We start from the raw sequence: 56,609 nt of genomic DNA on the forward strand, positions 1-56,609 counted from the left end.
GCCGAAGGAAATCTGGAGCAATGAATCGCAGGAACGCTACGTTCTGGCCATCGCGCCGGAAAGCCTGCCGCTGTTCAAAGCCATGTGCGAACGCGAACGCTGTCTGTTCGCCGCCGTGGGCGTGGCCACCGAAGAGCGTCAACTGAAACTGATCGACCCGGAACTCGGTAACGAGCCGGTCGACATGCCGATGGACGTCTTGCTGGGCAAGCCGCCGAAGATGCAGCGCGACGTGGTCCACGTGGCCAACGATTTCCCGGCGATCGACCTGACGGGCATGGACTTGAAGGACGTGGCGCAAAAAGTGCTGCTGCTGCCGACCGTGGCCGACAAATCCTTCCTGATCACCATCGGCGACCGCAGCGTGGGCGGCATGACCGTGCGCGACCAGATGGTGGGACCATGGCAAGTGCCGGTGGCCGATTGCGCCGTCACCACCATGAGCTTTGAAGGCTACTTGGGCGAAGCGATGGCCATGGGCGAACGCACGCCGCTGGCCGTTATCGACGCCGCAGCTTCCGGCCGCATGGCCGTGGGCGAAGCCGTCACCAACATCGCCGCCGCAGCAATCAGCGATATCAGCGACATCAAATTGTCCGCCAATTGGATGGCCGCTTGCGGCCAGCCTGGCCAGGACGCGGCCCTGTACGACACGGTCAAAGCCGTCGGCATGGACCTGTGCCCGGCGCTGGGCATCAGCATCCCCGTCGGCAAGGATTCGCTGTCGATGCGCACGACGTGGAAAGACGAGAGCACGGGCGCGGCGAAATCCGTCACGTCGCCGGTGTCGCTGATCGTGTCTTCGTTCGCGCCAGTAACGGATGTGCGCAAGTCGCTCACGCCGCAGCTGAAAACGGACAAGGGCGACACGTCATTGATCCTGATCGACCTGGGCCGCGGCAAGAACCGCCTGGGCGCTTCCGCGCTGGCGCAAGTCATGGGCCAATTGGGCAATGAGACGCCGGACGTCGACAGCGCGGAAGACCTGAAAGGCTTCTTCGCCGCCATCCAAAAGCTGAACAGCGACGACAAGCTGCTGGCCTACCATGACCGTTCGGACGGCGGCCTGTACGCCACCCTGACGGAAATGGCTTTCGCCGGCCACACGGGCATGTCCGTCAACCTGGACATGCTGACCATGGAAGGCGAGCATTCGAGCGACTGGGGCGACGCCAAGAACTGGACGGGCCAAGTCGCGGAACGCCGCAACGAACTGACCCTGCGCGCCTTGTTCAGCGAAGAGCTGGGCGCCGTGATCCAGGTGCGCGCGGAAGAAAAGTCGCTCGTCATGGACGTGCTGCGCACGTTTAATTTGGGCGCCTGCAGCCATATCATCGGCAAATTGAACGACCGCGACGTCATCGAATTCACACGCGACGCCAAGCTGATTTACACCCAGCCACGCGCTGAACTGCACCGCCTGTGGAGCGAAACGAGCTGGCGCATCGCCCGCCTGCGCGACAATCCAGCTTGCGCGGACGCCGAATACGACCGCCTGCTGGACGTGCAAGATCCGGGCATGTCGCCCATCGTCACGTTCGACCAGAACGAGAACATCGCCGCGCCATTCATCGCCACCGGCGTGCGTCCGCGTGTCGCCATCCTGCGCGAGCAGGGCGTCAACTCGCACATCGAGACGGCTTACGTCATGCACCAGGCAGGTTTTACGGCTGTCGACGTGCACATGAGTGACCTGATTGCCGACCGCGTGAAACTGGACGACTTCCAGGGCGTCATCGCCGTGGGCGGTTTCTCGTACGGCGACGTGCTGGGCGCTGGCGAAGGCTGGGCGAAAACGATTCTGTTCAACGCCAGCCTGGCGGAACAGTTCGCGCGCTTCTTCAACCGCATGGACAGTTTTGGTCTGGGTATCTGCAACGGCTGCCAGATGATGAGCAACCTGAAATCCATCATCCCTGGCGCCCACGCCTGGCCTAAATTCACGCGCAACAAGTCGGAGAAATTCGAAGGCCGCTTTGCCATGGTCGAAGTGATGGATTCCCCATCGATCTTCTTCAACGGCATGGCCGGCACCCAGGCCGGCATCGCCATCGCCCACGGCGAAGGCTACGCCGACTTCTCGCAAACGGGCGACATCACCCAGGTCACCAAAGCCATGCGCTTCGTCGACAACAAGGGCGCCGCCACCGAAGCGTATCCATACAACCCGAACGGCTCGCCGGAAGGCATCACCTCCGTCACCACGCCAGACGGCCGCTTCACCGTGCTGATGCCGCATGCGGAACGCGTGTTCCGGTCAGTCCAGCAGTCGTATCACCCTGAAGCATGGGGCGAGGATTCGCCATGGATGCGCATGTTCAGGAATGCGCGGAAGTTTGTGGGGTAATCTATTTTCGGCGCGGCGTCTTGGTTTAGGGCGCTGCTGCTGGGGCAGGAATGAGAAAGCCGCTGTCGGGAGACAGCGGCTTTTCTTATGGACAATATATTTTATCCAAAGATCCTTTGCCAAAATACCTCTCATACTCTTGGGCAGCGTAGGAATCCATCATTCCCGCTATGTAATCAATCACTAAACGCTCTTGTGGATCTTTAATATGCCTCAATTCGGCTGGCAATAAAATGTTTCCTTTATTATATTTTTTATCGGTTAAAACTTCATAAAGCCCTTTTATTATCTTTTCGCCACGTTTTTCATAGAGCTGAACATCTTTTTTACGTAAGATTGCTCTAAAAAGCAACTTCTTCAACCCTTCCGCTAGTTTTTCTTTCGTTCTGTATCCTAGTTCTTGAACACCATTCTTTTCTGTTACTGTTATATCTTTACAGAGTAGATTGACAATGGTGGATGTGATTTCTTTGCGGAGTACAATCGAATATTCTTCGGAGGTGTTATGTGCCGTTGAGTTAAGAGCTTCATCTTCGGCATATTCTGTTATTTTTTTGAAATCATCATATGCTGAGCTAAAATCAGTACTAATTTTAAATTCATGAAGAATTTCTCCAATGGTAATTATCTTGAAGCTTAATGCATCTTCGAGATCATGAGCTGCATAGGCAATTTCATCGGATAAATCCATTATTTGCGCATCGATACTCTTCTTTATTTGAATTCCATTTTTCGAAAGTTCGTTACACAAAAAGCTATAATCTTCCGGGTATAAAAATTTTTTACTATTTTGTTTTTGTGTGTAGAAATACTTAGTTATTCCAAATAATGTTCTTATTGTAAGATTTAATCCCTCGTAAGAATAATGTTTCTTTTCCAATTTTCTAACTAAGCGAAATGCCTGTGCGTTCCCCTCATAACCGCCGAAGCCTGAACTTAGGTCATTCAGAATTTTTTCCCCGTAGTGACCAAATGGAGGATTTCCCATGTCATGTATTAAAGAGCAGGTTTCTGTAAAGACGCTGTTGTTTAGACCTAGATCGACAGCTATACTGCGTGCAATTTGTGCAACTTCCAAACTATGTGTTAAACGATTTCTGTTAAAGCGACTTGCATCGATGCCAAGTAACTGCATTTTTCCCTGAAGTCGACGAAAAGAAGATGAATATAAAACTCTCGCATAATCTCGCATATCTTCATCGCGCCCATTCCGTTTGTCATTGTCTTGATTAAATGATCTGTAATGAAGCGATGAAATAATTATCTCTTGATTTTTCGCAAATTCTCTGGTTTCTTCGTTATACACTGGGTTTCCTGATCTTCATAAATTAATAATTTATTATGTAATTTTTCTTTTGTAGTCTTCAATTAAAAACAATTTCTATTTATATATTTTTCGCCACCCCCACAATCACCACCGCCGACGGTACCAGCAAAAACTGCGCAATCAGCGTTCCCGCTAATCTGCTCCCCACCAGCCACACCACCGCCCGTCTAAATTGCGATTCTTCGATCTTGCCCTCGATGACGTCATCCGTCATGCCCGACATGTGCGGGTCGATGAAGACGGCCATCATGATGGTGGCGCCGCCGTTGATGATCGATGAAAGCGTGCTGGAGGTGACTCTCACGCTGGGGTCGAGCACGCCTGCGTACAGAGCGGCGAAGACGCCCACCGTCCACAGGGCCGTGGCGATGACGTTCATGGCTGTCATGGAAATCGATACGCCGGATTGTTGGCGCAGGCCCGTGACGTTGGCGGGCTTGGGCAGACTGGCGGAAGTCTTGAGGTAGGACAGGCCGCCCTTGAAGACGGCGTGGAGCAGCAGTTTCGGTACCGACCTGTGCACCTGGAAGTGTTCGACGGCGCGGCAGAAGGCGCGCTGGAAGGTGGGGATCAGGATCGCGCCGAGGATGGTTGCCAGGCTGGCGGAGAACAGCAGCCAGCGGAAGTCGACTAATAAGGTGCTGGCGGCAACATGCTGGTCGATGCCCGTTTCCACGCGCTTGGCGAGGAAGGGGCCCAGGAAAGAGTTCGAGGTGCGCGACAGCAGCATCAGGATGCTGAACAGGGCCAGCGACACGGCGATGCGCCGGGTGCGGATACCGGCGATGCGCACGGAGTAGGCGAGGGTGCCGATGATGTGGATGATGAACGTCAGTGCGCAAATCAACAGCAATTGCTTGTCCATCACAACCTTGCAGTAAAGAAAATGTCATTCCATGCTGCCATGGAGTTACTTATTTTTCAACTGCAAATAAGATAATTTTCTTATTAATTGGGTTTCGTGGTGTTTTGGGCGTTTGTATGCAGTTGGCGGTTTTTCACCCCAAAGGCAGAAACTGGGGTCAGACCCTTAGGGTCTGACCCCGGCCCTTGCTCTGGGTTTGGCTATGCTTTCATTGGAGGCAAGATTTGTTCCCGCCGCTTGCATTCCACCCACGCGCCCTCATCTGGGTGGTAATGGTAGCCTGTAGCGCTGCCTCATTCGAACCAACCAGGAGAACCACCATGAGTTTCGATTCCTTTCTGTCCAAACTGAAGACCAAAGCCAGCGAACTGAAAACCGAGGCACTGAAGTACAAGAACAAGGATTTCCTGAATGCCGCGATGGCGGGTTCGGCCTTGATTTCCATGGCGGACGGCAGCGTCAGTGCGGAAGAGAAGCAGAAGATGGTGAAGTTTATTGAAAGCAATGATGCGCTGTCCGTGTTTACCACCACGGACGTGATCAAGGCGTTCCAGGACTATGTCGGGCAGCTGGAGTTCGACAAGGATATCGGCGAAGCCAAGGCGTATCAGGCGCTGGGCAAGATGAAGTCGAATGTGGAGGCGTCGCGCCTGCTGGTGCGCATGATTATCGCTGTCGCTTCGTCGGACGGCAATTTCGACGCCAACGAGCAGCGCGTGGCCAGCAAGATCGCGCGCGAGCTGGGCTTGACTCCTGCGGAGTTCGAGTTGCAGTAACTGCCTAGCCAGCCGGCCCCGGCTGGCTAATTTACTCCTTGTCCCACCACGGCGGCGTGCCCGACGACCAGGGGCACGTCATTTCCACTTCGCGTATCCTGTAGCGGATCTCGATCACCTGGCCTGGGCTGAAGGGGCCGCGTTTCCAGTCGCCGGAATCAAAGACGTAGCCTTTGCCCTTGATGCAAAGACTGGTCGGGTTGTTGCCGATGGGGCCGGTCGAGTGCAGGGTGACGCGCACTTCGCCGTTGGCGTCCAGCGGCGCGTCGCCACCCATGAAGAGTGGATCCGAGCCGACGTCGCAGACAGTGGTGCTGCCTATCTTGCTGCAGTGCTTGATATACGTTTGCTGGCGCGCCTGGGCCAGGTAATCGTCATGCCGCATCGGCTTGCCGTCGTCATAGGTAAAGCGCAGGATGACTTGCGTGGGCTCGCTGGCAGGATGGCGCGTGGTGCTGGTGCAGGCGGCGCTGACGAGGGCCAGCAAGGGCCAGGCCAGCAGGCGCAGGATGCCGCGCAGCAGCGTCGAGATCGGGTTGTTGCCGGGTGATTGCCGCATGTGCCGTTGCCATTTGTCTCATGAACTGGACGGCGATCATAGCATGCGAAGGCAGCCGTTCCGCCAGGACGCGCGGCGATTCAATTCCTGCAGCACTTTCTTGCACAACACCCCATAGCCCACGCCAGTGCCGCGCTTGTGTGCGGCCAGGTCGTAGCCGGCGCTGATGTCGTCCCAGGCCGCCGTCTGCTTGATGGCGGCCTGGGTCAGCGCGTTTTGCTGTTGGACAGAATACTGTTTGCTCATGGCTGCCACCCCATGTGGAATGCCGCTTGCCGGCTTAGCGCGATGCCAGGCTCATGCTTTGCACGTGGGCGGGCACGATGGCGCCGCTGGCCAGTTTTTCGGCCGGTACCTGCATCAGCACTTCGCCGCCCACGCTGCCGTCGTCGCGCAAGTCGATGCGCATGGCCAGTTGCTGGTCGAGCGCCACGAAGCTGTTGCTGCCGCTGGCGATGATGCGGTGTTCTTCCTGGTCGTCGATGCGCGCATACATCATGGCGCCGATGTTGCCCGCATTGCGCAAATACAGCACTTGCCCGTTCGACAGCTCATAGCCGCCGCGGAACGGAGCAAACCTTTCCGCACTCATGAAATGCTTGTGTGCCGGCAGTTCGATCGTCTGCAGGCGCCCGCCTGGAATGACGACGGTCTGGCTGTCGGGGAGCGTTTGCGCATTTGCCAGCAGGGCGCAGACGCCCAGGGTGCCGGCCAAGATCCATGTTTTCATTTTTTTACCCATCCTTGAACTTTGGTGCCGGCCGCTGCCGGCGCGGCGATGTTGTTATAGGTGACAGGGAACCACACCGGCTGGTCCGCATGCCTTGCTTTCACTCTGGCAAGGCGCGGGCGACCGGTGTTGCCAGTGTAGGCAGGCAAGATGCACCGCGCATCATCCGATCGGATGACACGGCCTCATGCATCGACGATGGCCAGATGCGCCGTCGCGCCGTGGATCAACGCGATCAGCTCGCCCTGGCGCCGCGTATCCGTCTTCAAATAGGTGTGGTGCAGATGCGTCTTGACGGTGTTGACGCTGATGCCGCCCTGCGCGGCGATTTCCTCGATGGTGGCCCCTTGCGCCAGCGCCTTGCCCACTTGCGCCTCGGCTTGCGTCAAGTCAAACAGCTGGCGCAAGGCAGGAACGGACGTGCACGTTTTCGTGGGGTCGCGCGCGATCAGCAGTGCGCAGCTGGGCTGGCAATCGGCGAGCGGGCTGATGGTCACGGCCAGCGGCGCTTGCTGCTTGCGCGCCAGGCGCAGCGACTGGCATTGCGCCGCGCCACCGGCGCTGGCGATCACCAGTCGCACGGCGCGCACCAGGGCGGGCGGGGCGGCGTGTTCCAGCTGCGCCGCATGCAGTGCGTGTCCGGCGGGGGTGGCGAAGCGCAGCGCGAGGCTGGCGTCGAGCACCAGCACGGCGGCGCCCATGGCGTCGAGCGCCGCCTGCGCGCAGTGGCTGGCCAGCCGCGCCTCGCGCAGGCGCTGCTGCAGGAACAGCGCGCGTTGCAGATGCGGCAGGAGTTCCTGCCATTGCTGGCCGTTCAGGCCGGCGCTGTCGAGCTGCGGCCAGTCGCCTGTGCCGCAGGCCGAGTCGTACATGGCGCCGATCAGCTTGCTCACATCCGCCGTGACTGTCCCTGTGTCCATGCTAGTCCCCAATCCTGATGACATCAGTGTGCCGCAGGCGTGCAGGTGCGGAACTGGGTAAGGGCGGTCTTGCGCGGCGATCCGCCCCGCCTTCGTGAGGAGGGGCGGATCGCTGCCATCTGTCCTGGGCAACTATCAAGATAGTACAAACGCTGCACCACCGCAATGCGGCGCTGCCGATGCAATCGTGCTCCCGGATTAAAAATTCCTCGATACAATAAAAAAAATTGTTAAAAATATAAACCATGGAGCATGGGCGGGAGTCGCATGCCATTCACTTAGCGAAAGTTTTTATGCAACCAAGCAAGCATTACCTGACGGCGTTCCCGGCGCTGGCACTGTGCCTGACGCTGGCGTTTATGGGCGGCAGCGCCGTGGCGCAGGCTGCCGACAAAGTGCCGCCAGCGTCCAGCGGAGCGCGGCAGGGCAAGGTCAAGCCTGCCGATACGGCCAACCTGGTCAGTCATCTGCGGCGCGTGATCACCGATGAAACGAATGACACGCCGCCGCGCATACTCAATGCCTTCGTCGCCAAATACCAGCAGCGCGCGCTCGATGCGGGAATCGACGACCTCGACCGGCAGTCGCAATACGTGGTGCTGGCGCTGTACACGTCGGGCAAGGCAATGGAGCAGCCGCAGTTCGTGGCCCTGATGAAAAATCCGCCCGCCTCGGTGGACGCCTTTTACGATGCCCTGCACGCCTTGCCGAATACCGTCTGGGAGGCGGGGCCGCCGTTGTGGGAGGCGTATGCGGCAAAATAATAATTCTTTGAACCGTGACAACATTGCAGAATTGACGGTGTCATCATTTGTGATTGCTGAGGGTATCTTATGCTAAAAAATCTTAGGTCGATGAAGCCGGCGCTGGTCGGTTTCCTGTGGCTTTGCATGGCGGTTTCACATGCGGCAACGGGCAAGGAAAGCAAGGAGTTGATCGTAAATATAAGCGCCTACAACCATACCGATCACGGGGTGGGAAGTTATGAGGTGACCTTGCAGAATGGCGCCAGCGCGGGGGCGGGCTATCTGGATGCTGGCCAGGGTGGCGGCGGACATACTTGCTGCCTTTCCCTTCCCCGCGTGTGGCAAGCGGGAATGACGGCGACTATCGTCATGCACACCATCAAGAATGGCAAGGACATCCGCGTGGAACAAACCGTGCCAGTGCCCAAGTACACGGCTGACGATGCGGGAATGTTCATCGTGCATTTTCTGAGCAATGGCAAATACAAGGTGTTCGTCACCCGCTACCTGCTCGGCCATCGAAAATACCCGCTGTCAGGGAAAGAGGCGCAACTGGAGCGGGGCGTCCCGATTGAAATTATCTGGGGCTGAAGACGCTGCGCGGCAGAAGGGGCATGCACATGCGCTTCCCTGTGAGGGCCAAATGATATTTTTCTCGAAAAATAGCTATGCCGCCTGTTTCGTGTGCATGGTCTTGTCGCTTTTGAATACCGGCTGTGCGAGGAGCGAAAGACAAATCACCGTGAGCCTGACGGCGTACAACCATGGCGAGTACGGCGTCGGCAGTTATACCGTGACACTGGCCGATGGCTCGTCGGCGGAGGCCGGGTATCTTGCTCCCGGCGAGGGCGGAGGGGGAGAGACTTGCTGCCTTTCGATACCGGCGCGATGGAAGCCGGGGATGACGGCGGCCGTCGCCATGCATACGGTAAAAAACGGCGAGGACGTCCGCGTGGAGCAAACGGTGGCGGTTCCCCCGTATGCTCCCGCCGATGCTGGCCGCTTCGTCGTGCATTTTCTTCACGGTGGCGGCTACAAGGTCTTCGTGACCAAATACTCGCTGGGGCATCGAAAATATCCGCTTTCCGGCAAGGAGGCGGAGATGGAGCCGGGCGTGCCCCTGGAAATCATCTGGGAATAGTGCCGCTAGCTTGCGGCTGTCCGTCGCGCTCCGTCGGCAATCAGGCTTTGCAGGAGCATGCGCGATTTCGCATCTGTGGCCCGCACGTTATCGAGCCGGGCGAGCAGCTCTGTCGGGTCAAATTTTTTGATTAACTTGCAATAATCTTCTGTTTCTCGCGGACAGAATTCGAGTTCCAGCAACGCAACGGTTTTCGCTGTCAAGCCACGCCGTTGCACCTCGGACAGGAGATCGGCACTTCGCCTTAGCGCCCTGGCGAAAGCACTCTTGATCAGCTTCCCGAAGGGCATGCCAAGGTCTTCTGTGATTACCCGACAGGCGACGCGCACGGCAGTGGCGTTGCCGTTGCGGATATCCAGCACCACCTGCTTGCACACCTGCGACAGGCGCAGCCCGGGATGCGCGATTGGCGGCCCAGAAGCGAACTGGTCCAGCTTTTCTCCAAGGAATTCTTCAAGTTCTTCCAGGCTGGCGATCGGTATCATCATCCAGATTGCTTATTGCAGGGCGGCCGGCACTGCCGTGGTCTTGCGCCGTATCACAGCCGTACCAGCGATCTTGTCGTGCCATCCCTGCTTGCGCGGGTCCCTGGCGACCCAAAGAAATCCCAGGTAAAACGGTAGCGCCGACAGGTAAGCATTGAGGCAGCGTTTGACACACTGGCTGGCAGACGGTTTGCCGCCCGTCTTCGCATCGACAATGATCGCGCCGATGGCCATCTTGCCAGGCGTTGTAGACAGGGCAATCCAAAACGCCAGTTGAATCAGTGGCGGCATGACACATGAAATCATGAAGTGGGCCGGGCCACGGAAAAAGGAATCGGTCAAAAAGTAGCTTTCGCCATAGATGGCTATCAACATCGGTATGATGAAAATCAGCAAGAGCAAGGTGTCGATCAACGTCGCGCCAACGCGCGGCCAAAAGCCGACATAGTCCATTTCAGGGTGCGGTTGCATTACTTTCTTTCCAAAACGTCAGTAGATGGATGGCCGCCAGAGTCGGGGCAGAATGGCGCAGTGTACGAGCTTGTTATTTTCATTGCAAGCCAAGTAACCCCCAATAAATTATTGTGATTTCTGGCTTCCATAACCGGCGCTCTGCGGTGTTGCCCGCTGCTAGCAGTGCTCGCACTGCGTCGCAACGGACGCCTTGCATAGCATCCGGTTCTGTTCGTCATAAATTCACAATAATTTCCTGAGGATTACTTAGCGGTTTTATCAGGTGTTTGATACCGCATGGTGACATCCGAAGCAATCGGACGCATGGAAAACATATCCATAGGGTAAGCTTCGGCCCTAAGCTATTTCGCAACTCTATTAAAAATACATGACTTCCATAATGATCCCCGACGTCGCCCTGGTCGACAATACAGAACAACGCACCCCGCTGGTGCTCGTGCTGGACTGCTCCGGCAGCATGGCTGGTGAACCCGTCTCGCTGCTCAACGAAGGCCTGGCCTTGCTGGAACAGGAACTCAAGTCCGACGTGATCGCCGCCAAGCGCGTGCGCATCCTCGTGATTCAATATGGCGCGCACGATGAAGCCGTGGTGGCCAGCAACTGGTGCGACGCCATGGATTTCACGGCGCCCCAGTTGGAAGCGAACGGCACCACGCCGACCGGCGCGGCCGTCGAACTGGCGCTGGCCGAGATCGAGCAGGAAAAACAGCGTTTCCGCCAGGCAGGCGTGGCGTACACGCGGCCGTGGCTGTTCTTGATGTCGGACGGCGAGCCGACGGACCGCTGGCAGCACGGCGCCGAACAGGCGCGCGCGGCCGAGCAAGCCAATAAGGTGGCGATCTTCCCCATCGCCGTGGGCGACAACGCGAATATCGATTCCCTGGGGCAGTTTTCCAGCCGGGGCGAGCGGGGCGTCAAGCAGCTGAAGGGCTTGCAGTTCCGCGAACTGTTCCTGTGGCTGAGCGCCAGCATGCAGGTGGTGTCGCAATCGCGTCCCGGCGCGCAGGCGCAGCTGGCCTCGACGGACGGCTGGTCCGTCGTAAGCACCTGATCCATGGCCGCAGTACAGAATACCTGGCGCGTGTTTGGCGCCTCCGTCACGGGCAAGGCCCACCTGGATAAAGCCATCCCTTGCCAGGATGCGCACGCGCACGCCGTCGTGGGCGACGTGCTGGTGGCCATCGTCTGCGATGGCGCCGGTTCGGCCCGGCTCAGCGAGCAGGGCGCGCAGTTTGTTGCCGCGCACACCGTGCAGGCGCTGGCCGGCCGGCTGGAGCAGGGCGCCACCGTGCAGGATTTGCATGACGGCGCGCTGGCGGGCACCCTGGCGCAGATCCGCGCCGCCCTGGAAGACATTGCCCGCGCCGCCGACGCTACCCTCGACGACTACGCCGCCACGGTGGTCGGCGTGGTCATGGGGCAAGATACCGGCTTCTTCTTCCACCTGGGCGATGGCCTGGGCGTGGCGCAGCTGGGCGATGGGGGCGAACTGATCTCGCTGCCCGCCAACGGCGAATACGCCAACGAAACCTACTTTATCAGCGGCGAGCGCTGGCGCGAACAGCTGCGCCTGTTGCCGATTCCCCAGTCCGTGCGCGGCGTGGTGCTGATGTCCGATGGCTGCATGCCCTTTGCCATGAGCAAGAACAATGCGGCCCTGTACGCACCCTTCATGGATGCCGTGCAAGGCTATCTGCGCACGGTCGACAGCGTCGAGCTGGGCAACGAAGCACTGGCATCCACCCTGGCCGACCCGCGCACGCACCAGATCACGGGCGACGACAAGACCCTGTTGCTGGCCTTGCGCGCATGAGCCGGAAGCAAGGTGTGACACCGGGGCTGAGTCCGGGTGGAAAAATCTGGCTCGACAAAGTCCGTACGCTGGTGCTGGGCAAACTGATTAAAAGCGGCGGCGCGGGCAGCGTGTATCTGCTGCCGGGCGCGCCGGCGCAGGTCGCCAAGCTGTACCACCCGCACCTGGACCGGGCCGCCAACCGGCGCAAGCTCGAAGCGATGCTGGAATTGTCGCCCGAGCTGCCGGACCAGTTGGAAAACGGCAAGCGCTACGTGCAGATCGCCTGGCCGCAAGCGGCCGTGTTCGACGGCCAGGGCGGCTTCGCCGGTTTCGTCATGCCCTTGCTGGACATGGCGCAGACGGCCGAGCTGGAACAGATCATGCAGGAGCGGCAAGCGCGCGCGGCAGGATTGCCCACGGGACTCGGTCCCAAGCTGACCCTGGCCGCCAACCTGGCCGCCGTCATCGATGCGCTGCACCAGCAGCAGCATTATGTGGTCGATCTGAAACCCGTGAATCTGCGCTTTTACCGCGATTCGCTGTACATCGCCATGCTCGATTGCGACGGTTTCAGCATCCAGGGCCATGCGGAGCGCTTTCCTGCGGAGCAATTCACGGCCGACTATCTGGCGCCGGAATTCCAGCGCAAGGGCATGCCGGCGGGCACGGAAATGGCGCAAGACCGTTTTGCGCTGGCCGTCGTCATCTTCCAGCTGCTCAACTTTGGCATCCATCCGTACAGCGGGCGGCCCGGCAATGCGCAAGTGGCGACCGATATTCCCGGGCGCATCCGCGACGGCTGCTATGCGTATGGGATAAAACGCCACAAGCAGCTGGCGCCGAACGCCACCAGCGGCCACGCGCTGATGCCGCCCGAGCTGCGCGCCATGTTCGACCGTGCGTTTTCGCCATCCCCCAAACCGCAACGGCCATCGGCGGCCGACTGGGCGCAGCTGCTGCGCGGCTATGCACAGCGCAGCGGCGGCAAGCTCGTCGTGTGTGCCGTGAATCCCGAACACCAGCATTTCGCGGGCCAGGGTTGCGCGGCGTGCGCGCGCGACAAGGTCATCGGCGCGGCCGCGCAAGCCTCGGTGCAGGCGCAGCAGATGCAGTTGCAACAGCAATCGTTGCCGCAGCAGCGCAGCGCGCGCGGCGCGCATCATACGGCGCCGGGGCAGACGCCCGTCCGGCTGCCTGCAGGCGGTGGGCAGGCCAATGCGGTCGGCATTTCCGGCAAGGGCTGGGCCGTGGTGGTGCTGCTGATCGTGCTGTTCCTGATTGGCTTTACGGCCTGGACCTCGTCGCCCGATGAAGCCAAGGCCAAGGCCAGCTTGCAGGCGCAAGCCGAGCAGGCGGCTGGCCTGGAAGTGTTTCGCTGGCGCTCGCGCAAGGCGGCCGGTTTCCAGCCGTCCGATGCGCGCAAGGCCGTGCGCAGCCTGTCGCAAGCGATCAGCAAGGGCGACGATGACGCCGTCACGCGCGGCTTGCAGCTGTTGTACCGTTCCGGCCAGGAAAAGGCGTCCGGCTACGGCGTTGACCGCACGCAGGCGCAGCTGCGCGCCTCGTTGCTGGAGGGCCTGGGCTGGGTGCCCGGCTATCAGCCGGGGCTGGTCGCGACCTATCTTGACCTGCTGCAAGCGAACCCGCGCGACCATCTGGTGGCGGCGGCCATGGGCCGCATGCATCTGAGCCTGAACGAACCGCAGGCGGCGCGCCAGTACTTCGAGCAAGCCGTGTGGGCGCACCCGACCGATGGCACGGCCTGGCTCGGCATCGCGGCCGCGGCGCAGCTGCGCGGTGGCGACGAGGCCGATGCGGTGAACCTGGTGGCGCTGGCGCAACTGACGGCTTACCGCTACGCCGTGGAGCATGCCTTGCCGGCCGAGCCAGGTCAGCCGGCCGACAATGGCGTGGCGCGCATGACGCAGCGCATGGATCTGAACGCCAAGGTGCTGCGTCTGGCGCAGCCGGGCGCTTACCAGAAACGCTGGGACAAGGTACTGGCCGAGGGTGCGCTGCTGGCAGCCAGGCTGAAGGCCTTGCCGCCCTTGCGGGACCAGGTCGGCAGTGTACAGCGCGAGACGATGACGACGGTTGCGTATGGCGTGCTGGACGAAAAGCACGCAAGGGGTGAAAACCGCCTGACCCTGACCATCGCGGCCGACGGCACCCTGACCTATGCGGCGGCCGAGTTGCCGATGGAGCCGATGCTCAACAAGGTGCTGCTCGACAGCGTCAAGCGCTGGACTTATTTGCCGGCCGTGCAGCACGGTCAATTGCTGGAATCGAAGGTGGTCGTGCTCGTGCGCTACCGCGATGGCCGGGTCAGCTTTGTGCCGGGCGGCGTGGCCGTCACGGCGGAAAATTAGAGGAATACTATGAAATTCAAGACCTTATGCGCCGTGCTGGGCGCGTCCTTATTGTGGCCCGCGTTGTCGCAGGCGGAGATCGTTCAACGCCAGGTGGTGACAGCCATCGCCGGCGAGCAGGATAGCGAAGGCGCCGACGTGCTGACCGTGGCCGCGAACACGGCTTGCGGCGGCCGCCAAGTGCGCATGGATGCGCGCTCGGTCGGGCTGGACGATGGGCCATACGAAGCGATGAAAGCCCGGCTGGCCAGGCAGATCCTCAGCAAGACGCCCATGCTTGTCACCTTGAAAAAATGCCCGGACGATGCGAGCGTGCCCATCGTGCGCCAGATCGCCGCCTGCACGCCAGCGGCCTGCACCGACGGCCGGGCACGGCTGTACCTGCACGAACGTTTCTACCCCACTGAGCAGGAAAACGCACCGAATGTGCTGCTGTTTCCCTTGCCGAAGGGCAAACTGCCTGGCACGTGGAAGGTGGACATTTATAGTGTGGCCGGGCACAAACTGCGCCTGTCGGGCCAGGTCAACCGCGCCGATTATGCGCAGGGCGAGCTGGTGGGTGGCTATGTCACGTATTACCCGAATGGCAAGATCGAGAAACAGGTGGCGCAGGATGGGCAGGGCCGTCAGCATGGCATCGGCAGCAAGTATTTTCCCGATGGCACGCTGGAGCTGCGCGGTGACTGGCGCCATGGCTTGCCAGAAGGCGAGCATCAACGCTATCACGCTACCGGCAAGTTGAGTGAAACGAGCATCTACCGCGACGGCAAGCAGCTCGACGGGCCAGTGCAGACGTTTGATGAAAATGGCAAGCTGAGTAGCAGCTACACTTTGCGCGGCGGCAAGATGGAAGGCGAGATGCTCACATACTTCCCTGATGGAAAAATCTCCAGCCGCGCGGAAATGCAACACGGCAAGTTCAATGGCGTGAGCACGAATTACTACCCAAATGGCGCCGTGCAAGCCCGGATGACGCAGGTTAACGACTTGCCCACGGGCGAGGCAATGGAATTCTATGCGGACGGCAAGGTGAAAAGCCGCCAGCAATATGGAGACAAGGGCGGGCTGCTCAGTATCCAGCGCTACAGCCCTCAGGGCGTGCTGGTGCTGGAACGGAAATGGGATGCACAACTGCGCGAACAGGGCACGTCGCGCTCGTGGTACGAGAACGGCAAGCCCGAGCATGCGATCGATTACGTGAACGACCGGCGCGACGGCTGGAGCCGCAGCTGGCACGCGGATGGCAGCGTGAAAAGCGAATGCCAGTATGTGGCCGGCAAGGCCCAGGGCGGCTGCGGCGAGGCGCCGCCAGGGCCGGAACTGCAGCGCAAGGAGCAGGCATGGCGCGCCTTGTGAAGCATGTGCTGCTTGCAACGCTGCTGTTGCCGGCGCTGGCCCACGCCGAGATTGAGCAGCGGCAAGTAGTCACCGCGATCAAGGCGACGCCCGACGGCGATGTGCTGACCCTCGCCAGCGACAGCGGCTGCGGCGGCAGGCAGGTGCTGATGAATGCTGTTTCCGTGCGGCTGGATAAGGATCAGTATGTCGCCATGAAGCAGCAATTGGCTCCCTTGATCCGCGACAAGACGCCCTTGCTGATGCGTATCAAATCCTGTCCCGCGCCAGGCGGTGCTGGAGCGCTCGTCATGCCCGAAGTTGGCAAGCTGGGCCGCTGCGAGCCGCAAGCCTGTGCCGATGGCAAGGCGCGCCTGTACCTGAATCACAATCTGACGCGCGGCGAAGTCAAGGAACATGCGCGCTATGCGCTGGTCGTGCCGCTGCCGCCAGGCAAGACGCGCGGCACCTGGCAAGTCGAGGTGGTGCACGCGCGCGAAGGCGAGCCGAAGCGGCTGATTGGCGAGGTCAACGATCCCGATTACCTGCGCGGCAAGCTGGTGGGCAACTACAGCATGTACTACCCGCATGGCCAGGTCGAGATGCAGGTGGAGCAGGATGGCCGCGGCGTGCAGGAAGGTGTGCAGACCCTGTATCGTCCTGAGGGCCAGATTTCCATGCGCAACACGTGGCGCAATGGCGTGCAGGAAGGCGAACAGCGGACCTATCACGATACGGGCAAGCTGAACGAGGCCAGCCAGTACAAGAACGGCGCCCGCGCCGATGGCGTGGTGGAAACCTTCGACGAGGATGGCAAGTTGCGCACGCGCATGACTCAGGTCAAGGGCCAGACGGAGGGCGAGCTGCTGCTATTTTATCCCGATGGCACGGTGGAAAGCCGCAGCCGGTACGAGAACGGCATCCAGTCAGGACCGAGCACCGGCTACTTCCCGGATGGCAAGGTGCAGCGTACAACGCAGTACGTGGACGACAAGCCGGCTGGCGACAGCGTCGAATATTACCCGGATGGCACAGTGGCCAGCAAGCGCAGCCACAGCGGCCACTTCGTCTTGCGCAGCGAACAGCGCTTCAGCCGGGCCGGCGTATTGCTCGTGCACAAACTGTGGAACGACGGCGGGCGCGAGGAGGGCGCATTGCGTTCCTGGTATGCGAATGGCAAGCCGCGTCAATTGATCGAGTATGTGGATGGCGAACGCCAGGGCTGGACGCGGCACTGGCGCGAGGATGGCGGTCTGGAGAGCGAGTGCCGCTATGTGGCGGACGAGGCGCAGGGTAGTTGTACGGGCGCGTCCGCGACGATGTCGTACACGGACGATGGGATTGAGTTTGAGATGCCGGAATCGTGAGCCGGTGAGGCCGTAATGGACCATGGCGCATGGCTGCTTGTGCCGGGCAGGACCTTTTGTGGTCGGCAGCTTTCGCCCTATTGTGTTGAAAAACGCTCGGGTTTACAAGCGCCCGTCGTTAGCACCATGGATCGAAGCACTCGGAAGCAGAAGCCTTGCCTCCCTCATCGGCGCAGCAAACCGTAACACGGCGCCTGACGTTGACAGCACCAAAACCAAGCCGCCCTTGATTGTTATTTGATCAAATGGATTGGATTGATCCGAAACAAACGTCCAGACAGGTTCATGATTTTGCAGCGATTCCAAAACGACTACGCCGATTGAGCCGTGTTCCGCAGCCTCGCCGCACTTAACCATGTACTGTCCACCATACAGCTCCTCTTGCGCCAGAATCGCTACATTGAGCCAACCGCCAAGTTCCTGTTTTTCACGTACTCTGGCCATTCTGGTTTCGTGCACGTCGTACAGATCACCATTGCTGCACAGAAGGCCATTGTGGCTTCGCACCTCCTGGTTCTTCCACTTTGTTGCCATCACTGTCATTGATTCCATACGCAGCTAGCTCTTTCTTTTGGCCTTTTCGTGTTGCAAAATCGATTTGCACTCGTCTGCGGTTGGCACGTTTCTGTCAGTCAGTATGGTATGCCAGCCACCGCAATCAGGGTCAGTGCAACCACACACCGTTGTTCGCACCGGGTGCTGGGTTAATCCATCGCGCTTTTGAATAGCGTTAGTTCGTTCCTGACTCTTGATAAGGTGGACTAGCGCGCCTCGACTCAAAAATTTTCCTGCCATGACTTTCCTCCAGGTGCATTGAACCGCACAAAACGTTAACGTTTTCAATGTCTGTTGTCAAAAGTGATAGGCGTGCGATTCGCCAGAACGTTCGATAGACGGCGGGGTCAGCCGATACGAACTTGAGATGCGCCGGCATCCAATATGCGGAACAGAAAGTCTTCAAGTGCGCTCACCGGCGACGAGCCAAGATCAACCGTCACTTTCCAACCTCCCTCTGTCGGTTCCAGCTCGGACATGAAGTGGACGACGCCGAACAGGCCTTCCTCGGTAGCGACATTTTCGTCGTCGGCGTCGAACCACTTCAGGAACCACGCCTGACAGACGTTTGAAACGGCCTCTTGGCTCAGACCAAGCACTTCGAGTGGCGTCCAGTCCCAAACGAACGGTGAAAGAAGCACTTCAGCTGCACCCGACGCAAAAGTGACTGCCTCAAACTCCAACCGGGTCTCGGAGTCGACTTGAATCGTCTGGCCCGCAGTGATCCCTTCCATTGGGATGACGTCGGCTCTGCAAGGAAGGCCGAGTGCGCCTTCGACGGCCAATGATCCATCGCTTTGCCGGTATGCCGGCTCCACATGCGATTCAAGCTGCGTGGCGACCCGTGCGAGGGTGTCGATGTATGGCGTACGAACGGCGGTGAGGAATTCGGAAATCGTCATGCTGGAATGAGAAGGCTGTTGCTTATTTACCGGTGCGGCGGCGTCAGCACGCTGGCGATCGCCTTCGGCAAGGTTTCCGGATAATCGCGGCTGAAGTGCAGGCCGCGGCTTTCGCGGCGCGACAGGGCGCTGTTGACGATCATCGAGGCCACGTCGACGAGATTGCGCAGTTCCAATAAGTCGTGCGTGATGCGGAAGTTGCGGTAGTACTCGTCGATTTCTTCCTTCAACAGGGCGATGCGGTGCTGGGCCCGCTCCAGGCGCTTGGTCGTGCGCACGATGCCCACGTAATTCCACATGAAGCGGCGCAGTTCGTCCCAGTTGTGGGAAATCACCACTTCTTCATCCGCATCCGTGACCCGGCTTTCATCCCAGTCGGGCAGATATGGCGTGCCCAGCTTTTCCTTGCTTTCGATGTCCTGTGCGCAGGCGCGGCCGATGACGATGCATTCCAGCAAAGAGTTCGACGCCAGACGGTTCGCGCCATGTAAACCCGTGCAGGCCGTTTCGCCGACCGCATACAGGCCCGGCAAGTCGGCCCGGCCCGCCAGATCCGTGACGACGCCGCCGCAGGTGTAATGGGCGGCAGGCACGATGGGGATAGGCTGCTTGGTGATGTCGATGCCCAGCTCCAGGCAGCGCGCGTAGATGGTGGGGAAGTGTTCGATGAGAAATTCGGCCGGCTTGTGGCTGATGTCCAGGTGCACGTAGTCGAGGCCGCGTTTCTTGATCTCGAAGTCGATGGCGCGCGCCACCACGTCGCGCGGCGCCAGTTCGGCCCGCTCGTCGTGGGCCAGCATGAAGCGCTGACCGGCCGCCGCGCCCGCTTCGGGCGGCAGTTTCAGCAAGCCGCCTTCGCCACGGATGGCTTCGGTGATCAAAAACGATTTCGCGTACGGGTGGTACAAACAGGTCGGGTGAAACTGGATGAATTCCATGTTCGACACGCGGCAGCCGGCGCGCCAGGCCATGGCGATGCCGTCGCCGCTGGCCGTGTCGGGATTCGTTGTATATAAATACACCTTGCCGGCGCCGCCCGTGGCCAGCACGGTGTGCTCGGCGGCAAACGTGAGTACCTTGCCGGTTTGCTCATCCTGCACGTACAGGCCGTGGCAATGCGGCTGCGCATTGCGCTGGGTCGGCTTCATGCCCAGCTTGTCGGAAGTGATCAGGTCGATCGCGCAATGGTGTTCGAACAGGCTGATGTTCGGGTGGGCGCGCACCTTTTCTTCCAGGGTCACTTGCACGGCATGCCCGGTGGCGTCGGCCGCGTGGATGATGCGGCGCTGGCTGTGTCCGCCTTCGCGGGTCAGGTGGAAGCCCAGCTCGGCCGTGGCGTCGCGCGTAAATGGCACGCCTTGCTCGATCAGCCATTCGATGGCTTCGCGGCCGTGCTCGACGATGTAGCGCGTGGCGCTCTCGTCACACAGGCCGCCGCCGGCGATCAGGGTGTCTTCGATGTGCTGCTGGTGGCTGTCGCCCGAGTCCAGCACGGCCGCGATCCCGCCTTGCGCCCAGTTGCTGGCGCCATCGAGCAGCGCGCGTTTGGAAATGATCGCGACGGTGCGCGTCTCAGCTAAATGCAGTGCAACCGATAAACCCGCCAGGCCACTGCCGACAATCGCTACATCAAATTTCATGACATTTATCTTTTTTCAGGGGAAGCATACTATAGTCCATTTCACATCAATCGGTAATGTGTTGAGATAAATTCTGCCAGTGAAAGATAGCTGGGGCCGTAGCTTGTGGCGTATCAATGTCCTGCTGGAACAGTTCGCCATGATGGCAAGACCGGCAGCAAGCCGCCTTGTGCGCGGTGTGCCGCCTTTGCCGCAGGAGGCCCCCATGATCCGCATCTTCAGCCATTACGTCTCGAAAACAGCGTTTATCTTGCTGTTGCTCGAAATTATGATCCTGCTGCTGTCGGCCGTCCTGACATCCCTGATGTGGCTGGCGGACGGCAGCCGCGTGCTGCGGGTGAGCGAGGTCTACTTGTCGTCCTCGATCTTCGCCCTGGTCATCGTTTTCAGCATGAGCGCGCTGGGCATGTACCAGCACCGCTCGCGCGAAGACATCCGCAACACGCTATTACGCATCCTGCCGTCGTTCGCGCTGGGTTTTGCCGTGCTGAGCGTGTTGATCCGTTTTATCCCTTCCTTGCATTTCGGGCGCGGCAGCGTGCTGATCTTCGGCCTGGGCGCCATCGGCGTGCTGCTGGCGCGCCTGGTGGTGTTCAAATCCTCGCAATCGGCGCTGATGGAAGGCCGGCTGATCCTCGTGGGCGGCGGGGCACTGGCGCGCGAATGCATGGAACTGGCGGCGAGCAAGATCGGTTTCCATCAGTTTACGGTGGTGGGCTGCATCGATGTGGCTGGCGAGCAACGCTGCGTGCCGGCCTCGGCCTTGCTGCCGGCCGAAGCCTCGCTGCTGGCCATGGCCCAGCGCCATGCCGCGCATGAGATCGTCGTCTCCCTCAGCGACCGGCGCAATGGCGCGTTTCCTGTCAAGCAATTGCTGGAATGCGCGCTGGGCGGCGTCAAGGTGATCGATGCGGCCACGTTTTTCGAGCGCGAAGCGTGCCAGATCCGCATCGATTCCTTGCAACCGAGCTATCTGATCTACGGCGGCGGCTTTGACCAGAGCTTTTTCCGCGCCACATCGAAGCGTTTGTTCGACCTAGCGGCCAGCGGCGTCATCTGTCTGGCCGCGCTGCCCGTGATGCTGGTGACGGCCCTGTGCATCCGCCTGGAAGACGGCGGCCCCGTGTTTTACCAGCAAGAGCGGGTGGGGCGCGACGGCTTGCCCTTCAACGTGCTGAAATTTCGCAGCATGCGCTGCGATGCGGAGCGCGATGGCAAGCCCATCTGGGCGCTGGACAACGATGCGCGCATCACGCGCGTGGGCAAGCTGATCCGCAAGCTGCGCATCGATGAATTGCCACAGATGCTCAATGTGTTTCGCGGCGAGATGAGTTTCGTCGGTCCCCGTCCCGAGCGCGCCTATTTTGTCGAGCAACTGAAGGAGCAGGTGCCGTACTACAACATTCGTCATAATATCAAGCCGGGCATCACAGGCCTGGCCCAGGTGCGCTACCAATATGGCGCTTCCGTCGACGATGCCGTCAAGAAACTGCAATACGATTTGTATTATGTGAAAAACAATAGCCTGTTCCTCGACTTGCTGATCCTGCTCGACACGGTGCAGGTGGTGCTGTTTGGCAAGGGCAGCCGGTGATGCGGCAGCAGTCGGACTGGCTGGCGGCGGCCGACGCGGCGGCCCTCAGCCATGGCCTGGCATCGCTGGCTTTCTTTGTGCTGGCGCTGCTGCTCATCAGCAACTGGCGCGCGCGGCAAAACGTGCGCGCCTTGCTGGTCGCCTGCCTGGCGACGGGCGGCTGGGCGACGGGCACGGTGGTGCTGGTGCTGCTGGGACAGCGCACCGCGCTGGCCGGCGATGCGCTCGAATTGCTGCGCACCCTGGCCTGGCTGGTGTTTTTGCTGCTGCTGATCGAACCGTCGCGGCCCCGTTTGCGCCTGCTGCTGGCCGGCATCGTCCTCACGGCGCTGGCGCCGTGGCTGCTCTCGATGGCCTCATCGTGGCTGGCGCTGCCTTTGCCGGCGCGCATCATCGCCAGTGTCTGCCGGCTGCTGCTGGCCGTGCTGGGCATGTTGCTGGTGGAACAGTGGTACCGCAACACGCCCCCGTTGAAACGCTGGGGCATCAAGTTTGCGTGCCTGGGCGTGGGCGGCCTGTTCGCCTACGATTTTTATCTGTACAGCGACGCCTTGCTGTTTCGCACGATCAATGATGACATCTGGGCCGCGCGCGGCATCGTCGACGCCCTGTGCGCGCCGCTGCTGGCCGTCTCGGCCGCGCGCAATCCGGGCTGGGCGCTGGGCTTGTCCGTCTCGCGCCAGATGCTGTACCGCTCGGCCGCCTTGCTGGGCTCGGCCATCTATTTGCTGGCCATGGCGGCCAGCGCCTATTACTTGCGCTATTTCGGCGGCACCTGGGGTTCCTTCATGCAGATGGCTTACCTGGGCGGCGCGGCCCTGCTGCTGGCTGGTGTGCTGTTTTCCGGCAGCTTGCGCGCCAAGCTCAAGGTTTATATCAATAAAAATTTTTACAATGCCATCTTCGATTACCGCGAGGAATGGCTGAGATTTACGCGCGCGCTGTCCGAAGACGGGCCGGCCTTGGGCGAACGCACGATACAGGCCATGGCGCAGCTGGTGGAAAGCCGCGCCGGCGCGCTGTGGATCTTGCGCGAACAGGGGCAGTTCGCCCCGGCCGCCAGCTGGAACTGGCCGCCTGGCACGTGGAGCGAACCGGCGCTTGGCCCCCTGTGCCAGTTCCTCGAGGCACGCCAGTGGGTGATCGACGTGCCCGATTGCCAGCAAAACCCGCGCCAGTACGGCGGCTTGCGCTTGCCGCCGGCGCTGCTGGCGCTGCCCGACGTCTGGCTGCTGGTGCCCTTGATGCTGCATGGCCAGCTGTTCGCCTTCGTCGCGCTGGCGCGGCCCCGCACGCGCATCGGCCTGAACTGGGAAATCCGCGACGTGCTGAAAATTGCCGGCAGCCAGGCCGCCAGCTACCTGGCGCACCGCGAATCGCTCGATACCCTGACGGTGGCGCGCCAGTTCGACTCGTTCAACCGCATGTCCACTTTTATCGTGCACGACCTCAAAAACCTCGTGTTTCAGCTGTCATTGTTGTTAAGCAATGCTGAAAAACACCGCGCCAATCCCGCTTTCCAGGAAGACATGCTGGGCACCCTGGACCATTCCGTGCAAAAAATGAAGACCTTGCTGCAGAAACTGGCGCGTGGCGAAGCGCCGGAAGCGCCCGCGCCGCTGCAGCTGGACGGCTTGCTGCGCCAGGCCGTTGCCGCCAAGGCCAGCCTGGCGCCGGCGCCCCGGCTGGAAATCGTCGATGGCGAGCTGACGGTGCTGGCCAACCGCGCGCGCCTGGAACGGGTGCTGGGGCACTTGATCCAGAACGCCATCGAAGCGACGGCCAGCGACGGCAAGGTGGCCGTGCGGCTGCGGCGCGTGCAGCACACGGCCGTCGTCGAGCTCGACGATACGGGGCAGGGCATGAGCGAGCAATTCATCCGCGACCGTTTATTTACACCGTTCGACACGACCAAGACGGCGGGCATGGGCATTGGCGTGTTCGAAAGCCGAGAGTACCTGCGCGAAGTGGGTGGCAGCCTGGAAGTGCGCAGCGAGCCGCAAGTGGGCACGACGTTTCGCGTGATCTTGCCGCTGCATGCGGCCATGGGGTCTGACCCGCCGGGTCATACCCCAGATTTCCGCTGTTCTACCCGTTGACTGGAGTGCATACGTATGGCGAAACAAAAACTGCTGGTCATCGAAGACGATCCCGGCCTGCAAAAGCAGTTGCACTGGAGCTTTGACGGTTACGAGGTGCTGCTGGCGGGTGAGCGCGAGGCGGCGCTGGCGCTGGTGCGGCGCCACCAGCCGGCCGTCGTGACGATGGACCTGGGCTTGCCGCCCGACCCGGACGGTGCCACGGAAGGCCTGGCCACCCTGCAGCAAATCCTCGCGCTGGCGCCGGACACGAAAGTCATCATCCTGTCGGGCAACCAGGAGCGCGCGCATGCCTTGAAAGCCATCGCGCTGGGCGCCTACGATTTCCACCAGAAACCGTTCGAGGCCGACATGCTGGGCCTCGTCATCGCCCGCGCGTTTTATCTGCATGCGATGCAGCAGGAAAACCGCCGCATGCTGCAAACGCAGGCCGATTCTCCTTTGGCCGGCATCGTCAGCCGCGATCCGGGTATGCTGAAATTGTGCCGCAACGTGGAAAAAGTCGCGCCCTCATCGGCCAGCGTGATGCTGCTCGGTGATTCGGGCAGCGGCAAGGAACTGATCGCGCGGGGCCTGCACGCGCTGTCGAGCCGCCATGCGCAACGCTTTGTCGCCATCAATTGCGCAGCGATTCCCGAGAACCTGCTGGAAAGCGAGCTGTTCGGCTACGAGCGGGGGGCGTTTACGGGCGCGGCGCGGCAAACCTTGGGCAAGATCGAACTGGCCCACGGCGGCACCTTCTTTCTCGACGAGATCGGCGACATGCCGATGGGCCTGCAGGCGAAACTGCTGCGCTTCCTGCAGGAACGGGTCATCGAGCGCGTGGGCGGGCGCGCCGAGATCGCCGTCGACGTGCGCATCGTCTGCGCCACGCACCAGGATCTGAAGGTGCTGGCGGAACAGGGGCGTTTCCGCGAAGACCTGTTTTACCGCCTCAGCGAAATCGTCCTGCGCATTCCGCCGCTGCGCGAGCGGGCTGGCGATGCGGCCTTGCTGGCCCACCATTTCAAGAACAAGTTCTGCGCCAGCGAAGGGCGCAGCAACCTGCATTTCAGCGCGGGCGCGCTGCAGCTGATCGAAAGCTATGGCTGGCCCGGCAATGTGCGCGAAGTGGAAAACTGCATCAAGCGGGCCGTCATCATGTGCGACGGGCCACAGATCGCGGCCGATGACCTGGGCTTGCCCGCCAGCGCCCAGGCCACCCCCGCCGATGAATCCATCAATCTGCGTCAGGCGCGCGAAGCGGCCGAATACAAGGTGATGGTGCGCGCGCTGGCGCGGGCCGACGGCAATATCGCCAGGGCGGCCGAGCTGCTGGGCGTGAGCCGGCCCACCCTGTACGACCTGATGGGCCATCACGGCATCAAGTCGCAGCTTAATAGCTGAGTGTATTAAAAATCAAGATTGTGTAAGGCGTCGCACATACGCTGGCGCCGCCGTGGCGCATCCTTGCCTCATCCACAACAAGGAGGCGCCATGAACGCGATCACATTATTGATGCAGGACCACAAGGCCGTCAAAGCCCTGTTTGCCCAGTATGAAGGCTTGAGCGACCGCTCATTTGCCACCAAGAAAAAGCTGGCCGACGAGATCTGCCAGGAACTCACCGTGCACACGCAACTGGAAGAAGAAATCTTCTATCCGGCCGTGCGCCGTCCCATCCACGATGGCGACCTGATGGATGAAGCCGTCGTCGAGCACGCCAGCGCCAAGGAGCTCATCGCGCAGATTGCCGCGATGGACCCGGCCGACGACCTGTACGACGCCAAGGTCAAGGTGCTGTCCGAGCAGATCGAGCACCACGTCAAGGAAGAAGAGGGCGACATGTTTCCCAAGGTGCGCGAGACGGCCGTCGACCTCGACGCGCTGGGCCAGGAAATGGCCGCGCGCAAGGAGCAACTGACGGGCGTGGCCGCCTGAACGGCTTAAAAAAATCAACAACCAAGGGAGTATTCCATGCAAGCTACACCATTGTCCGTGTCGGACCTGAACAATCCGGGCGTGTCCTGGGGCGCCGTGCTGGCGGGCGCTGCCGCTGCGGCCGCCTTGTCCTTCATCCTGCTGATCCTCGGCGTGGGCCTGGGCCTGTCGTCCGTGTCGCCATGGTCGTTCAACGCGACGGCCATCGGCGTGTCGACCATCGCTTGGCTGGCTTTCATGCAACTGGCCGCCTCCGGCATCGGCGGCTACATGGCGGGCCGCCTGCGCGTGAAATGGAGTTCCATCCACACGGATGAGGTGCATTTCCGCGATACGGCCCATGGCTTGCTGGCCTGGGCCGTGGCCACCCTGATCACCGTGGCCGTGCTGGCCGGCGGCACGCGCGCCGTCCTGAGCGGCGCCATCGATGCGGGCAGCGGCGTGGCGGCGGCGGTGTCCCCGGCTGCGGCGGCCGGTGCCGGGGCTGCAGGCGCCAAGGCGGGCGAGGGCAGCGACGCGAATCCGCTCGACTATTTCTCCGACATGCTGCTGCGTGCCGCACCGGCGGCTGGTGCGGGCGAAACGGGTGGCACGGTCACCGAGCAGCGCGTGGAAACCGGCAGGATCTTCGCAACAAGCTTGTCCACGGGCAGCCTGGCCGCCGATGACCGCGCCTATCTGGGCCAGGTCGTGGCCAGCCGCACGGGCCTGACGCAGGCGGAAGCGGAAGCGCGCGTCGACGCCGTCTACGCCCGCGCCGCCAAGGCCGCCGCCGATGCCAAGGCGCGTGCCCAGCAAGCGGCTGACACGGTCCGCAAGGCTGGCGCGCATACGGCGTTGTGGATGTTCGTCGCCTTGCTGCTGGGCGCTTTCGTGGCCAGCCTGGCGGCAACGTTTGGCGGCCGCCAGCGCGACCATGAACGAGTGCTGCGCCACGTGACCATTTAAGCCACCCATACAATCAAGGAGTCTGCCATGCGTTCCATCCTCTTGCTGCTGCTGGGTATTCCATTGCCCATCGTCATACTGATCGCCCTGTTCGTACGCTGACAAGGCCAACACGAGAACCGGCGCCCGCTGCGAGGTGGGCGCCGGTTTTTGCGTGAAAGCGGGCGCATGTGTAAGATGGCGCCATCTTTCCACCGAGACTATCCATGACCTTGACCGCCATCCGCCCCTTGCTGAAAACCGCCGCGATCGCCGCCTTTGCTTGTACCGTGCTGGCTGCGTGTTCCACCCTGATCGGCCCGCGCGACGTGAATGTGTCGCTGAGCAAGATGCAGCAAGGCCTGGAGCGCCGCTTTCCCATCGACAAGCGTGTGCTGTCCGTGCTGGACGTCAAGCTGACCCGCCCGCAACTATCCTTGCAGCCCGAGCGCGAAAGAGTCGCCCTCAGCGTGGACGCCAGCGTCTTGCCGCCATTCATACGCCAGAGCTGGCGCGGCAGCCTGTCCATGTCGGGCCGCCTCGTGCTCGACGCCCAGCGCAATGCCGTCTACCTGAGCGAGGCGAGCGTGGACAAGGTCACCATCGACGGCATGGACGAGTCGCAGCAGCGCCAGTTCGCCAAGGTGGCCAGCCTGGTGGCCGACCAGCTCATGCATGAAACGCCCATCTACACCTTCAAACCCGACGAATTGCGTTACGCGGGCGTGCAATTCGTGCCGACGCAGATCAGGACCACGGGCAACGGCTTGACGGTGACGTTTGAGCCGGTGAAGTAAAGCCGGAGCCGAACCGCCCCCGTGCATGCGCCTGGCCGGCATGGATAGATATTGTGCTATAGTAATATTTACTTAAATAGTAACTTTTACTGATCTCGGGGCGAGCAATGATGTATATCAGCACGGCAGGAATTCAACGCGGGGCGCTGTCTGCCGCGGAAGGCAGCAAGCCATCCTCGGACAAGGTCCAGGCCACACAGGCGCCGGCCGGCGCTGGCGCCGTGGCGGACGATGTCGTCATTTCGACCCTGGCCGGGCGCCTGGCGAAAGCTTCGGAGGCCACCAGTGCCACCATCCGGGGCTTCGATCATGCGGCGCTGGGTGCGTGGGTGAATGGCAATACCGACGACATCTTGTATCCGCTGGATGCCGAACACAAGGCGGCCGCCGCCAAACAGCTGCCGCAACCGAATGACGCGGCATCGGCAAAGTCGGCCGCCGCTGCCACCGCTTATGTCGACCGGAAGGGCCCGAATCCGTTTGCGGGCTTGTCGCGCGAGCAATTGTCCGCCATTTCGAACGATGACAGCGGGACCTTTACCGTCAACGAGCGGCGCGCCGCCTTTATGCAGGCGTATCAGGAAGAAGAGGCCTGGCGCACCCAGGTCGTGGCGCAAGCCATGCATGAATATAATACCACCGGCAAGACGACCAATTTCTTCAAGTCGGTGCTGGCGCATTTCAATACATTGCCGCGTCTGGAGCAATCGCAGTATCCTGCCAATTATGCGAGCGACCTGGAAGACAAGATCAAGCTCGATTTTAATTATTTCAATCATGCGGCCGGCAATGGCGGGCCAACGCCGGGTTCGCTTGCGGATCTGCTGAAAAATCAGGGTAAAAAGACGGCGGACCTGTTCGATCTCCTGAGCCGCTGATTCCCGTAGTTATTCAACTGTCATTGTTGCGCAGCAAGCACGCGGACTATAATCCAGCCTCTCATGCCTGGACAAGCATGTTCCCCAACATGAAGTGAAAACAACTAAAGGAATCTTCGTGAAACGTTCGCTGATCAGCGCCGCCTGCTGCGCCTTGCTCGCCTTATCTTCGCCGTCGCTGTACGCCCAAGCCTCCAATGCCGGCGCGCCCGTCTCCGGCATCGACCTGAAAACGCTGGACCCGGCAGTGAGCCCCCGGGATGACTTCTACGGCTACGTCAACGGCGTCTGGACCCGCAACACGGACATCCCGGCCGACAAATCCGTCTGGGGCACCTACATCGAATTGCGCGAAATCGCCCAGGGCCAGTTGCGCGGCCTGATCGACGCGACCCTGAAAAATCCCGGCAAGCCCGGCAGCGAAGCGCACAAGATCGCCGACCTGTACACGAGCTTCATGAACGACAAGGCACGCAACGCGGCCGGCTTCAAGCCGCTGCGCGCCGAGCTGGCCCGCGTCGCCGCCGTGAAAGACAAGAAAGACTTGCCGGCGCTGCTGGCCTATCTGCAAGGCAATGGCGTTGCCACGCCGTTTTCCGCCTATGTGGCGCCCGATGCGCAAGACCCCGAGCGCTACACGGTCAACATCAGCCAGTCCGGCCTGGGCTTGCCTGACCGCGATTACTACCTGAAGGATGACGACGCCAAGCTGCAAGCCGTGCGCGCCAAGTACCTCAAGCATATCGAGACCATGCTGGCCATGAGCGGCGACAAGGCCGCTGCCGCCCACGCGGCGCAGATACTCGACATTGAAACACGCCTGGCGGCCGTGCAGTGGACGCGCGTGCAGATGCGCGACCCCGTCAAATCGTACAACCGGGTCGATTTCGACAAATTTACGGCACTGGCGCCGGCCTTCGACTGGAACGCGTATTTCACGGCCGCCGGCCTCGCGCCAAAGGCTACTTCTGCCGTCGTGCGCCAGCCCAGCTTCATGACGGGCTTTGCCGAGACCGTGGCCGCCGTGCCGCTGGCATCGTGGAAGAGCTATCTGAACTGGCGCGTCATCGAAAGCTACGCCTCCTTCCTGGACAGCGCCACCGTCAAGGAACGCTTTGCCTTCGACGGCACGGTGCTGCGCGGCGTGCCGCAAAGCGAACCGCAGTGGCAGCTGGCGCTGCGCTTCACGGATGGCGCCATCAGCGACGCCGTCGGCAAGCGCTACGTGGAAATGTATTTGCCGCCGGAAACCCGGCCCCGCGTGATGGCCATGTTCGACAATTTCGTCGCCTCGTTCAAGGATGGCATCGAGCAGCTTGACTGGATGGGCCCGGAAACCAAGAAGGAAGCCCAGCTCAAGCTGGCAGCGTTGAAGCCGAAGATCGCCTACCCCGATAGCTGGCGCGACTACGGCAGCATGAAGACGCAGCCAAACGACCTGATCGCCAACGTGCGCGCCGCGCGCGCGTGGAGCCGCCAGCAAAACCTGGCCAAGCTGGGCAAGCCGGTGGACCGCGACGAATGGTCGATGACGCCGCAAACCGTCAACGCCAGCTACAGCCCGGCCCTCAACGCCATCACGATCCCGGCCGCCATTTTGCAGCCGCCATTTTTCAACGTGAAGGCGGAAGATGCCGTCAATTACGGCTTGCTGGGCATCACCTTCGGCCATGAAATCAGCCATGCCTTCGACGATTCCGGCAGCCAATATGACGCCAAGGGCCGTTTGCGCAACTGGTGGACGGCAGAAGACCGCACGGCCTTCAAGGCGCTGGCCGCCGGCCTCGTCAAGCAATACGGCGCCTACAGCCCCGTGCCGGGCTACCACATCAATGGCGAGCTGACCCTGGGTGAAAACATCGGCGACAATTCCGGCCTGTCGATCACCTACAAGGCCTACCAGCGCTCGTTGAACGGCAAGCCGTCGCCCGTCATCGATGGCTTGACGGGCGAACAGCGCCTGTACATCGGCTTTGCGCAGAAATGGCGCGCGAAATTGCGTCCCGAAGCGGCCATCGCGCAGATCAAGAGCGATCCGCATTCGCCGGGCGAATTCCGCGCCAAGGGCACGGTCAAGAACCAGCCCGGCTTCTACGAAGCGTTCGGCATCAAGCCGGGCGACCCGATGTATCTGCCGCCCGAGCAGCGCGTGATCATGTGGTAAGGATGGTTTAAGCAGCTCACCGCGCCGGGGACTATTCCTTGGCGTGGTTCAGCGTGTACCGGGGCAGTTCCAGCGTCAGGTCTGCGTTTGACACGCGGGCCTGGCACGACAGGCGCGAGTGGGGCTGCAAGCCCCAGGCCTGGTCGAGCATGTCTTCCTCATTGTCGCCCAGTTCGTTGAGCGAGTCGAAACCCTGCACCACGACCACGTGGCAGGTGGAACAGGCACCCACCTGGCCGCAGGCGTGTTCGATATCTATTTTGTTGCGCTGCAATGCATCGCAAATGCTCATGTTCTCGGGCGCGTCGAACACGGCGCCTTCCGGCGCCAGCTCGGGATGGGGCAGGACGGTGATTTTTGGCATGCGGGATTCTCCTTGATGTCGCTTGAATACCGCTACCTTGAACCTTCCCGCCTTGATAAGGTCAAGCGCAACTTGCGCCTGAATTCTGCGTGGCGATGGCCAACGTGCCGGCCCCAACTGCGCTCATGCCAGGATTCTGAAGCGCGATGTGGAGTAGAGGGAAAACGGAAAAAATCGGGCGCTAAGCCAAGCTGTTCTGAAGCCCAGACGTAATCTCTTTTCAGATTGATGTATTTCCAGTCGGCCCAAGTGCTCAGGCGACTATAACGGGATGGCCCGTAATTCGCCCGTGCGCCCCATTTCAACGATACGTTTGAGTGTCACGCGCTTGAACACCGGCCTGCATGGACCGCAGTAGAAATCTTTGATGCCCACTTTCCCCGAGATCGACTGCGGACGCACGACGCCGCTGAAGATGAGCACTTGCACAGCTTCGCGGTCGGGCGCTCCTTTCACAGGATTGGTGGCCAGTCCGCTGGAGTACTCGGCGGTGAAGGTCAGCAATTTTTTCTTCGTATCGTATGTCATCTCTTTGATGGTGGCTCTGACCGGTTCGGAGGTGCCGATGGCGACAGCGACATGGCCTATCGTTTCCGCTACGCGTTGGTAAAGCACGATGTCGTATCCGGAGACAAAATGTGGATCGTCAGCGCCTTCGGTCCGCATATTCGAGTAGTAGCCAATCAGGCGCGCCGGCACGGACACTACAGCGTGCGCCGTCGGCAGGAGACATGCGGCGATCAGAAAGGCGGCGAAAAATTTCATATGAATGTCCCGTAGTTGACCAGTGCGGTTTATCGGCATTTCCGCCAACGTATTTTTTAACGCCATAAGTCAACCCAACTGCTTTGAGCTGCAAGTTCATGCGTTGTCGGATCTTCGGCGAGCGCCGTCTGCGCCGTCGCCGCCAGACCGTTCATGCCAGCGGTGGCCAGTTGACTTGGCGCGCAGCAAGCGTCTCGTCGCCGAAGCGCTTGCGCCAACTGAACAGCTGATTGGTGTTGATCTTCAGAACGCGGGCAAGCAGCGAAACGGATGCCCTGTCAACCTGAGTACGCGCCACAGCGGCACGCTTGAATTCATCGCTGTGCTGGCGATACGGGGGAAGACGGTGGTGGGCCGACGCTTGCCTTACATCTTCGAGGCCGGATGTTCCGCCAGCGGGACAAACTGGCCGGTAGCCTCGTCGAGCGCATCGAGCGAGCCATTTTCGATGTCATACACCCAGCCATGCAGGGTCAGGCGTTTTTGCGTGATGCCCAGCGCCACCGAAGGGTGGGTGCGGATGTTGTTGAGTTGCGCCACCACGTTGGCCCGCACCATGCCGTCGATGCGCTCCTGTTCCGTGGCATGCTCGATCGATTCATTGATCATGCGCGCCGCATCCGCGTGCCGCAGCCAGTTCTTGACCGCCGGCATGTGTTCGAGGCAGGTGCAGGTGGCGATGGCTTTCATCGCGCCGCAATCGGAATGGCCGCAAATGACGATGTCCGTCACATTCAGGGCGGCAACGGCAAATTCGACGGACGCGCTCACGCCGCCCGGTTCCGGGCCAAACGAGGGTACGATGTTGCCCGCGTTGCGGATGACGAACAGTTCGCCAGGTTCGCGCTGCGTCACCAGTTCCGGCACCATCCTGCTGTCGGAGCAGGAAATGAACAGGGCCTTGGGCGTCTGTCCCGTGGCCAGGCTCTTGAACAGCTCTCGGCGTTCAGGAAAGACTTCCTTCTGGAAACGTAGAAATCCGGCAATGATGTCGCGCATAAATAAAAGAAAAGAGTGGTGTGAGCCCGTATTATCGCCGATGTCAGCGCGGCTGGCTTGCCGCCTGGCCGCTTCGCGGGCCGGCAAGGCAGCGCTCGAGATGCCCGAGCAACTGCAGGAACACGCGTTTATCCGCAATATGATTCATCGTGTTGCTCGTCAATACGTCGCTGCCGGCCACGGCCACGGCAGCGCGGGCTTGCAAGCAGGCAGCGTGCAGTTGCGCGCGGTCAAGCTCAAGCAGGGCCGTATCGATACTTTCGCACGTGAAATCGAAGGCGTCGATGCCGCAGCAGCCGGCGTCACAATGCGTTTCCAGGCGGCAGATCAGCGGCCATAATCCGGCCAGCAGGGCGTCGATGTCGAGCGCCTGCTCGTAGCGGCCGTCAAGGCTGATGAACTCGATCCATGTCTCATCGCCGATCTGGATATCGTGCTTGCGGTCGCGTTCGGTCATTTTGTAAATTCTCCTGGTGGGGACATCGCATTATAAAAAAAACCGCCCGAAGGCGGTTTTGTCAAAGAGGCAATGTAACGCCTAGATAAAGTAGATCAGCGCGATGATGCCCACCACCAGCGCCACGCGGGTAACCTGGTACGCCGTCTTGTTCCACGCCTTGAAGCGGCGGCGGTACTGGCCCATGGTCCAGGAAATCTGGAACAGCTTGCTCACGCCGCCGACCTGGTCGCCCAGTTCGTTTGGCGAGGCGGCGGCCGTCATCAGGGTGCGGCCCAGCCAGCGGTTCAAGCCTTGCGCCCAGCGGTAGCGCATCGGGCGTTCGATGTCGCAGAACAGGATGATGCGGTCGCTGTCGGCATCGTTGCGGGCCCAGTGGATATACGTTTCATCGAACATCACGGCCTGGCCGTCGCGCCAGCTGTGGCGCTCGCCATCGACGTCGATGAAGCAGCGGTCGTCGTTCGGCGTCTGCAAGCCCAGGTGATAGCGCAGGGAGCCGGCGAACGGATCGCGGTGCGGGTTGAGCTTGCCGCCTTGCGGCAGCTCCGCGAACATGGCCGCTTTAATCGAGGGAATCGATTGCAGCAGCGCATAGGTCTGCGGGCACATCTGCTGTGCCGACGGGTGGTTCGCGTCATACCATTTCAGGTAGAAACGCTTCCAGCCATATTTAAAGAAGGAATTGAAACCCACGTCATTGTTCTTTTCAGCCGCCTTGATCTTTTTCATTTCCTGCATGCGCAGCGCTTCATCGCGGATGATTTGCCAGTTCTGCTGCAGCGGCGCCAGTTCCGGGAATTGCTCGACGGCTAAATATGGCGTGGCCGGCACCTTGGAAAAGGTGTGCATGAACAGGTTCAGCGGCGCCATGAACGAGGAATGATCGAAGATCTGGCGGCGGAACGGCAGGCGCACCTTGCCCCGAAAATGAATATGTAAAACAGAAAACACAAAAATGCCCAGCAAGGCCCACTTCATACACAACCTCGTTTTTTAAGAATGGGGCAATTATAACCAGTTAATGCCATCGCCACCCCGGGCCACGGTGAAGGAAAGATGAAGCGGCACGCGCGGACGCTCTGTCCTACAATGGCCTTTTCTACACACTTATCCGAGGCAACAATGGAAATCTGGCACGCACCGCTCGACCTGGCCATCCTCAACGCCGCCAGCGAGGGCACGGCCATGCGCCACCTGGGCATCGTATTCACGGCTTTCGGCCCCGACTGGATCGAGGCGACCATGCCCGTCGACCACCGCACCATGCAGCCTTTTAAACTGCTGCATGGCGGCGCTTCCGTGCTGCTGGCCGAAACCCTGGGCAGCATGGCCGCGAATGCCTGCCTCGATTCCAGCCGGCACGTGAGCGTGGGCCAGGAAATCAACGCCAACCATTTGCGCGGGGTGCGCGGTGGCCTGGTGACGGGGCGCGCCACGCCGATCCACCGGGGCCGCACGAGCCAGGTCTGGGAAATCCGCATCACTGGCGACGACGGCAAACTGTGCTGCATCTCGCGCATCACCATGGCCGTCATCGACGCCCCAGAGCAGAGTTGATTGTCTTTTTTGATATGCGTCAAGGCACTAAAAGTGGACACGTGGAATCATCCATAACGCTGTTCGCTTATAATTCAGTGTGCTGTTGTATGGCGTAGGGATAAGTCCCGCACGCCTGCATTGCCCGAAATTAGAAGCTGACTGCCCAAAAAACGCCAGTTAGAGACCCATCCTGCGCCATGCGGGAAAGGCAAGACGACGGCGAGCAGATCGCTGGTTTCCAAGTAACCAGCAACAATCAACTTTATTACAGGGCAATAACAACAATGATGTCATTCAATCGTTTGACGATAGGCGCACGCCTGAGCGCAGGCTTCGGGCTGCTGGTGCTACTGATGCTGGTACTGGCCGCCTTCGCGCTGCTGCGCATCGGCGCCATCTCCGGCGCCATGGACGCGCAAGAAAAAGTCCAACTGGAAAAACTCGAACCGCTGTACGTGGCGCGCGAAGCGCTCGACCAGACGGGCCTGGCCGCCCGCAACGCGTATATCTTCCATGACCAGGCCGCCGCCGAAAAAGAGCTGGCCATCCTCGACAGCCAGAAAGCGCTGTACCTGGAAGCGCTGGCGCGCCTGGCGCCGCAGTTCGCCGGCGATGCGCAATTCGAGAAAGTCAGCACGGGCCTGAAGACCATGGCGCAGGAATTGCAGCGTCCGCGCCAGTTCCGCGCCACGGGGCAGATGGAACAGTACGGCACTTTCCTGGTCGAAGAGTGCAGCCCGCTGCGGCGCCAGATCGTCGCCGACATCGACACGGTGCTGAAATCCGTGCAGCGCGAATCGGAGCAGGCCAGCGTGGCCGCGCGCGCCATCTACGGCCAGTCGCTGCGCTGGATCGGCGTGCTGGCCGCGCTCAGCGTGCTCATTTGCATAGCCGTGGCTACCGTCATCACGCGCGGCCTGCTGCGCCAGCTGGGCGGTGAGCCGGCGTATGCGGCCGCGATTGCGGGGCGCATCGCGCTCGGTGAACTGGCCATCGACGTGCACACGCGCCACGGCGACGACAGCAGTTTATTGTTTGCGATCAAGACCATGCGCGACAACCTGGCCGCCATCGTCGGCAAGGTGCGCCACGGTACGGAAAGTATCGCCACGGCATCGACCGAGATCGCCTCGGGCAACCGCGATTTGTCGCAGCGCACGGAGCAGCAGGCCGGCTCACTCGAAGAGGTGGCGTCATCGATGGAAGAACTGATTTCCACCGTGCGCCAGAATGCGGACAACGCCCAGCAGGCGAACCACCTGGCGCGCGAAGCGTCCAAGGTCTCGGAGCAGGGCGGCAAGGCGGTGGCCGAAGTGGTGCACACCATGGGCCTGATCAATGCTTCATCGAACAAGATCGTCGACATCATCGGCGTGATCGACAGCATTGCCTTCCAGACGAATATCCTGGCCTTGAACGCGGCCGTGGAAGCGGCGCGCGCCGGTGAACAGGGACGCGGTTTTGCCGTCGTCGCCACGGAAGTGCGCAACCTGGCGCAACGCTCAAGCGCCGCCGCGCGCGAAATCAAGCTGCTGATCGACGATTCCGTCAGCAAGGTGGGCACGGGAACCTTGCTCGTCGAGCAAGCTGGCGTCACCATGCACGACGTGGTGGCCGGCATCGGCAGGGTAACGGGCATCATGGCCGAGATCAGCCACGCCACGCAGGAGCAGGGCGCCGGCATCGAGCAAGTCAACCGCGCCATCGTCGACATGGATCGCGTGACCCAGCAGAATGCGGCCCTGGTCGAGCAGGCGGCCGCCGCCGCGCACGAATTGCAGCAGCAGGCGGCGCAGCTGGAACAGGAAGTGGGCATTTTCAAACTCGCCAAGCCGGCCAACGGACCGCTGCGCCTCGCCGCTTGAGGCGGATGGCACTTTAGCGCGGCGTGCGCCACCAGGCATATTCCGCGCTACAATGAGCGCTGGATCACCGCCAGGACTTCTCATGCAAGTGCGCAGCAGCCATGATCTATCCAGCCCGGAAGACGACAAACCGGCGCCGCCCGTGCTGCAGCTGGCCCTTGCCGGTCTCGGCTGGGGTCTGCTCACGTGCATGCTGTGCTTTGCCATCCTGTTTATCACCAAATGGCTGTTGCCGCCCGAATACTGGGGCGCGCACACGGGTTTGTCCAAGTTCAAGCGCGAAATGTCGCTGCCGCTGCTGGTGTTCTGGGTCGTCATCTATTCCCCCATCCTGGAAACCTTCCTCGGCCAGCTGCTGCCGCTGGAAATCCTCCGGCGCCTGGGCGCCAGCCGGCAACTGAGCGTTTTTATCGGCGCCATCCTGTGGGCCGTCGTGCATTTCATCAGCGGCGGCTTGCTGCACGCCATCGTCGCGCTGGGGTCGGGCGCCATGTTCAGCTTTGTCTACCTGCGCTACCGCGGCCCCAGCGTGGCCGTTGCCTACGCGACAACGGCGTTCGCGCGCGCCTGCAACAATATCGCCATCCTCGTTGCCGTGTTTTACGGCCTGGACGCCTAAAGCACCGTCCAAAACCTACTGCGCGTCGGTATAGGCGGCCTGCGATGCTCACCGTACTCTAGTACGGTTGCGCTTCTCGACCACCTCTACCTTCCGCTCGCTACGGTTTTGTCAGGCGCTTTTCTTTCTTCCTGAGCAGATACGGCACCAGCGCCGCCAGCGCCACGGCCAGCAGCGCCAGGCCGAGCAGCAGCTGGCGGAAGGCGGCGTCATAGCTGGCGCGCAGCAGCGCTTCCTGGCCGCCCAGCAGCTGTGTCGCCTGCTCGATATCGCCGAGCGCGGCGCGGCTGGCGGCGGCCAGCACAGGTAGCTCGGCTGGTAGTTGCTGCGCCAGGCCCGCGCCGATCAGGCCGGCCAACAAGGAACCCGCCAGCGCCAGCGCCACCCCGTCGGCGCTGACGCGCACGGTATTGAAGATGCCCGTCGCCATGCCGGCCCGCTCCGTTTCCACCACGCTCAGGGCCATGCCATCCATCAAGCCCCACGGCAAGCCGATGCCCACGCCGATCAGCAGCAGGGGGCCTGCCAGCGCCGCGGTGCCGCCATGGCCCAGCACCTGCGCCAGCCAGGCCAGGCCCGCCGCGGCCAGCAGCAGGCCCGCCGCGCACAGGGCGCCCGTCTCGACCCAGCGCGACAGCAGCGCCGCCAGCATGGGCACGAGCAGCAGCGGCGCTGCCAGGGCGATCATCAAACGGCCCGCCGCCAGTGCGGACATGTTGTCGATGCCGATGAAGCGCCCCGGCAGCATGACGATCAGCACGATGAACAGGAAGGCGGGCGAGGCGGCCAGCACTTGCACGGCGACAAAGCGGCGCTGGCGGAACAGCGACAAATCCAGCATGGGCCGCGCCGTCCTGCGCTCGATGGCGCCAAAGGCAAGGAACAGCAGCACGGATGCGGCGACGGACAGCAGCACGGCGCCGTGGCGCCAGCCGTGTTCGGGCGCCAGCAGCATGCCCAGGGTCAGCAGGCCCAGCGCGGCGCTGAAGCTGATGGCGCCAGGCCAGTCCAGCCGGCCCTGGCCGCGCGCCGGATCGGCCGGCACGCTGACCCATACCAGCAGCATGCCGATGGCGCCCAGCACGGCCGTGGCGTAAAAGATGGCGGGCCAGCGGGCCAGCGCCAGCATGGCGCCGGCCGCCAGCGGACCGAAGGCCAGGCCCAGGCCGAACGTCGTGCCCAGCACGCTCATCACGCGGCTGCGCGCCGCGCCGTGGAACAATGGCGCCAGCGACGACATGGCGGCGGCGAACGCGGCCGCGCCGCCCAGGCCCTGCACGAAGCGCAGCACGGCGATCCATGCCACCGATGGCGCGTGGGCGATGGCCAGGGTCGCCACGCAAAACAGCGCCAGGCCCGCCAGCCAGACGCGGCGCCGTCCCAGCACATCCGTCAGGCTGCCGGCCACCATCATGGCGCTGCCATAGCTGAGGATATACGCATTGATGACCCAGTTCAGGGCGGCGGCGCTGCCGTGCAATTCGGCGCCGAGGGCGGGCAGGGCCACGGCCGGGCCCGTGAAGCACAGGGGAATCAGCAAGCCCGTCAGGCAAGCGGCCAGCACTTGCAGGGGGAGTGAAAGACGTGAGGAAGAGGGCATGGGTGTCGGATATGAAAGAAAGAGGGGCGAGTATGGCGCGCCCGTCATTGAAGAAAAATGGGCTAAACTGATCAACATATCGGACATAAATGTCGTGAATGGAGCGTAAATGGATAGCTTGGGTGGCATCGCCATGTTCGTGCAGGTGGCCGACAGCGGCAGTTTTTCGGCCACGGGCCGGTTGCTGGGCCTGTCATCGTCGGCCGTCGGCAAGAGCGTGGCGCGCATGGAGGCGCGGCTCGGTGCGCGCCTGTTCCAGCGCAGCACGCGGCACCTGGCGCTGACGGCGGAAGGGGAAAAATTCCTGCAGCGCTGCAAGCGCATCCTGGCCGAGGTGGAAGCGGCCGAGCGCGAATTGGGTGAATCGGGCGGCGCGCCCAGCGGCCGCCTGCGCATCAGCCTGCCACGTTACAGCGGCCTGTTCGAGCCGGCCATCGGCGCGTTCATGCAAGCCTATCCCGCCATCGAACTCGACCTTGATTTCTCCGACGCCATGGTCAACATCGTCAGCGACGGCTTTGATGCGGTCGTGCGCACGGGCGAGCTGGCCGACTCAAGCTTGATGCGGCGCAAACTCTGTACGTTCCGTCGCCTGCTGCTGGCGTCGCCCGCCTATCTGGCGCGCCACGGACGGCCCGCCGATGGCGCCGCGCTGCTGCGGCACGCGCGCCTCGACTACCGCTTTCCCGCCACGGGCCGCCTGGAGCAATGGCCGCTGATGGACGAGACTGTCCAGCCGGCGCCCGGCATGGTCTGCAACAGCGTGGAAATGCGCGTCTACCTGGCCGTGCAGGGGCAGGGCATCGCCTACCTGCCCGCGTTTGCCGTGCAGCGTGAGCTGGCGGCGGGGCAACTGGTCTCGCTGCTGGACGAGCATACGCAGGCGCGCACGGCATTCTGGCTGCTGTGGCCAGCCAGCCGCCACCTGCCGCCGCGCTTGCGCGTGTTCATCGATTTCCTGGTGCAGCAGTTGCAGGATCAGACTTTTGGCGCCTTGCCATGAGGCAGGACGCTTCCCTGGCGCCATTGCAGTTGCAGGTGGCCGGCGCTACCGTGCGCGCGGCGCCGGGCAGATAAGCGCCATCTCGCCAAACTTTGAAGCCAGCGTATTGCTGGCGGCCTACTCCACGCTTTCCATCGATGCCACCGTGTCGAAAATATGCGCCAGCGCGCTTTCCATGGCGCTGGCAGTCGCGTCGCCGCTCTGGTTGGTGATGATGAAGACCCCCAGCTGGTATTTGGGAACGACATAAGCGTAGCTTTGCGCACGTGGCACGCCGCCATGGTGTACATAATGCGTGCCCAACTGGCTATTGCTGCCGATGTTCCAGAAGTAGCCAATGCTGAAGTCGTCCTGAAAGCGCACCAGCGGCTGGTGCGATTCGATGACCGCGGGATGGGCGCTCAATTGCAGGCGCAGGTATTTCGCCATGTCCGGCAAGGTCGACTTCAGGTTGCCGGCCGCTCCCCAGGGCAGTTGCGGCATCGGTGTTGTCACGACGGGATTGTCGCTGTGGTAGCCGGGCGCCAGCCGGCCGGTATCCGTGGCGGCGATTCTCAGTCTGGTATCGCGCATGCCCGCTTCGCGCGCGAGGAATTGCGTGAGCAGGACTTCATAGGGCATGCCGTAGATTTTTTCGAGCGTGTGCGCAATGAGTTCGGTGCCGGCGCTGGAATAGGCATAGTCCTTGCCTAGCGGACCTGTGATGCTGACTGTGTGCAAGTCTTGCCAGAATTGCTGTTGTCCGTAGCTGGCGTAGGCCGCATTGAGCTTTGCCGGCGTGGCATGTGCAGTGAAATCCTTCAATATGGTGTTCACCTGCAATGGCAGCATGCCCGGCATGGCGCTGGTGTGCGTGATCAAATGGCGCAAGCGCACTGGCTGCCCCTGCCACTGCAGGTTCGGGTAGGCGTCCGGCAGGTACTTTTGGATGGGATCGTCGAGCGCCGCCTTCCCATCGAGCACAGCGTTCGCCAGCAGCAGGCCGGCAAAAGTCTTGCTGACCGAGCCGATTTCATACAGCGTTGTATCGTTCGGCGGATTGACTTTGCCCGTCTCCAGCTCGCCTTGATGCAGCATGAATTCCTTGCCGCGATACACGACGGCAATCGAGGTCGCGTGCAGCAATGTTGACTGCAGCAAGGTGGTCGCCGTCTGGCGCATGGCTGCGGGAATGTCATGCGCAGGAGCCGTGGCTGCCGGCTTGCAAGCTGCCAGCGCGAGTGTCATTACAGTGATGCTTGCGGCGAGTTTGGTCATCATGCGCACCATCCAGGGGGGAGGGGCATTCTCGCACAATGGATGCAGCGGCGACAGAAAAAACCTGGCAAGGTTCCTCCTCTTTCCTTCATTCAGTGTGACATTTGCATGACAAATAACAGTGGCTGTCCCGTTTGACCGTCATTAAGGCGTGCATGCGAGGCGACGCTCAACCGCGCGCCGTCCATGCGCCGAAAGTGCCGGACCGTTGAAGGTGCACGCTGAACGGCAGGTGGATGCGGCCGGGACTTTTGCCTTGCATGCCGGCTTGCGCCGACATATTCACTCTTGGTTTTGACGTTTAACGACAGGAAACTGCAACATGACTGAAAAATTTGCATCGCACACTTCCACTGCCGCAGATGACGGCATTTCCGCCATCGAGGCATACCTGGACAGTGCCGCCGCCGCGGCGCTGCAGCGCTTCACCGGCACGCCGGATGCCGATGTGCTCAGCGGCACCGCAGGCGCCGACTTGCTCGAAGGCCTGGCCGGCGACGATACGTATTACGTCAACGACAGCGGCGACGTGATTGTCGAGCTGGCCAATGGCGGCACCGATACCGTTTATACCAGCGTTAACTACACGGTGGCCGACAACGTTGAGAACGTGCGCCTCGCCGCCAGCGGCCTGACGGTGACGGGCAGCGCCAACACCAACAATATCTTTCATGTGAGCGTGGCCGGCGGCAATGTGCTCGACGGTGGCGGCACGGGCAACTCGGTCAATTACCTTGGCTCCAGCACAGGCGTGACGGCCACCCTGTCCGGGGCCAGTGGTCCGGTGGCGGCAGCGCCGGGCAGCGATGTGCTGGTCAATTTCGCCAGCATCGTGGGCAGCAAGTTCGACGACGTCCTGACCGGCAATGAACTCAAGAACCTCCTGATTGGCGGCATCGGCAACGACACCTTGCGGGGCGGCAAGGGCGACGATACGCTGTTCGGCGTAGCGGGCGACGATACCTATATTTTTGCCCGCGGTGACGGCGCCGATATCATCTCCGAGGTGGTCGAGGGCGGCGGCCACAATGTCGTTTCCTTCCTGGCCGGCGTCAGCGCCGACCAGTTGTGGTTCCGCCAGGTGGGCGCGAACCTGGAAGTGAGCACCATCGGCACGAGCGACAAGATCAGCATCAACGGCTGGTTCAGCGCGGGCAGCGCGCCCCGCATCCAGGAATTCCGCACGGCCGACGGCCGCGTGCTGCTGGGCAGCGACGTGCAAAACCTGGTGCAGGCGATGGCCGCACTGCAGCCGCCACCGGCTGGCCAGCTGACTTTGCCAATCTACGCAGCCACCGTCCTGGCTCCCGTGCTGGCGCAGAACTGGCGCACGGAAGGACCGAATCAGCCCGGCAACGGCGTCTTCACTGGCACGGCGAATCCGGACATCATCAAGGGCACGGCGGGCGCCGATGTGATGGCGGGCCTGGCCGGCGACGACATTTATTACGTCAACCATGGCTACGACGTGGTGACCGAACAGCCTGGCGGCGGCCGCGACACTGTCTACACGACGGTCAGCTACACCATGGGCGCCAACATCGAAGAGGTGCACCTGGCCGCCGCGGGCGTGGGTGTGACAGGTAACGGCAGCGGCAACGTCTTTCACGTCGACGTTGCTGGCGGCAACTTGTTGTATGGCATCGGCAGCAATAATTCGGCTACTTACGCGGGTTCCAAGGCGGGCGCCACGGCGACCATCGTTCCCGTCGTCGGCGGTAGCGCGCTCTTGCCTGGCAGCGATGTGCTGGTCAATATTTCCAGCGTGACAGGCAGTGCCTATGACGACGTGCTGATCGGCAACGAACTGGCCAACACCCTGTCTGGCGGGCTCGGCAACGATACCTTGCAAGGCGGCAAGGGCGACGATGTGCTGACTGGCGGCCTGGGCGATGATACCTATGTCTTTGCGCGCGGCGACGGCGCCGACGTCATCATCGAAGCGTCCGCCGATGCCAATTACGACGCCATCGCCTTCCTGGCCGGCGTCAACATCGACCAGCTGTGGTTCCGCCAGGTGGGCGCGGACCTGGAAGTGAGCACCATCGGCACGACGGACAAGATCACCATCCGCGCCTGGAACAAGGCTGCGCCGAACATCGAGGAATTCCGCACGGCCGCCGGCCACGTCCTGCGCGGCGCCGACGTGCAACTGCTGGTGCAGGCGATGGCGACCCTGGCGCCGCCGCCGCTGGGCCAGCTGACCCTGCCGGCGGGCACCGCCGCCGCCCTGGCGCCCGTGCTGTCCCAGGCCTGGCACTTCAACGGCCCCACGCAGTTGACGGAGCAAACCTTTGTCGGCACGGAAAATGCCGACATCATCAAGGGCACGGCCGGCGCCGACCTGATGGAAGGCCTGGGCGGTGACGACACCTATCACGTCAACCACAGTGGCGACTTCATCGTCGAACGGGGCAATGGCGGCAGCGACACCGCGTTTACCACGGTCAACTACACGGTGGCCGACAATGTCGAGAATGTGCGCCTCGGCGCCCCTGGCCTGACGGTGACGGGCAGCGCCTTCACCAACAACGTCTTTTTCGTCACTACCCCCGGCGGCAATGTGCTCGACGGCGGCGGTGCGGGCAACACGCTCAATTACGTCAATGCAAGCGCTGGCGCGACGGTTGCCTTCGCACCCGCAGGCACGGCCCTGGCGGCGCGTCCGGGCGTGGATGTGGCGGCCAATTTCATCGCGGTTGTCGGCAGCAAGTTCGATGACGTGTTGATCGGCAATGAACTGAAGAACACCCTGCTGGGAGTCCTGGGCAACGATATCTTGCAAGGCGGCAAGGGCGACGACATCCTGGCTGGTGTGCTGGGCAACGACACCTATATCTTCGCCCGCGGCGACGGCGCCGACTTGATCAACGAGGCCAACGAGGCGGGCAGCCGCGATGTCGTGTCCTTCCTGGCCGGCGTCAGCGCCGAGCAGCTGTGGTTCCGCCAGGTGGGCACGGCTCTGGAAGTGAGCACCATCGGCACCAGCGACAAGATCACCGTCACCGGCTGGTACGAGAGCGCGGAGCGGCGCATCGAGGAATTCCGCACGGCCGACGGCAAAGTCTTGCTGGGCAGCCAGGTGCAAAACCTGGTGCAGGCGATGGCTGGCCTGACGCCGCCGCCAGCCGGCCAGCTCACTCTGCCTGCCGGCACGGCCGCCATCCTGGCGCCGGTGCTGGCGCAAAACTGGCGCGCCGCTCCACAAGCGGCTGGCGCCAGCCAGGGCGGCTTCAGCGGCTGGCAAGCGGATGCCGCGCAACTGGTGCAAGCGATGGCCGGCTTTGCCGTGCCGGCGGCCGCATCGGCACCGTGGTCGGCGCAAGGCGGCTCGTCCACGCAGATCCAGCTGGCGGCAGCGCATTAAACCGTTGAGCAACTAGATCCACCTTCACGCAGCCGGGCCGGGGTTACCAGCCACGGCCTGGCTGCGCCATTGAATTTCTGATATTGCCCGATGACAGTCCTCTCCTACCGTAACGATACGCCGTCCATACAAGCTGTGCCCGACACGGGCTTGCTGTCGCTGCTGCTGATCGCCAGCCTGCACGGCGTCGCCGCCGATGGCGCCCAGCTCAAGCACGCCTTCGGCCAGGCCGTGTTCACGCGGCAAACCGTGCTGCTGGCCGCGCGGCAACTTGGCTTGACGGCCAAACTGGTGCGCCAGGCGCCCGAACGGCTGGCGCAGTCGCCGCTGCCGGCCATCGCCATCGATAGCGCCGGCCGTTTCTTTATCCTCGGCAAGGTCGAGACGGACGCTGACGGCGTGAGCAAGGTGCTGGTCCAGCATCCGGGCCAGCCACCGCAAATCCTCGGCCGTGCAGCCTTTCTTGCCGCCTGGACGGGCGAACTGATCTTTTTCACCAGCAAGGCCAGCTATGCGGGCGAAACGGCCCGTTTCGACTTCAGCTGGTTCATCCCCGCCATCGTCAAATACCGCAGGCTGCTGGGCGAAGTGTTGCTCATTTCCTTCGTGCTGCAGCTGATCGGCCTGGCCACGCCCCTGTTTTTCCAGGTGGTGATGGACAAGGTGCTGGTCAACCACGCCATGAAAACCCTGCACGTGGTGGCCATCGGCCTGATCTGCGCCATCGTCTTCGAAGCCGTGCTGGGCCTCATCCGCACCTATGTATTCGCGCGCACCAGCAGCAAGATCGACGTGGAACTGGGCGCGCGCCTGTTCCGCCATTTGCTGGCCTTGCCGATCGCGTATTTCCAGGCGCGCCGCGTGGGCGATTCCGTGGCGCGCATCCATGAACTGGAAAACATCCGCTCTTTCCTCACCGGCAATGCCATGACCCTGGTGCTCGATCTGCTGTTTTCCTTCATCTTCATTGCCGCCATGCTGTGGTACAGCGCGGCGCTGAGCATCGTCGTGCTGGCCTCGATTCCCGTCTACGCGGCCCTGTCGATGCTGCTCACGCCCGTGCTGCGGGGCCGCCTGAACGATAAATTCAACCGCAGTGCGGAAAACCAGTCCTTTCTGGTAGAAACCATCAGCGGCGTCGACACGCTCAAGGCCATGGCCGTGGAACCGCGCTGGCAGCAGCAGTGGGAAAAGCAGCTGGCCGGCTATGTGTCGGCGGGCTTGTCTGCAAATAATATCGGCATGCTGGCCAGCGGCGGCGTCACCCTCGTCAGCAAGCTGGTGACGGCGGCCATCATGTGGTGGGGCGCCACGCTCGTCATCGACGGCAAGATGACGGTGGGCGAACTGGTCGCCTTCAACATGCTGGCAGGGCAGGTGGCCTCGCCCATCCTGCGCCTGGCGCAGCTGTGGAACGATTTCCAGCAGGTGGGCATCTCGATGAGCCGGCTCGGCGACATTCTCAACGCTAGGGTGGAAGCGGGCAGCCAGAAGGCGCGCCTGCCGCGCATCGCCGGCGCCATCGAGTTCCAGCAAGTGGGTTTCCGCTACCGGCCCGATGCGGCCGAGGTGTTGCGCAATGTGTCGATTGCCATCGCGCCCGGCGAAGTGATCGGCATCGTCGGGCGTTCCGGTTCCGGCAAGAGCACGCTGACGCGGCTGGCACAGCGCCTGTACATTCCCGAACGGGGCAAGGTGCTGATCGACGGGCAGGATATTGCCGTCATCGATACGGCCTCGCTGCGGCGCCAGATCGGCGTGGTGCTGCAGGAAAACATCCTGTTCAACCGCTCCGTGCGCGACAACATCGCCCTGAGCGACCCCGCGCTGCCCATCGATGCCGTCATCGCCGTGGCGAAACTGGCCGGTGCCCACGATTTCATTTGCGAACTGCCCGAAGGCTACGACACCATGGTGGGCGAGCACGGCACGGGCTTGTCCGGCGGCCAGCGCCAGCGCATCGCCATCGCCCGCGCCCTCATCGGCGATCCGCGCATCCTGATTTTCGACGAAGCGACGAGCGCGCTCGACTACGAATCGGAAAAAGTCATCCAGGACAATATGCGCGGCATTTGCGCGGGACGCACGGTGCTGATCATCGCCCACCGCCTGTCGGCCGTGCGCGAAGCACACCGCATCGTCGTCATGGAGCGGGGGCAGGTGGCCGAGCTGGGCACGCATGACGCGCTGCTGGCGCAGCCGGGCGGCATCTACGCCCATCTGTACAGCCTGCAGCAGGGCACGAGCGGGAGCGCAACAGGGGACGCAACGTGAGCGCCGGCCACCGCCTGGCCGCGTATGGCGAGCTGTTGCAACGCTACGCCCAGGTGCTGCGGCACAGCTGGCGTAACCGCGCCGCCTTGAGCGGCCCCGTGCTCAGCGAAGACGAGGCGGCCTTTTTGCCGGCCGCGCTGGCGCTGCAGGAGCGGCCCGTGTCGCCGTCCTTGCGCCTGACGGCCCGGGTGCTGATGCTGCTGGTTGCCTGCGTGCTGCTGTGGGCGGTCTTCGGCCAGGTCGACATCATCGTCAACGCGGCCGGCAAAATCATTCCGTCCGGCAACACCAAGACCATCGCTTCCGTCGATGTGGCGGCCGTGCGCGCCCTGCATGTGCGCGAGGGGCAAGCCGTGCAGGCGGGCCAGCTGCTGGTGGAACTCGACAGCCGCGGCCCGGATGCCGAGCGCGACAAGGCCGCCGGCGACGCCGTGGCGGCCGCGCTGCAAATGGCCCGCTCGCGCGCGCTGATCGCCGCCGTCGACAGCTTGGCGCTGCCAAGGCTGGCGGCGCCCGACGGTGCGTCTGTCGCCCAGCGCGAGGAAGCGCAGGGCCACCTCGACGGCCAGTATGCGAGTTTCCGCGCCAGGCTCGCGCTTCTCGATGGCGAAATCGCCCGCTACGCCCAGGCGCTGCCATTGGCCGCGCAGCGCGCCGGCGACTACAAGGCGCTGCTGGCCACGCGCGACGTGGCCGAACACGCGTGGCTGGAAAAGGAACAGGCGCGCATCGACCTGGCCGGCCAGCTGGCGTCGGCCCGCAGCGAGCGCGCGGCCCTGGTGGCGCAAACGCGCAAGGATGCCTACGACGCGCTGACGGAAGGGGCCAGGGTGGTGGCGGCCAGCGACCAGGATGCGCGCCGCGCCGGCGCCCGCGGCAGCTTGCTGCGCCTGACGGCGCCCGTCGATGGCACGGTGCAGCAACTCAAGCTGCATACGGTGGGTGGCGTGGTGCCGGCCGCGCAGGCGCTGATGCAGATCGTGCCGCGCCAGGGCAGGCTGGAAATCGACGCCGTGCTGGAAAACCGCGACGTCGGCTTCGTGCAGGAAGGGCAGATGGTCGCCATCAAGGTCGACGCCTTCGACTACACCAAGTATGGCACCGTGCCCGCCGTCGTCAGCAGCGTCTCGCGCGACGCCGTCGAGGATGAAAAAAAGGGTCCCGTGTATGCCGTCAGGATCACGCTGCAGCAGCCATCCATCGTCATCGACGGCAGATTGGTGCCGCTGTCGGCCGGCATGGCCGTGCGCGCGGAAATCCGCACGGGGACGAGGCGGGTGATCGAATACGTGCTCTCGCCGCTGGTGCAGCACCAGAAGGAGGCGCTGCATGAACGCTAGATGCCGCGCCATGGCCGCCATCGCCATCGCCGCCAGCTTGCTGCTGGCCAGTGCTGCGGCGCAGGCGCAATCGCCGGGCGGGCTCGATGCCGCGCCATGCCCGTCCGCGTATGAGGCTGGTGTGCTGCTGACCGTGCCATTGACCTTGCCGGCGGCCGTCGACCTGGCCCTGTGCCGCAACGCGCAGGTGCACGGCGCCTGGGCCGGCATCCGGCTGCAGGCGGCCGGCCTGGGCGAGGCAAAGGCCGCCTTTTTGCCGACCCTGAATGCGGGCCTGAGCCGGGTGCACGACCGCACGGCTTATCCGGGCGCCAGCACGCCTTCCGGCAGCTTGAACAGCAATACGGGTTCGCTGAATCTGTCCTGGCGTTTGTTCGACTTTGGCGGGCGCGCGGCGGGCCAGCGTTCGGCGCAAGCCTTGCTGGACGCGGCCCTGGCCAACCGCGACGCCGTGCTGCAAAAGACGCTGGCGGCCACCGTCAGCGCGTATTTCGAGGCGCAGACGGCGCGGGCAAATGTGCGCATGCGCCAGGACTACGCGGCCCTGGCGAATGAAACGGTGCTGGCCACGCAGCGCCGCGCCCAGCGGGGCCTCGGCTCGCTCAGCGACACCCTGCAGGCGACCAGCGCGCTGGCCAAGGCGGCCCTGGGCGCCAGCCGCGCCGATGGCGAGTTCCAGAAGGCGCGCGCCGTGCTCGTCTATACGCTGGGCTTGCCGGCGGAGGCGGGCGTGGTCCTGGACGACGATGCGGATGCCCCGGTGGCGGGCTTGAGCGAAGATTTGCACACCTGGCTGGCGCTGGCCCAGGCGCGGCACCCGGCCATCGTGGCCGCGCAGGCGCAGCTGGCGGCCGCGCGCGAACGGGTGGCCGTGACCGAGTCGGAAGGCCGTCCCAGCATCGACCTGACGGCCAATATCTACCAGAACGGCCGCCCCAACCAGGGCTTGTCCGCCGCCTCCACGCGCGAAACCCTGGTGGGCATCGCATTGAACATTCCCCTGTTCGACGGTTTTGCGCGCCATTACAAGGTGCGCGGCGCCTTGGCGCAGGCCGGGCAAAGGGAAGCGGAAGCCGAGGAAGTGCAGCAGCAGACCCTGATGGAGCTGGTGAAAACGCATGCGGAGGCGAGCACGGCCTTGGCCAACCTGGCCGCCTCGCAAACGTGGCTGGACGCGGCGCGCGATGCCCAGGCCAGCGTGCAGCGCAAGTTCGGTCTGGGCGCGGCCGATATCCTGGAAATGCTGAACACGCAGTCGGCGCTGCTCGAGGCGCAGCAGGAGCGCATTCGTTGCCAGGCGGAATGGCGCTCGGCCCGGTTGCGCCTGCTTGCCAGCGCCGGCGTGCTGGGGCGCGAGGCTATTCCTGGACGGTAATGCACTCAAAACAGGCGCGTTCCGCGCGCCATGCCGGCGCGATTGTGACTATATTAGAGACGCCAATCCACACACCGGACCAGGGAGACATCATGCACAGCGTACAAAAGATTACCCCGTGTTTATGGTTCAACGGCAACGCCGAGGCGGCGGCCCGGTTTTATACGGAAATATTTCCCAATTCGAAAATCGGCCAGATCCTGCGCTACGGCGAGGAGGGCAGGGAAATCCACGGCCAGGAGCCGGGCAGCGTGTTGACGGTGGCGTTCGAACTGGACGGCCAGACGTTTACGGGGCTGAACGGCGGCCCCCTGTTCCAGTTTTCCGAAGCTATCTCGTTCCAGGTCAATTGCGAAACCCAGGACGAGGTCGATCACTATTGGAACCTGCTGTCCGAAGGTGGGCCGCCGGAAGCGCAGCAATGCAGCTGGCTCAAGGACAAGTTCGGCGTGTCCTGGCAAATCGTGCCCACCCTCATGATCAAGCTGCTGACCGACCCTGACCCCGTCAAGGCCCAGCGCGTGATGAAAGCCATGATGGGCATGAAAAAAATCAACATTGACGAGATCAAGCGGGCGTACGCGGGTTAGCGGGGCGGGTGGTCGCCGCACGCCAGCGGCTCGCCCTGTCCAAGAGGGCCGGCATTTGCTATAGTCCCAGCCATCTTTCCATCCGCTTACAGACACTGCCATGACCACTAGCACCAGCAGCACCATCGCGCCCCGCACCTTCGGCACGCCCCTGTCTTCCACCGCCATCAAGGTCATGCTGCTCGGTTCCGGTGAGCTGGGCAAGGAAGTGATCATATCGCTGCAGCGCCTGGGCGTGGAAGTGATCGCCGTCGACCGCTATCCAAATGCGCCGGGCCACCCGGTGGCACACCGCTCGCACGTGATCGACATGAGCGACGGCGTGGCGCTGGCCGCCCTGATAGCCCTGGAAAAGCCGGACTTGATCGTGCCGGAAATCGAAGCCATCGCCACCGACACCCTGGCGGCGCTGGAGGCGGCCGGGCAAATCACGTGCATCCCGAACGCGCGCGCGGCCGTGCTGACGATGAACCGCGAAGGCATCCGCACCCTGGCGGCCGAAACCCTGGGTGTGGCCACGTCGCCATACCGCTTCGCCAGCAGCCTGCAGGAGTTGCAGGCCGCTTGCGAGGAGATCGGCTTCCCATGCGTCGTGAAACCCGTGATGTCGTCGTCGGGCAAGGGTCAGTCCAAGCTCGATAGCGCCGCTGACGTCGACGCGGCATGGGCGTACGCGGCCAGCGGCAGCCGGGTCGATACGGGCCGGGTCATCGTCGAAGGTTTCATCGACTTCGATTACGAAATCACCTTGCTGACGGTGCGTTTTGTTGCCGCTTCGGGACAGATTGAAACGCAGTTCTGCGAACCGATCGGCCACTTGCAGGTGCATGGCGACTACGTGGAATCGTGGCAGCCGGCCCGCATGGCGCCACTGGCCTTGGAGCGGTCGCGCGACATCGCGCGCAAGGTGACGGACAACCTGGGCGGCCTGGGCCTGTTCGGCGTGGAGCTGTTCGTCAAGGACGACATGGTGTGGTTCTCGGAAGTGAGCCCCCGTCCGCACGACACGGGCATGGTCACCATGGCCAGCCAGGTGCAGAGCGAATTCGAGCTGCACGCGAAAGCCATCCTTGGCTTGCCCGTCAACGTGGCCCTGCGTTCGCCCGGCGCCTCGGCCGTCATCTACGGCCAGCTGGAAGCGAAAGGCATCGCCTTCGAAGGCGTGGCCGACGCCTTGAGCGTGCCGGGCGCGGACTTGCGCCTGTTCGGCAAGCCTGAATCGTTCGCCCGCCGCCGCATGGGCGTGGCGCTGGCCACGGCTGACGATATCGACACAGCACGCGCGCGCGCCGTGCTGGCCGCGTCCAAGGTCAAACCGGTGGTGCGCTGATGGCAGAGGCCAGCCTGCCGCAGGCCGACGCCGGCGGCGAGGACATCAAGCGCAAGCTGCGCGGCCACATCGCGCGGCGCAACCTGGCCGGCGCCGCCAACGACTGCAAGTGGAACGAACTGCTGGCCTTCATGCGCGGACGCACCGACTGGGCGCCGTCATACCGCTACGGCTCCGTCACCGGCTATGTCTCGCGCTGGGATACGGAATGGGATTACCACCCGCCGTTCCCGTTCATGGGTGTGGAGTGGCTGGACATCAGCCTGTATTCGGAAGAACACGTGGCCATGCTGCTGCCGAAGAAAATCATCGATCACGGCGTGTGGATCGTGCCGGAACTCGAACGCATTGGCTTTGATTTCGAAGTGCGGGGTCGGGTGGCGCGCATCTGGGCTTATCTGCCCCGTTCCTATCACGATTTTCCACCCACTGACTAGAGTAATCGCATGCCTGAAAACCTTATCCCCCAAGTACCGCAACCGGACGACGCCGTCGTCGGCAAGGAAGCGGGCGCGCAGATGCTGGCCACGGCCTGCGCCGCGCGCGACGCCTTTTATGCCACCCTGGGCGCCATGGACGCCGACGTGCTGGCGCCGCTGGTCAATCCGGCCTTCATGGGAGGCCCGCGCTGGCCCTCGTTGCGCCAGGCCTGGCGGGTGATCCGCCGGCCTGACTCGATTCTCATCGCCAGCGATGGCTTGAGCGACCCGTTCGAGGATGACGACGACGTGTTCGTGCCGCGCGGCCATTTGCTGGAAGTGTGCATCGAGGCGCCGTTGTCCGCCTTCGATGGCGATCCCGTGCAGGCATCGTGGCTCTTCGACCTCGTTTACCAGGTCAGCCAGAACGTGGCCGATCACGGCTCCATCGATTTGCTGGTGCAGCGCCACGGCAGCGTGTCGATGGTGCTCGACTTGCAAGATGCACCAAACGGGCTGGAAGACGAAAACGAACAGGTGGGCGTGCTGCTGGCCCAGGGCGCAAGCACCATTCCTCCATCGTTCGACACGCCGTATGGCGAAGTGATGCTGCTCACTCTTACCGTGCTGCAGCCGGCCGAACTGGCGTACATCAGCGAAGCGGAAGACAAGGCGCAGTCGCGGCGTGACCTGGCCGCCGCGCTGGCCGCGTCGCCGACCGGGCATTGGAGCGTGGCCGCGCGGCCTAGTGTTATTTTCACTTAAAGTTGGTTTAACTGCAGAAAATAATATACATCAATGCAATACATCCGCCAGATAGGGGCGCAGGGAATTGTTTACATTCCAAGCTCACCGAAAAAAACATCATAGTCGTTTAAAATTTTAAAAAGTTTTCAAAAATGCTATTTAAAAGTGGTATAGTGATTTTTAAATTTCAAATATTTTCTCCTGAGCATAAAATCTTTCATTTGGTAAAAATATCTTATTTGCTCTAGTGGATGTAAATATTTCCAATGATGGAGTAATGCACTGCTTTTACGTGAATAATTAAGTATTTTTAAATGTTTTCATTTTAATAATTTTAATAGCTGCATAATTAATGAGGTTTTAATGCAATGCTTATCGAATAATGTGGGTATTTTTAGATCAATTCAATTTATTTGATATTTAAAATAATTTCCTATTTTGATGGCGCGTCGAAGTGATGGCTTCGAAATTCTTGCGCGACTTTATTTGTGATTGAAAAATACTTTCCTAGGAGGCGGTAATGCTTGCGCAGCGCAAAGAATTACTTATAAAAAAAATTCAGGATATGTCGGAGTTGGATTTTACAAAAAAAATTCTAATGCCGCTGTTTACTTCTTTGGGATATGCAGTCAATTATAATGGCGGGGCAAGCGAACGTGGAAAAGATCTCATTTGCAAAAAAGACGGGGAATTTGGAAGTGTAGAATTAACCGTAGTTCAAGTGAAGAAAACTCGACCTAATGCTGTCGCCTCTGATAGTAGAAGTTTATCAGAAATTATCACCCAGCTTCAGCAAGCTTCGGAAGAAAACGTGCCATTGATATCAGGAATTTATCAAAAGCCCAATAAGGTGTATTTTATTACTCCTTTTGAAATAGATGTGCGTGCGTTAGAATCACGCTTTGCAGCACTAGCAGCTCTCTCATTAAAAAATGTGAGAGTTCTTGATGGCCCATTAATTGTCGATTCGCTTCAAAGGCAGTTGCCACATTTGGCTGATGCTATCTGCGGTGATGAGTTTGTTATTAAGTCTGGAGCATTGGCCGGGCTATCAAATTCCGATTTGTTAAGTGCTCTAAATTATGCAAATGAAAAAGAAATATCTGACTTTTATTGTGATCTTGACTTTAGTGTGGGTAGAATAACTAGCAAGTTGTTTTTTGCCCTTAATTTTGCGCCGCGAAAAATTCAGCAAAGTATAACAGGGATTCGCTGGGGCTCTTTATGTGAGAAATTTAGGATATTTACTAAGGCGACTGGCCGAGAATTAATTGAGCCATCAATTGCCGATGTTGAAATTAACTTTGAGAAAAAGTGGAAACTTTGGGAATCCCAGGAGAATCGAGAGTTATTGAGAAGTATTTGGGTAACTGTCGATGAAATTGAAAATCTTCTTAAGTTTATTATTGATGAGGCCGGCGATATTGTTGAGACAGTTTTCTTATTAAGTAGTCCTAATGCTGTATTTTCAACAAAAAAAATTCGAGATCTCTCAGATGATGAATATTATCGATTATCACAGTTACGATTGGTTCGGACTAGCCTTGAAGGGCAGCATGCAAATTGGTTTGCAAGTACGGAAATAAATTCAGAGAAAATACTGAAAATAGGCGAAATAATTACTGCAGCCGAGTTACATATTGAGGCGTTGCGTGATGATAATGTTGTTCTTAATGCAATCGCGGCAACTCGACTAACGGCACTTCTGAAAAATGTTGTACAGCTTAATGATTTATTTAATCGTCTTGAAATTGCAGCAGCTTCGAAAGTTTCAGAGCCAACCTTTGATTTTACAATAGATGGTAGCGTAGTTGCAGGTGCTCTGATTGAATATAGAAAGTGGGTAACTGAAGGAGCCGATAGTTTAGCCGTAGGTGGCGAACAGCGAGAAAAGGTCAGGTTGTATTTCTTGAGGTGTCAAGAAATTTTTGAACTTGTGGAATTGGTACTATCCGAGAAACTGTTTGCCGATGCAGCGGGTGTGGATGATACACAAAAATTTGCAATAGTAGCGGCCGGGCAGCGGATTCATTTGCCGCTAAAAGATGTTTTTGCAACGGGCATACACTGTGCTGTATACGGTGAAGCTGGTGCAGGAAAATCAACAACTTTACACCGATATGCTAGCTCTGCGGCATCAAGTGATAAAGCCGACGAGATAACTCTTTGGATTCCATTAACACGTATCCTACACCGAGATGAATCCTATGATAATGATGAGATTTCTGGGATAAGTAAATTGGAGCGTGCCATATCGAAGTTTTTTGGTGGCGGAGCAGCTATTCATGAAAATGAAGTAATTCCACTAATAAAATCTAAAAAGCGTGCCGTATTTATATTTGATGGGATAGATGAGGTAATAAGGCGATCACCATGGATTATTTTGGCGATACAAGAAGTGTGCGTAAAATATAATAATTGCCAAGTTATTGTTTCTGCTCGATCAACTGGAAGTTATCCAGAACTTAGGAATTTCTTAGGCCTTACACTCTTGCCGTTCAATGACGAACAGGTTTCAAGCTTTGTAAATGGATGGTTCAAAGAAGATGTTGAGATGGGTTGTGATGTAGTCAAACATCTTGCAAAAGTACATAGTGTTGCTGAAATAGTTCGGAATCCTTTACTCGCAACAGTTCTGTGTGTGTTGGCAGAAAATAAAGTTCCTTTGCCGAGTGGCGAACTAGCCATGTACGAGGAAAGAATGAAGCTATTACTCGGACACTATGATATACACAAAAAAACAAGAAGACTTCATAGTCATCATTCTTTGCTCGAGACAACTGCACGCCAAATTGCTTTTCAACTTCATATACAAAATATACGATCAGTTTCAGTTGAATCATTAGAGACATTTGCAATCCGTGGGCTCGATTCCGTAGTGCCAAAGATAAGTTATGAGGCAATAAGGAAAGCCGTGAATGAATTAATTGATCCATGTAACATATTGGTTCCAATGACTGATGAGGGCGCTTTTGGATTTGGACATTTACGTTATCAGGAATTTTTGAGCGCAAAAGAGCTTCATAATAATCGTAGTATCGACATACTTCCTTTGCTTACTTCCTCATGGTGGCGCCCCGTTATCGTATTGTTTTGTAGATTGGGTGGTAAAGTTGACTTTATAATTAATGAGGTTATTGGGAAGGAACATACTGTAGATAAATATAAAGATACACTACTTGCTATTATTGCAACTAGGGGAAAGAATGAGCAGCGATATCTAAAAGGTTTAATCTCGGAACATCAACGAATGGATGCATTGAATGATAATTTTCGGGATCTTTCTGATTCATCTTCTGATTTCGACGATATTGATTCTTTAGGAATTGATTTTGATAGACGTTATTAATTTTATTGACTTAATTGAAACTAGGATTTTTAACAGTTTACTTTGAAGGCGGGACGGGTATCGGTTCTGACGGTTGTGTATCTTCACTAATCGGCGCGGGTGGCGGTTCTCTCCACTTGCCCGCCGCCTTCAGCTTGTTCTTCAGCCCTGGCAGAGGAAAACCCAGCGCATAGGCTTTTTGCGCGTGCGCGCTGGCCTTGTCGTATTCCTTCTTTTTGACATACATCAGGCCCAGGTTGTACTGGATGGTGGCCTGCTCGGGCGCCAGGCGGCTGGCTGCGTCCAGCTGTTCCAGCGCCGTCGCATCCTGGCCCGTGGACAGCAGATAGCTGCCATACACCATGCGCGCCGTCACGTCGTGCGGCGCGAAGGCGATCGCCCGTTCGAAGTAGCAGCTGACCGTGTAGCGGGCGCCGGGCGGCTGCGCGCTTTTCAGACGCAGTCCCAGCTTGGCCATCGACGCCAGCGCCCGGTGGTGGTTCGGGAAGTGTTCGAGCGTGTAGCTGATATCGGCGCCCAGGCTGCCCGTCATGCCTTGCGTGAGCGTTTCCACGGCCCGTGAAAAATGGAATTTCTCGACCACGGTCAAACCGGAACGGTCTTCCGCGCTCGTATAGTCGCCGCCCGGCGTGTGC

Annotated in this window: 51 protein-coding genes (2 of these 51 running past the window's edge); 31 read left to right on the plus strand and 20 right to left on the minus strand. The window is 60.9% G+C overall.

From position 1 onward, the window contains the following. Positions 1-2,347, plus strand: partial view of a phosphoribosylformylglycinamidine synthase gene (gene purL, locus P9875_RS15245; RefSeq protein WP_278315782.1) — the 3' portion only. It extends 1,691 nt beyond the left edge of the window; 2,347 of the gene's 4,038 nt are visible here — the last part of the coding sequence; its start codon lies beyond the left edge, outside the window; the stop codon is at positions 2,345-2,347. Between the two features lie 85 nt (positions 2,348-2,432). On the opposite strand, the gene dgt is transcribed toward purL, so the two are convergent. Continuing rightward, positions 2,433-3,653 carry a dGTP triphosphohydrolase gene (dgt, locus tag P9875_RS15250; protein WP_278315783.1) on the minus strand — a complete coding sequence of 407 codons (1,221 nt, stop codon included), beginning with the start codon at positions 3,651-3,653 and terminating at the stop codon, positions 2,433-2,435. 79 nt (positions 3,654-3,732) lie between these two features. Then, entirely contained in the window at positions 3,733-4,539 is an 807-nt protein-coding gene (locus tag P9875_RS15255; protein ID WP_278315784.1) for a lipid II flippase Amj family protein, read from the minus strand. Between the two features lie 320 nt (positions 4,540-4,859). Between P9875_RS15255 and P9875_RS15260 the strand changes: the two genes are divergently transcribed. Then, complete coding sequence (locus tag P9875_RS15260; RefSeq protein WP_100872919.1) at positions 4,860-5,315, plus strand: tellurite resistance TerB family protein; 456 nt, start codon at positions 4,860-4,862, stop codon at positions 5,313-5,315. 31 nt (positions 5,316-5,346) lie between these two features. Here P9875_RS15260 and P9875_RS15265 read toward each other — a convergent pair whose 3' ends face one another. The 4 genes from P9875_RS15265 to P9875_RS15280 all read right to left on the minus strand — a co-directional run bounded on the left by P9875_RS15265 (position 5,347) and on the right by P9875_RS15280 (position 7,524). Then, positions 5,347-5,874: a hypothetical protein gene (locus tag P9875_RS15265; RefSeq protein ID WP_278315785.1), complete on the minus strand. Its 528-nt coding sequence runs from the start codon at positions 5,872-5,874 to the stop codon at positions 5,347-5,349. A gap of 36 nt (positions 5,875-5,910) precedes the next feature. After that, positions 5,911-6,120: a hypothetical protein gene (locus P9875_RS15270; protein ID WP_278315786.1), complete on the minus strand. Its 210-nt coding sequence runs from the start codon at positions 6,118-6,120 to the stop codon at positions 5,911-5,913. 34 nt (positions 6,121-6,154) lie between these two features. Further along, positions 6,155-6,604 (minus strand): hypothetical protein, encoded by a 450-nt coding sequence (locus P9875_RS15275; protein WP_099401837.1) that lies wholly within the window; start codon positions 6,602-6,604, stop codon positions 6,155-6,157. A 185-nt stretch (positions 6,605-6,789) separates the two neighbouring features. Continuing rightward, positions 6,790-7,524, minus strand: coding sequence for a helix-turn-helix transcriptional regulator (locus P9875_RS15280; RefSeq protein WP_278315787.1), 735 nt, complete (start codon positions 7,522-7,524; stop codon positions 6,790-6,792). 293 nt (positions 7,525-7,817) lie between these two features. On the opposite strand from P9875_RS15280, the gene P9875_RS15285 reads away from it, so the two are divergent. From P9875_RS15285 to P9875_RS15295, 3 genes are all read left to right on the plus strand, one after another. Next, positions 7,818-8,288 carry a hypothetical protein gene (locus tag P9875_RS15285; RefSeq protein WP_278315788.1) on the plus strand — a complete coding sequence of 157 codons (471 nt, stop codon included), beginning with the start codon at positions 7,818-7,820 and terminating at the stop codon, positions 8,286-8,288. Positions 8,289-8,357: 69 nt separating this feature from the next. Then, positions 8,358-8,861 carry a DUF3304 domain-containing protein gene (locus P9875_RS15290; protein WP_278315789.1) on the plus strand — a complete coding sequence of 168 codons (504 nt, stop codon included), beginning with the start codon at positions 8,358-8,360 and terminating at the stop codon, positions 8,859-8,861. A 52-nt stretch (positions 8,862-8,913) separates the two neighbouring features. Then, positions 8,914-9,411 (plus strand): DUF3304 domain-containing protein, encoded by a 498-nt coding sequence (locus tag P9875_RS15295; protein WP_278315790.1) that lies wholly within the window; start codon positions 8,914-8,916, stop codon positions 9,409-9,411. A gap of 5 nt (positions 9,412-9,416) precedes the next feature. On the opposite strand, the gene P9875_RS15300 is transcribed toward P9875_RS15295, so the two are convergent. Both P9875_RS15300 and P9875_RS15305 read right to left on the minus strand, forming a co-directional pair. Continuing rightward, the gene (locus P9875_RS15300; RefSeq protein ID WP_278315791.1) at positions 9,417-9,899 is read right to left on the minus strand and encodes a hypothetical protein; all 483 of its coding nucleotides are present in this window, start codon (positions 9,897-9,899) and stop codon (positions 9,417-9,419) included. Positions 9,900-9,908: 9 nt separating this feature from the next. Continuing rightward, positions 9,909-10,349 (minus strand): RDD family protein, encoded by a 441-nt coding sequence (locus tag P9875_RS15305; RefSeq protein WP_278315792.1) that lies wholly within the window; start codon positions 10,347-10,349, stop codon positions 9,909-9,911. Between the two features lie 388 nt (positions 10,350-10,737). Between P9875_RS15305 and P9875_RS15310 the strand changes: the two genes are divergently transcribed. The 5 genes from P9875_RS15310 to P9875_RS15330 are packed head-to-tail and all read left to right on the plus strand — an operon-like array spanning position 10,738 to position 17,236. Continuing rightward, entirely contained in the window at positions 10,738-11,421 is a 684-nt protein-coding gene (locus P9875_RS15310; protein ID WP_035818608.1) for a vWA domain-containing protein, read from the plus strand. A 3-nt stretch (positions 11,422-11,424) separates the two neighbouring features. Beyond that, complete coding sequence (locus P9875_RS15315) at positions 11,425-12,183, plus strand: PP2C family serine/threonine-protein phosphatase (protein ID WP_278315793.1); 759 nt, start codon at positions 11,425-11,427, stop codon at positions 12,181-12,183. After that, complete coding sequence (locus tag P9875_RS15320; RefSeq protein ID WP_278315794.1) at positions 12,180-14,534, plus strand: hypothetical protein; 2,355 nt, start codon at positions 12,180-12,182, stop codon at positions 14,532-14,534. Before P9875_RS15315 ends, P9875_RS15320 begins: the two co-directional genes overlap by 4 nt. Positions 14,535-14,543: 9 nt before the next feature. Next, complete coding sequence (locus tag P9875_RS15325) at positions 14,544-15,890, plus strand: toxin-antitoxin system YwqK family antitoxin (protein ID WP_278315795.1); 1,347 nt, start codon at positions 14,544-14,546, stop codon at positions 15,888-15,890. Next, positions 15,875-17,236, plus strand: a complete 1,362-nt coding sequence (locus P9875_RS15330) for a toxin-antitoxin system YwqK family antitoxin (RefSeq protein ID WP_278315796.1) — start codon at positions 15,875-15,877, stop codon at positions 17,234-17,236. The genes P9875_RS15325 and P9875_RS15330 overlap by 16 nt, the downstream gene beginning before the upstream one ends. Before the next feature lie 102 nt (positions 17,237-17,338). On the opposite strand, the gene P9875_RS15335 is transcribed toward P9875_RS15330, so the two are convergent. From P9875_RS15335 to nadB, 3 genes are all read right to left on the minus strand, one after another. After that, positions 17,339-17,779: a hypothetical protein gene (locus P9875_RS15335; protein WP_278315797.1), complete on the minus strand. Its 441-nt coding sequence runs from the start codon at positions 17,777-17,779 to the stop codon at positions 17,339-17,341. 359 nt (positions 17,780-18,138) lie between these two features. Then, entirely contained in the window at positions 18,139-18,693 is a 555-nt protein-coding gene (locus P9875_RS15340) for a hypothetical protein (RefSeq protein WP_278315798.1), read from the minus strand. Positions 18,694-18,719: 26 nt separating this feature from the next. Continuing rightward, positions 18,720-20,333: an L-aspartate oxidase gene (gene nadB, locus P9875_RS15345; RefSeq protein ID WP_034787348.1), complete on the minus strand. Its 1,614-nt coding sequence runs from the start codon at positions 20,331-20,333 to the stop codon at positions 18,720-18,722. A gap of 205 nt (positions 20,334-20,538) precedes the next feature. Here nadB and P9875_RS15350 point away from each other — a divergent pair, with 205 nt between their 5' ends. The 8 genes from P9875_RS15350 to P9875_RS15385 all read left to right on the plus strand — a co-directional run bounded on the left by P9875_RS15350 (position 20,539) and on the right by P9875_RS15385 (position 30,712). Further along, positions 20,539-21,927: a TIGR03013 family XrtA/PEP-CTERM system glycosyltransferase gene (locus tag P9875_RS15350; protein ID WP_099401849.1), complete on the plus strand. Its 1,389-nt coding sequence runs from the start codon at positions 20,539-20,541 to the stop codon at positions 21,925-21,927. Further along, on the plus strand, positions 21,927-24,026 hold the full coding sequence (gene prsK / locus P9875_RS15355; protein WP_176389615.1) for an XrtA/PEP-CTERM system histidine kinase PrsK: 2,100 nt from the start codon (positions 21,927-21,929) through the stop codon (positions 24,024-24,026). The genes P9875_RS15350 and prsK overlap by 1 nt, the downstream gene beginning before the upstream one ends. A 15-nt stretch (positions 24,027-24,041) precedes the next feature. After that, positions 24,042-25,412 carry a PEP-CTERM-box response regulator transcription factor gene (gene prsR, locus P9875_RS15360; RefSeq protein ID WP_035818636.1) on the plus strand — a complete coding sequence of 457 codons (1,371 nt, stop codon included), beginning with the start codon at positions 24,042-24,044 and terminating at the stop codon, positions 25,410-25,412. A 90-nt stretch (positions 25,413-25,502) separates the two neighbouring features. After that, positions 25,503-25,946, plus strand: coding sequence for a hemerythrin domain-containing protein (locus P9875_RS15365; protein ID WP_278315799.1), 444 nt, complete (start codon positions 25,503-25,505; stop codon positions 25,944-25,946). A gap of 36 nt (positions 25,947-25,982) precedes the next feature. Continuing rightward, positions 25,983-26,894, plus strand: coding sequence for a hypothetical protein (locus P9875_RS15370; RefSeq protein WP_278315800.1), 912 nt, complete (start codon positions 25,983-25,985; stop codon positions 26,892-26,894). A 206-nt stretch (positions 26,895-27,100) separates the two neighbouring features. After that, positions 27,101-27,670, plus strand: coding sequence for a DUF1439 domain-containing protein (locus P9875_RS15375; RefSeq protein WP_278315801.1), 570 nt, complete (start codon positions 27,101-27,103; stop codon positions 27,668-27,670). A gap of 107 nt (positions 27,671-27,777) precedes the next feature. Beyond that, a complete protein-coding gene (locus tag P9875_RS15380; RefSeq protein WP_278315802.1) occupies positions 27,778-28,548 on the plus strand; it encodes a hypothetical protein in 771 nt (256 codons plus the stop codon). Between the two features lie 118 nt (positions 28,549-28,666). Next, positions 28,667-30,712 carry a M13 family metallopeptidase gene (locus tag P9875_RS15385; protein ID WP_278315803.1) on the plus strand — a complete coding sequence of 682 codons (2,046 nt, stop codon included), beginning with the start codon at positions 28,667-28,669 and terminating at the stop codon, positions 30,710-30,712. A 31-nt stretch (positions 30,713-30,743) separates the two neighbouring features. Here the strand turns inward: P9875_RS15385 and fdx are convergent, their stop codons facing one another. From fdx to lpxO, 6 genes are all read right to left on the minus strand, one after another. Continuing rightward, positions 30,744-31,076 (minus strand): ISC system 2Fe-2S type ferredoxin, encoded by a 333-nt coding sequence (fdx, locus tag P9875_RS15390; RefSeq protein WP_099401856.1) that lies wholly within the window; start codon positions 31,074-31,076, stop codon positions 30,744-30,746. Positions 31,077-31,337: 261 nt separating this feature from the next. Further along, positions 31,338-31,841 (minus strand): hypothetical protein, encoded by a 504-nt coding sequence (locus P9875_RS15395; protein WP_278315804.1) that lies wholly within the window; start codon positions 31,839-31,841, stop codon positions 31,338-31,340. Between the two features lie 151 nt (positions 31,842-31,992). Beyond that, positions 31,993-32,139 (minus strand): hypothetical protein, encoded by a 147-nt coding sequence (locus P9875_RS28735; protein ID WP_423221782.1) that lies wholly within the window; start codon positions 32,137-32,139, stop codon positions 31,993-31,995. 68 nt (positions 32,140-32,207) lie between these two features. Further along, entirely contained in the window at positions 32,208-32,840 is a 633-nt protein-coding gene (locus tag P9875_RS15400; RefSeq protein WP_035818657.1) for a carbonic anhydrase, read from the minus strand. 43 nt (positions 32,841-32,883) lie between these two features. After that, on the minus strand, positions 32,884-33,297 hold the full coding sequence (locus P9875_RS15405; RefSeq protein ID WP_278315805.1) for a DUF6331 family protein: 414 nt from the start codon (positions 33,295-33,297) through the stop codon (positions 32,884-32,886). 81 nt (positions 33,298-33,378) lie between these two features. Continuing rightward, on the minus strand, positions 33,379-34,278 hold the full coding sequence (gene lpxO / locus P9875_RS15410) for a lipid A hydroxylase LpxO (RefSeq protein WP_035818659.1): 900 nt from the start codon (positions 34,276-34,278) through the stop codon (positions 33,379-33,381). Positions 34,279-34,422: 144 nt separating this feature from the next. On the opposite strand from lpxO, the gene P9875_RS15415 reads away from it, so the two are divergent. From P9875_RS15415 to P9875_RS15425, 3 genes are all read left to right on the plus strand, one after another. After that, entirely contained in the window at positions 34,423-34,857 is a 435-nt protein-coding gene (locus P9875_RS15415; RefSeq protein WP_278315806.1) for a hotdog fold thioesterase, read from the plus strand. A gap of 266 nt (positions 34,858-35,123) precedes the next feature. After that, entirely contained in the window at positions 35,124-36,704 is a 1,581-nt protein-coding gene (locus tag P9875_RS15420; protein WP_278315807.1) for a methyl-accepting chemotaxis protein, read from the plus strand. Between the two features lie 82 nt (positions 36,705-36,786). Further along, the gene (locus P9875_RS15425) at positions 36,787-37,323 is read left to right on the plus strand and encodes a hypothetical protein (protein ID WP_278315808.1); all 537 of its coding nucleotides are present in this window, start codon (positions 36,787-36,789) and stop codon (positions 37,321-37,323) included. Positions 37,324-37,423: 100 nt separating this feature from the next. Here the strand turns inward: P9875_RS15425 and P9875_RS15430 are convergent, their stop codons facing one another. Beyond that, on the minus strand, positions 37,424-38,923 hold the full coding sequence (locus tag P9875_RS15430) for an MFS transporter (RefSeq protein ID WP_099401862.1): 1,500 nt from the start codon (positions 38,921-38,923) through the stop codon (positions 37,424-37,426). A 109-nt stretch (positions 38,924-39,032) separates the two neighbouring features. Between P9875_RS15430 and P9875_RS15435 the strand changes: the two genes are divergently transcribed. Continuing rightward, a complete protein-coding gene (locus P9875_RS15435) occupies positions 39,033-39,926 on the plus strand; it encodes a LysR family transcriptional regulator (protein WP_035818674.1) in 894 nt (297 codons plus the stop codon). A gap of 117 nt (positions 39,927-40,043) precedes the next feature. Here the strand turns inward: P9875_RS15435 and P9875_RS15440 are convergent, their stop codons facing one another. Further along, on the minus strand, positions 40,044-41,186 hold the full coding sequence (locus P9875_RS15440; RefSeq protein WP_278315809.1) for a serine hydrolase domain-containing protein: 1,143 nt from the start codon (positions 41,184-41,186) through the stop codon (positions 40,044-40,046). Positions 41,187-41,505: 319 nt separating this feature from the next. Here P9875_RS15440 and P9875_RS15445 point away from each other — a divergent pair, with 319 nt between their 5' ends. From P9875_RS15445 to P9875_RS15485, 9 genes are all read left to right on the plus strand, one after another. Beyond that, complete coding sequence (locus P9875_RS15445) at positions 41,506-44,550, plus strand: calcium-binding protein (RefSeq protein WP_278315810.1); 3,045 nt, start codon at positions 41,506-41,508, stop codon at positions 44,548-44,550. Positions 44,551-44,640: 90 nt separating this feature from the next. Next, complete coding sequence (locus P9875_RS15450; protein ID WP_278315811.1) at positions 44,641-46,824, plus strand: type I secretion system permease/ATPase; 2,184 nt, start codon at positions 44,641-44,643, stop codon at positions 46,822-46,824. Beyond that, positions 46,821-48,164 carry an HlyD family type I secretion periplasmic adaptor subunit gene (locus P9875_RS15455; protein ID WP_278315812.1) on the plus strand — a complete coding sequence of 448 codons (1,344 nt, stop codon included), beginning with the start codon at positions 46,821-46,823 and terminating at the stop codon, positions 48,162-48,164. The genes P9875_RS15450 and P9875_RS15455 overlap by 4 nt, the downstream gene beginning before the upstream one ends. Then, entirely contained in the window at positions 48,154-49,539 is a 1,386-nt protein-coding gene (locus P9875_RS15460) for a TolC family protein (RefSeq protein ID WP_278315813.1), read from the plus strand. Before P9875_RS15455 ends, P9875_RS15460 begins: the two co-directional genes overlap by 11 nt. A gap of 92 nt (positions 49,540-49,631) precedes the next feature. Continuing rightward, positions 49,632-50,129 (plus strand): VOC family protein, encoded by a 498-nt coding sequence (locus P9875_RS15465; RefSeq protein WP_035818682.1) that lies wholly within the window; start codon positions 49,632-49,634, stop codon positions 50,127-50,129. Positions 50,130-50,229: 100 nt separating this feature from the next. Beyond that, on the plus strand, positions 50,230-51,459 hold the full coding sequence (gene purT / locus P9875_RS15470; RefSeq protein WP_278315814.1) for a formate-dependent phosphoribosylglycinamide formyltransferase: 1,230 nt from the start codon (positions 50,230-50,232) through the stop codon (positions 51,457-51,459). Continuing rightward, the gene (locus P9875_RS15475) at positions 51,459-51,896 is read left to right on the plus strand and encodes a DUF6678 family protein (protein ID WP_278315815.1); all 438 of its coding nucleotides are present in this window, start codon (positions 51,459-51,461) and stop codon (positions 51,894-51,896) included. Before purT ends, P9875_RS15475 begins: the two co-directional genes overlap by 1 nt. Before the next feature lie 9 nt (positions 51,897-51,905). Further along, the gene (locus P9875_RS15480; protein WP_278315816.1) at positions 51,906-52,643 is read left to right on the plus strand and encodes a hypothetical protein; all 738 of its coding nucleotides are present in this window, start codon (positions 51,906-51,908) and stop codon (positions 52,641-52,643) included. Positions 52,644-53,145: 502 nt separating this feature from the next. Next, positions 53,146-55,974 (plus strand): NACHT domain-containing protein, encoded by a 2,829-nt coding sequence (locus tag P9875_RS15485; RefSeq protein WP_278315817.1) that lies wholly within the window; start codon positions 53,146-53,148, stop codon positions 55,972-55,974. 37 nt (positions 55,975-56,011) lie between these two features. On the opposite strand, the gene P9875_RS15490 is transcribed toward P9875_RS15485, so the two are convergent. Beyond that, positions 56,012-56,609 carry the 3' portion of an ABC transporter permease gene (locus tag P9875_RS15490; protein WP_278315818.1) on the minus strand. 80 nt of this gene lie beyond the right edge of the window, so the window shows 598 of its 678 coding nt (coding positions 81-678); its start codon lies beyond the right edge, outside the window; its stop codon occupies positions 56,012-56,014.

It is taken from the genome of Janthinobacterium rivuli, assembly GCF_029690045.1.
GTDB lineage: Bacteria > Pseudomonadota > Gammaproteobacteria > Burkholderiales > Burkholderiaceae_D > Janthinobacterium > Janthinobacterium rivuli.

What these genes read in the sequence shown, in the direction of transcription:
- P9875_RS15295 (WP_278315790.1), top strand. Translation starts at nt 8,914, where the DNA reads ATGATATTTTTCTCGAAAAATAGCTATGCCGCCTGTTTCGTGTGCATG.
- P9875_RS15365 (WP_278315799.1), top strand. Translation starts at nt 25,503, where the DNA reads ATGAACGCGATCACATTATTGATGCAGGACCACAAGGCCGTCAAAGCC.
- P9875_RS15430 (WP_099401862.1), bottom strand. Translation starts at nt 38,923, where the DNA reads ATGCCCTCTTCCTCACGTCTTTCACTCCCCCTGCAAGTGCTGGCCGCT.
- P9875_RS15260 (WP_100872919.1), top strand. Translation starts at nt 4,860, where the DNA reads ATGAGTTTCGATTCCTTTCTGTCCAAACTGAAGACCAAAGCCAGCGAA.
- P9875_RS15415 (WP_278315806.1), top strand. Translation starts at nt 34,423, where the DNA reads ATGGAAATCTGGCACGCACCGCTCGACCTGGCCATCCTCAACGCCGCC.
- P9875_RS15315 (WP_278315793.1), top strand. Translation starts at nt 11,425, where the DNA reads ATGGCCGCAGTACAGAATACCTGGCGCGTGTTTGGCGCCTCCGTCACG.
- purT (WP_278315814.1), top strand. Translation starts at nt 50,230, where the DNA reads ATGACCACTAGCACCAGCAGCACCATCGCGCCCCGCACCTTCGGCACG.
- P9875_RS15265 (WP_278315785.1), bottom strand. Translation starts at nt 5,874, where the DNA reads ATGCGGCAATCACCCGGCAACAACCCGATCTCGACGCTGCTGCGCGGC.
- P9875_RS15465 (WP_035818682.1), top strand. Translation starts at nt 49,632, where the DNA reads ATGCACAGCGTACAAAAGATTACCCCGTGTTTATGGTTCAACGGCAAC.
- nadB (WP_034787348.1), bottom strand. Translation starts at nt 20,333, where the DNA reads ATGAAATTTGATGTAGCGATTGTCGGCAGTGGCCTGGCGGGTTTATCG.
- P9875_RS15320 (WP_278315794.1), top strand. Translation starts at nt 12,180, where the DNA reads ATGAGCCGGAAGCAAGGTGTGACACCGGGGCTGAGTCCGGGTGGAAAA.
- P9875_RS15335 (WP_278315797.1), bottom strand. Translation starts at nt 17,779, where the DNA reads ATGACAGTGATGGCAACAAAGTGGAAGAACCAGGAGGTGCGAAGCCAC.
- P9875_RS15485 (WP_278315817.1), top strand. Translation starts at nt 53,146, where the DNA reads ATGCTTGCGCAGCGCAAAGAATTACTTATAAAAAAAATTCAGGATATG.
- P9875_RS15425 (WP_278315808.1), top strand. Translation starts at nt 36,787, where the DNA reads ATGCAAGTGCGCAGCAGCCATGATCTATCCAGCCCGGAAGACGACAAA.
- P9875_RS15375 (WP_278315801.1), top strand. Translation starts at nt 27,101, where the DNA reads ATGACCTTGACCGCCATCCGCCCCTTGCTGAAAACCGCCGCGATCGCC.
- P9875_RS15450 (WP_278315811.1), top strand. Translation starts at nt 44,641, where the DNA reads ATGACAGTCCTCTCCTACCGTAACGATACGCCGTCCATACAAGCTGTG.
- P9875_RS15310 (WP_035818608.1), top strand. Translation starts at nt 10,738, where the DNA reads ATGACTTCCATAATGATCCCCGACGTCGCCCTGGTCGACAATACAGAA.
- P9875_RS15285 (WP_278315788.1), top strand. Translation starts at nt 7,818, where the DNA reads ATGCAACCAAGCAAGCATTACCTGACGGCGTTCCCGGCGCTGGCACTG.
- P9875_RS15370 (WP_278315800.1), top strand. Translation starts at nt 25,983, where the DNA reads ATGCAAGCTACACCATTGTCCGTGTCGGACCTGAACAATCCGGGCGTG.
- P9875_RS15270 (WP_278315786.1), bottom strand. Translation starts at nt 6,120, where the DNA reads ATGAGCAAACAGTATTCTGTCCAACAGCAAAACGCGCTGACCCAGGCC.
- P9875_RS15330 (WP_278315796.1), top strand. Translation starts at nt 15,875, where the DNA reads ATGGCGCGCCTTGTGAAGCATGTGCTGCTTGCAACGCTGCTGTTGCCG.
- P9875_RS15275 (WP_099401837.1), bottom strand. Translation starts at nt 6,604, where the DNA reads ATGAAAACATGGATCTTGGCCGGCACCCTGGGCGTCTGCGCCCTGCTG.
- P9875_RS15325 (WP_278315795.1), top strand. Translation starts at nt 14,544, where the DNA reads ATGAAATTCAAGACCTTATGCGCCGTGCTGGGCGCGTCCTTATTGTGG.
- P9875_RS15480 (WP_278315816.1), top strand. Translation starts at nt 51,906, where the DNA reads ATGCCTGAAAACCTTATCCCCCAAGTACCGCAACCGGACGACGCCGTC.
- P9875_RS15475 (WP_278315815.1), top strand. Translation starts at nt 51,459, where the DNA reads ATGGCAGAGGCCAGCCTGCCGCAGGCCGACGCCGGCGGCGAGGACATC.
- P9875_RS15350 (WP_099401849.1), top strand. Translation starts at nt 20,539, where the DNA reads ATGATCCGCATCTTCAGCCATTACGTCTCGAAAACAGCGTTTATCTTG.
- P9875_RS15400 (WP_035818657.1), bottom strand. Translation starts at nt 32,840, where the DNA reads ATGCGCGACATCATTGCCGGATTTCTACGTTTCCAGAAGGAAGTCTTT.
- P9875_RS15405 (WP_278315805.1), bottom strand. Translation starts at nt 33,297, where the DNA reads ATGACCGAACGCGACCGCAAGCACGATATCCAGATCGGCGATGAGACA.
- P9875_RS15460 (WP_278315813.1), top strand. Translation starts at nt 48,154, where the DNA reads ATGAACGCTAGATGCCGCGCCATGGCCGCCATCGCCATCGCCGCCAGC.
- P9875_RS15340 (WP_278315798.1), bottom strand. Translation starts at nt 18,693, where the DNA reads ATGACGATTTCCGAATTCCTCACCGCCGTTCGTACGCCATACATCGAC.
- fdx (WP_099401856.1), bottom strand. Translation starts at nt 31,076, where the DNA reads ATGCCAAAAATCACCGTCCTGCCCCATCCCGAGCTGGCGCCGGAAGGC.
- P9875_RS15300 (WP_278315791.1), bottom strand. Translation starts at nt 9,899, where the DNA reads ATGATGATACCGATCGCCAGCCTGGAAGAACTTGAAGAATTCCTTGGA.
- P9875_RS15280 (WP_278315787.1), bottom strand. Translation starts at nt 7,524, where the DNA reads ATGGACACAGGGACAGTCACGGCGGATGTGAGCAAGCTGATCGGCGCC.
- P9875_RS15255 (WP_278315784.1), bottom strand. Translation starts at nt 4,539, where the DNA reads ATGGACAAGCAATTGCTGTTGATTTGCGCACTGACGTTCATCATCCAC.
- lpxO (WP_035818659.1), bottom strand. Translation starts at nt 34,278, where the DNA reads ATGAAGTGGGCCTTGCTGGGCATTTTTGTGTTTTCTGTTTTACATATT.
- P9875_RS15445 (WP_278315810.1), top strand. Translation starts at nt 41,506, where the DNA reads ATGACTGAAAAATTTGCATCGCACACTTCCACTGCCGCAGATGACGGC.
- P9875_RS15380 (WP_278315802.1), top strand. Translation starts at nt 27,778, where the DNA reads ATGATGTATATCAGCACGGCAGGAATTCAACGCGGGGCGCTGTCTGCC.
- P9875_RS15420 (WP_278315807.1), top strand. Translation starts at nt 35,124, where the DNA reads ATGATGTCATTCAATCGTTTGACGATAGGCGCACGCCTGAGCGCAGGC.
- prsK (WP_176389615.1), top strand. Translation starts at nt 21,927, where the DNA reads ATGCGGCAGCAGTCGGACTGGCTGGCGGCGGCCGACGCGGCGGCCCTC.
- P9875_RS15305 (WP_278315792.1), bottom strand. Translation starts at nt 10,349, where the DNA reads ATGGACTATGTCGGCTTTTGGCCGCGCGTTGGCGCGACGTTGATCGAC.
- P9875_RS15395 (WP_278315804.1), bottom strand. Translation starts at nt 31,841, where the DNA reads ATGAAATTTTTCGCCGCCTTTCTGATCGCCGCATGTCTCCTGCCGACG.
- prsR (WP_035818636.1), top strand. Translation starts at nt 24,042, where the DNA reads ATGGCGAAACAAAAACTGCTGGTCATCGAAGACGATCCCGGCCTGCAA.
- P9875_RS15440 (WP_278315809.1), bottom strand. Translation starts at nt 41,186, where the DNA reads ATGATGACCAAACTCGCCGCAAGCATCACTGTAATGACACTCGCGCTG.
- P9875_RS15435 (WP_035818674.1), top strand. Translation starts at nt 39,033, where the DNA reads ATGGATAGCTTGGGTGGCATCGCCATGTTCGTGCAGGTGGCCGACAGC.
- P9875_RS15290 (WP_278315789.1), top strand. Translation starts at nt 8,358, where the DNA reads ATGCTAAAAAATCTTAGGTCGATGAAGCCGGCGCTGGTCGGTTTCCTG.